This window comes from Paucibacter aquatile (genome assembly GCF_002885975.1).
In the GTDB taxonomy this organism is placed as follows: domain Bacteria; phylum Pseudomonadota; class Gammaproteobacteria; order Burkholderiales; family Burkholderiaceae_C; genus Paucibacter_A; species Paucibacter_A aquatilis.
This window is the reverse complement of sequence record NZ_POSP01000003.1, coordinates 2,672,233-2,727,131: the sequence shown is the minus strand read 5'-3', so window position 1 is coordinate 2,727,131 and position 54,899 is coordinate 2,672,233. Positions and strand designations below refer to the sequence as shown.

Sequence of the window (54,899 nt, the reverse complement as noted above, 5' to 3'; positions counted from 1 at the left end):
ATCATTGACGATGTCATTTCCGCCGGCACTTCGGTGCGCGAGTCCATCGCCATGATCGCCGCTGCGGGTGCCACGCCCTGCGGTGTCACCATCGCCCTGGATCGCCAAGAGAAGGCGGTCGAGAACGGCGTCGAGAGCCCCAAATCCGCCGTGCAGTACGTCAGCGAAGAATTGCAACTGCCGGTGATTGCGATTGCCGGCCTGGCCGACTTGCTGGAATACTTGCGCACCACCAGCGACAGCGGTGTCACCGCTTACGCGGGCGCTGTCCAGGCCTATCGGGATCGCTACGGAGTCTGATGAGCGCTGCTTCAGCCATGGTCGCCAGTCGCACGTTTCAGCGCATGAAGTGGTCCGCCTGCTCCGCAGTCGTGCTGGCGCTGGGCTGTGTGGCCACGGCCCAGGCCATTGCCCAGCCCCCCTCGCCCGGACCCAGCGGCATCTACAGCTGCACCCTGCCCGACGGGCGGCGCCTGACCTCGGACCGGCCGATCGCCGAATGCACCTCGCGCGAGCAGCGCATCCTCAATGCCGATGGTTCCCAGCGCGCGGTCCTGCCACCCTTTCTTTCGCCCGAGGAGCGCGCTGCCCAGGAAGCCAAGGAGCGCCGCCTCGCTGCCGAACAAGCCGCCAAGAACGATGCGATCCGCCGCGACCGCAATCTGGTGCTGCGCTTTCCGAACGCGCAAGTTCATCAGCAGGCGCGCGCAGCCGCGCTCGACGATGTCAAGAAGGGCATCGAGCTCTCCGAGCGCCGCATCAAGGAGCTGGCGCTGGAGCGCAAGCCCTTGCTCGATGAGACCGAGTTTTACAAAGGCAAGCCCCTGCCGCCCAAGCTCAAGCTGCAGCTGGATCGCAACGAGGCCGCCAGCACCGCCCAGCAGCAGTTGATCGGCAATTCGCGCGCCGAGATGGTGCGCATCAACGCCCGCTACGACGAAGAACTGGCCCGCCTCAAGCGCCTCTGGGGCGGTGCCGCGCCCGGCAGCCTGGGCGCGATGAGCACGCCGGAAGCGGCGGCCTCGGGCTCACGCTGATCGGCGGGCAAGACCAAACAAAACGGCGCCGAGGCGCCGTTTTTTCTGGGAGAAACCGCCTGCTGGCCCTCAGCCGGCCAGCTTCTTCTTCAGCAGCTCGTTCACCAGGCTGGGGTTGGCCTTGCCCTTGGTGGCCTTCATGGCCTGGCCGACCAGGGCGTTGAAGGCCTTGTCCTTGCCGGCGCGGAACTCTTCCACCGATTTGGGGTTGGCGGCCAGCACCTCGTCGAGGATGGCTTCGATGGCGCCGGTGTCGCTGACTTGTTCGACGCCCAGTGCCTTGATGACCTCGTCAACGACTTCGGGGAGATCTCGCGAGTCTTCGCAAATGGCCTTGAAGACGTCCTTTGCGCCGCTGTTGCTGATCACTCCAGAGCTAATGCGCTCGATCAGACGTCCCAAAACGCGTGGTTGCACGTGAACGTCTTCAAATGTCTGACCCTTGGCGTTCAAAAGTCGAGCGATTTCGCCGTTCATCCAGTTCACCACCAGCTTCGGGTGCCCGCAAGCGTCGCGAGCAGTCTCGAAGTAACGAGCTTTCGCAAGACTTTCAGTAATCAATGCGGCGTCGTACGGTGACAGCCCATCTTGCTCCTCGAACCGCTTCGCCATTTGAGAGGGCAGCTCGGGCATCTCTTGCTTGACCCGCTCGATCCAGTCGGCGCCGATCACCAGGGGCGGCAGATCGGGGTCGGGGAAGTAGCGGTAGTCGGCCGAGTCTTCCTTGCTGCGCATGGCGCGCGTCTCGCCCGTGTCGGGGTTGAAGAGCACGGTGGCTTGCTGGATCTTGCGGCCGTCCTCGATCTCGTCGATCTGCCAGTTGACCTCGTAGTCCACGGCCTGCAGCAGGTAGCGGAAGCTGTTGAGGTTCTTGATCTCGCGGCGGGTGCCGAAGGGCTCGCCGGGCTTGCGCACCGAGACGTTGACGTCGCAGCGGAAGGAGCCTTCCTGCATATTGCCGTCGCAGATGCCCAGCCACATCACCAGGGCGTGCAGGGTCTTGGCGTACTCGCAGGCCTCGGCGGCGGAGCGCATCTCGGGCTCGGAGACGATTTCCAGCAAGGGCGTGCCGGCACGGTTCAGGTCGATGCCGCTCTGGCCGTGGTAGTCCTCGTGCAGGCTTTTGCCGGCGTCTTCCTCGAGGTGGGCGCGGGTCAACTGCACGACCTTCTTCTCGTCGCCGACGAAGAATTCGACCTTGCCGCCTTGCACCACCGGGATCTCGAACTGGCTGATCTGGTAGCCCTTGGGCAGGTCGGGGTAGAAATAGTTCTTGCGCGCGAAGATGGACAGCGGCGCCACCTTGGCGCCCACGGCCAGGCCGAAGCGGATGGCGCGCTCGACCGCACCGCGGTTCAGCACCGGCAGAGTGCCCGGCAGGGCCAGGTCCACGGCCGAAGCCTGCGTGTTGGGCTCGGCGCCGAAGGCGGTGGAGGAGCCGCTGAAGATCTTGGAGACGGTGGACAGTTGGACGTGGTTTTCCAGGCCGATCACGACCTCGTAGCCACGGATCAATTTGCTGCTGCTAGATGCCATGTGCTTAGATTCCTGCGGGAGCGGCACGGTGCCAGTCGGTGGCTTGCTGCAGCGCGTGGGCGGTGTGCAGCAGCTGGCCTTCCTTGAAGTAGTTGCCCAGCAGCTGCAAGCCGACGGGCATGCCGCCTTCGCCCAGACCCACCGGCACGCTCATGCCGGGCAGGCCGGCCAGCGAGCCGGGCAGGGTGAAGATGTCGGCCAGATAGGCCTTGACCGGGTCGTCCTTGCCTTCGCCATGCTTCCAGGCCACGGTGGGTGCCACCGGGCCGGCGATCAGGTCGCAGTGCTGGAAGGCCTGCTGGAAATCGTCGGCAATCATGCGGCGCAGCTTTTGCGCCTGCAGATAGTAGGCGTCGTAGTAACCGTGAGACAGCACGTAGCTGCCGATCATGATCCGGCGCTTGACCTCGGCGCCGAAGCCTTCGGCACGGGTCTTCTTGTACATGTCCAGCAGGTCGTCGAACTGGGCGGCGCGATGGCCGAACTTGACACCGTCAAAGCGGCTCAGGTTGGAGCTGGCCTCGGCCGGGGCAATGATGTAGTACACCGGAATCGCCAGTTCGGTGCGCGGCAGGCTCACATCCACCAGGGTGGCGCCGAGCTTTTCCAGCTCGGCCAGGCCGGCGCGCACAGCGCTGTTGACGTCGGCCGACAGGGCCGCGGGGAAGAACTCGCGCGGCAGGCCGATGCGCAGACCCTTGAGTGGCTGGGCGGCGGTGGCTCCTTCGCGGGCACTCAGCATCTGGGCATGGAAATCCTGCGGGGCTTGCTGCACGCTGGTGGCGTCGCGCTCGTCAAAGCCGCTCATGGCCGAGAGCAGCAGGGCGCAGTCCTCGGCCGAGCGGGCCATGGGGCCCGCCTGGTCCAGGCTGGAGGCGAAGGCGATCATGCCGTAGCGGCTGCAGATGCCGTAGGTCGGCTTGATGCCGGTGATGCCGGTGAAGCTGGCCGGCTGGCGGATCGAGCCGCCGGTGTCGGTGCCTGTGGAGGCCGGCAGCAGGCGTGCGGCCACTGCAGCGGCCGAGCCGCCCGAGGAGCCACCCGGCACGCGGCTGGCGTCCCAGGGGTTGGCCACCGGCTGGTAGGCCGAGTTCTCATTGGCCGAGCCCATGGCGAACTCGTCGCAGTTGAGCTTGCCCAGCGAGACCGTGCCGGCCGCATTCAGGCGCGCCACCACGGTGGCGTCGAAGGGGCTGCGGTAGCCGGCCAGGATCTTGGAGCCGGCCGTGGTCGGCATGTCGGCGGTGACGAAGATGTCCTTGTGCGCCAGGGGCACGCCGATCAGGGCGCCGCCGGCTTGGGCGCCTTCGCCTGCCGCCAGGCGGGCATCCGCCGCACGGGCGCGCGCCAGGGCGTGCTCGGCGTCCACATGGAGGAAGGCGCCCAGCTGGCTGTCGCTGGTCTGAACGCGCTGCAGCAGGTGCTGGGTCAGCTCGATGCTGGAGAACCGCTTGTCGCGCAGGCCTTGGCCCAGCTCGGCCACGCCCAGGTCGTGCAGGGGGGTGTTGTTCGAGATGCTCATTCGATGACCTTGGGAACCAGGAACAGGCCGTCTTCCACGGCCGGGGCGCTGCGCTGGTTGAGTTCGCGCTGGTTGCTTTCGGTGACGGCGTCCTCGCGCAGGCGCAGATGCACCTCCTGGATGGCCGACAGCGGGGTGTACAGCGGCTCGACGCCGGCGGTGTCCACCGCGCTCATCTGCTCGACGATGGAGAAGAAGTCATTCAGCTGGGGCAGCAGGGCGGCGCTTTCGGCCTCCTGCAGCTCCAGGCGCGCCAGATGGGCGATGCGGCTTACGTCTTGTGGTGTCAAGGCCATGGGAAAACCGGGTCCGGAGGTGGCGGAAACATCGGCCGTGGCGAGCTGTAAAGAGCGCAACAAACGGCCCGTCCCAGCCGATAACTAGGGGGTGATCGGGTATTATCTCCGCTTATCTCCAATGTCACGGGGCTGCGTGGCCGCAAGGGCTCACCCAGCCTCGTTGCATATGGCGAACACCGAACAGCCCGACCCCCTCTTTTCCGACCTCCCGACCAACCCGCGAGTCACCCACGATCTCCAGCCCACAGGCTCAGATGTCGGTACTTTGCGCTCCAGACACATCATGTTCGCTTCCCTGCGCCGCTATTTCTCCTCCGACCTCGCCATCGACCTGGGCACCGCCAACACGCTGATTTATGTGCGCGGCAAGGGCATCGTGCTGGATGAACCCTCGGTCGTGTCGATCCGCCACGAAGGTGGCCCGCACGGCAAGAAGACCATCCAGGCTGTGGGCCGCGAAGCCAAGGCCATGCTGGGCAAGGTGCCGGGCAATATCGAGGCGATCCGCCCGATGAAGGACGGCGTGATCGCCGACTTCACCGTCACCGAGCAGATGCTCAAGCAGTTCATCAAGATGGTGCACGACTCCAAGATGCTGCGCCCCAGCCCGCGCATCATCATCTGCGTGCCGTGCGGATCCACCCAGGTCGAGCGCCGCGCCATCCGTGAATCGGCCCTGGGCGCCGGTGCTTCCGAGGTCTACCTGATTGAAGAGCCGATGGCGGCCGCGATCGGCGCCGGTCTGCCGGTGTCGGAAGCCTCCGGCTCCATGGTCGTGGACATCGGCGGCGGCACCACCGAGGTGGGCGTGATCTCGCTGGGCGGCATGGTCTACAAGGGCAGCGTGCGCGTCGGCGGCGACAAGTTCGACGAAGCCATCATCAACTACATCCGCCGCAACTACGGCATGTTGATCGGTGAGCCCACCGCCGAAGCGATCAAGAAGAACATCGGCAGCGCCTTCCCGGGCTCCGAGGTCAAGGAAATGGAAGTCAAGGGCCGCAATCTGGCCGAAGGCGTGCCGCGCAGCTTCACGATTTCGTCCAACGAGATCCTGGAAGCCCTGACCGACCCGCTGAACCAGATCGTCTCCGCCGTGAAGAACGCGCTGGAACAGACCCCGCCCGAGCTGGGCGCCGACATCGCCGAGCGCGGCATGATGCTGACCGGCGGCGGCGCGCTGTTGCGCGATCTGGATCGCCTGCTGGCCGAGGAAACCGGCCTGCCGGTGCTGGTGGCCGAAGATCCGCTGACTTGCGTGGTGCGGGGTTGCGGGATGGCTTTGGAGCGCATGGAGCGCCTCGGCTCCATCTTCACCTCCGAGTGATGGCGGGGGCCTGCTGCGCGGGCGCCAGGCGTTGTTGGGCGGTGCTCGGAATCCTCACGTACAAGAAGTACGTTCCGGTTCCTGCGCTCCGGCCGCCTAGCCTGACACCCGCTCGCGACGGCCTGCCACCTGTTTTGTTTCTCGTCCGATAAGCCGCAACGCAGCGAGTTGAGTCGACATCGCCATGCCCCTCGGCCCCCCAGATCGCAACCCGCCACCATTTTTCCGCCAGGGCGCGTCGGCCCAGGCGAGGTTGCTGCTGTGCGCCGCGCTGGCGGTGTTCTTGATGGTGGCGGATGCGCGTTTTCATGTGGTGGGGCCGGCGCGGGCGGGCTTGGCCTTGTTGCTGCATCCGTTTCAGCGCCTGCTGCTGACGCCGGTGGACGCCTGGGAGAGCTTCGAGGCCTACCGGCTGGGCACGCAGCGGGCCATGGAGGCCGAGGCGCTGGCGCGCCAGCAGCTGGTGCAGCAGGCCGAGCGCCTGGCGCGTGCGGCCCAGCTGCAGGCGGAAAACCAGCGCCTGCGTGCGCTGCTGGAGCTGCGCCCGGCGCTGGAAGTGGCCTCGCTCTCCGCCGAGGTGCTCTACGAAGCGGCCGACCCCTACTCGCGCCGCGTGGTCATCGACCGCGGCAGCAAGCATGGCGTGCAAGCCGGCTCGCCCGTCATCAACGATGCTGGCGTGCTGGGCCAGGTCACCCGGGTCTACACCCTGTCGGCCGAAGTGACCCTGCTGAGCGACAAGGACGCGGCCATTCCCGTGCTCAACACCCGCACCCAGGCGCGCAACGCCGCTTTTGGCAGCAGCGATGGCAATGGCATGGAGCTGCGCTTCCTGGCCGCCAATGCCGACATCAAGCCCGGTGACTTGATGGCCACCTCGGGCCTGGACGGGGTCTACCCCTCTGGCCTGCCGGTGGCCAAGGTGAGCTCGGTCGAGCGCCGTGGCGACACCAGTTTTGCCAGCGTGCGCTTGCAGCCCGTGGCCCAGCCTGACAGCGTGCGCCATGTGCTGGTGCTGCAGCCGCAGGAGCAGCATGCCAAGGCCATGGCTGAAGCCGCGGCCGCACAGGCTGCCGACGCGGCCTCGGCCGCCCAGCTCAAGGCGCAGCGCAAGGCCGCCGCGGCCCAGGCCAAGGCCGAGGGCAAGACCGATGGCAAGAGCGAAAAATCAGATGCGGGAGCTGCCCCATGATCATGCCGCGTGGCGCCGGTCAGCTGCTGCTGCCGGTCAACCCAGCTTTCATCGCCCTGAGCCTGTTCCTGGCCTTGCTGGCCGATATGGTGCCGATCGGCCGCTTCCCGGCCATGCCTGATTTTCTGGCCGTGGTGCTGGTGTTCTGGGGCGTGCACCAGCCGCGCCGGGTCGGCGTGGTCTGGGCCTTTGTGCTGGGCCTGATGATCGACATCCACCATGGCGCCCTGCTGGGCCAGCATGCCCTGGCCTACAGCCTGCTGAGCTTCGGTGCCATCACCCTGCACCGCCGCCTGACCGGCTTCAGCCTGGGCGCGCAGGCCCTGCAGGTGCTGCCGCTGTTCGTGCTGGCGCATGCCGTGTCCTTGCTGGTGCGTCTGGCCGTGGGCGGCATGTGGCCGGGCTGGTTGCTGCTGCTGGCGCCGGTGTTCGAGACCCTGCTCTGGCCGCTGGCCAGCGTGGTGCTGCTGGCGCCGCAGCGCCGCGCGCCCGACCGCGACGCCCACCGCCCGCTGTGAGGCGGCCTGCCGAGCTGTCGATGAACACGCAGACGAAGAAGAAAAAGACCGCGCGATGACGGTGCTCAAGAACGTCAAGCAGGAGCTGGGCCGCTTCCGCCTGCGCTTGCTGGCCGCGGCGGCCTTTGTGCTGTTCAGCTTCGGCCTGCTGCTGGCGCGCCTGGTGTTCCTGCAGGTGATCCAGCATGAAAGCCTGTCGGACCGGGCCGAGTCCAACCGCATCACGGTTGTGCCCATCGTGCCCAACCGCGGCCTGATCAAGGACCGCAACGGCATCGTCCTGGCCAGCAATTACTCGGCCTACACCCTGGAGATCACGCCCTCCAAGGTGCCCGATCTGGAGGCCACCATCGATGCCCTGGCCCAGGTGGTCGAGGTGCAGCCGCGCGACCGCCGCCGCTTCAAGCGGCTGATGAGCGAGAACAAGAACTTCGAATCCCTGCCCATCCGCACCAAGCTGAGCGAGGCCGAGGTGGCGCGCTTCACCGCGCAGCGCTTCCGCTTTCCCGGCGTCGAAATCAAGGCGCGGCTGTTCCGCAGCTACCCGCTGGGCGAGGTGGGCTCGCACCTGATCGGCTACATCGGCCGCATCAACCAGGCCGAGAAAAAGGCCATGGACGAGTGGGAAGAAGAGGACATCGCCAACTACCGCGGCACCGAGTACATCGGCAAGCTGGGCCTGGAGCAGAGCTACGAGCGCGAACTGCACGGCATCACCGGCTTCGAGCAGGTGGAAACCAGCGCCGGCGGCCGCGCCGTGCGCCGCCTGGCCCACCGGCCGCCAACGCCGGGCAACACGCTGATGTTGTCCATCGACATCCGCCTGCAAGCCCTGGTCGAGGAGCTCTACAAGGACCGCCGCGGCGCCCTGGTCGCCATCGACCCGCGCAACGGCGAGGTGCTGGCCTTTGTTTCCAAGCCGACCTTCGACCCCAATCTCTTCGTTGACGGCATCGATGCCGACAGCTGGCGCGACCTTAACGAAGACCTGGACAAGCCCCTGCTGAACCGTGCCCTGCGTGGCACCTACCCGCCGGGCTCGACCTTCAAGCCCTTCATGGCCATGGCCGCGCTCAACAGCGGCAAGCGTTCGGCGAGCACGGTGATCATGGACAACCTGACCTACAGCTTCGGCGGCCGCACCTTCGGCAGCCCGGAAAGCGACCGTCCGGGACCCAAGGACATGCGCCTGGCCATCGTCAGCTCGTCCAATGTCTACTTCTACAGCCTGGCCAATGAGATGGGCGTGGACTTGATCCACGACGAGCTGGAGCCCTTCGGCTTCGGCCGCAAGACCGAGATCGATGTGCAGGGCGAAGTCTCGGGCGTGCTGCCCTCGCAGGCCTGGAAGCGTCGCTATTTCGCCCGCAGCCCGGCCAACCAGAAGTGGTTTGCCGGCGAGACCATCTCGCTCGGCATCGGCCAGGGCTACAACAACTTCACCATGCTGCAGATCGCCACCGCCGTGTCCACGCTGTCGACCGGCGGCCAGCGCTTCAAGCCCCGCCTGGTGCGTGAGATCGAAGACGTGGTACGCCATGAGCAGCGGCGCATCGCCAGCGATGCCCTGCCGCCGCTGCCACTCAAACCCGAGCAGGTCGAGGTGATCCGCAATGCCATGTACGGCGTGACGGTGGAGGGCACTTCCACCGAGGTGTTCCGTGGCGCCGGCTACAAGAGCGGCGGCAAGACCGGCACGGCTCAGGCCGTGGGCCTGAAGGCGGGCGAGCGCTACAAGGACATCAAGGCCGACGAGCGCAAGCGCGACCATTCGCTCTACGTCGCCTTTGCGCCGCTGGAGGCGCCCACCATCGCCCTGGCTGCGATTGTCGAGAACGCCGGCTTTGGCTCCACCTCGGCCGCGCCAATTGCGCGTCGGGTGTTTGATTTCATGCTGATGGGCCAGTACCCCAGCGAGGAAGACATTGCCCTGACCCAGCAGGGCAAAACGAAGGCGCCCGTGGGCCAGCCGCGTCGCATCGATCAGGTGCCGCTGCCGGGCCAGGTCTCGCAGGCGGAGGCTGCAGCATCCGGCGTCGTTGCTGCTGCATCGGCCGCATCGGGCGTGGCGGCGACGGCACCCACGGCTGCGTCAGCGCCTCGTATCCCCTCGCCCGCGGCGCGGCCATCGTCTGCGGTATCGACCTCGAGACCCGCCTCTGCCCCTCGTGCCCTGCCTGCCGGCGCCTCCGGAGTTCGTCCATGAGTGCCAATGCCTTCAACGGTCCCAGCTGGTGGCAGCGCCTGCGACCCTGGTTCTCCGGCTTCGATCTGCCCTTACTGCTGTCCATCGCCTGGCTGATGGGGCTGGGTCTGGTGAGCATGTATTCCGCGGGTTATGACCATGGCACGCGTTTTGTGGATCATGGTCGCAACACCTTGCTGGCGATTGCCCTGATTTTTCTGGTGGCCCAGGTTTCGCCACAGCGCATGATGGCTCTGGCTGTGCCGCTGTACACCGTGGGCGTGGCGCTGCTGGTGGCCACGGCCTTGTTCGGCATCACCAAGAAGGGCGCGACGCGCTGGCTCAATGTCGGCGTGACGCAGATCCAGCCCTCGGAGATCCTCAAGATCGCTGTGCCGCTGATGCTGGCCTGGTGGTTCCAGAAACGCGAAGGGCAGCTGCGCCTGCCGGACTTTGTGGCCGCCTTCATCCTGCTGGCTGTTCCTGTGGGCCTGGTGGCCAAGCAGCCCGACCTGGGCACCTCCATCCTGGTGCTCTCGGCCGGCTTGTACGTGATCTTTTTTGCCGGCCTGTCCTGGCGCTTGATCATCCCGGCCTTTGTGCTGGCGGGGGCGGGCATCACGGCCCTGGTGGTGAGCGAGGAGGCGATCTGCCAGCCCGATGTGACCTGGCCGGTGCTGCGCGAGTACCAGAAGAACCGCGTCTGCACCCTGCTGGACCCGACCAAGGATCCGCTGGGCAAGGGCTTCCACATCATCCAGGGCGAGATCGCCATCGGCTCCGGCGGCCTGACCGGCAAGGGCTTCATGAAGGGCACGCAAACCCATCTGGAGTTCATTCCCGAGCGCACCACCGACTTCATCTTCGCCGCCTACGGCGAGGAGTTCGGCCTGTTTGGTGCCCTGGGGCTGCTGCTCGGCTTCACGGCCCTGATCCTGCGCGGGCTGATGATTGCCTCGGACGCACCCACGCTGTTCTCGCGGCTGATGGCGGGGGCCATCACGCTGAGCTTCTTCACCTATGTGTTCGTGAACATGGGCATGGTCAGCGGCATCCTCCCGGTGGTGGGCGTGCCCTTGCCCTTCATCAGCTACGGCGGTACGGCCATGGTGACCCTGGGCTTTGGCCTGGGTCTGTTGATGTCGATCGCCAAATCGCGGCGCTTCAACCGTTCCTGAGCCCGCCTCACTCCGTGGCGGGCTGAGCCGGCCGCGCATGGAAGCGCACGGTGAAGCGCGCGCCGGGGCCCTGGCCATCGGGTTCGGGCTGTTGACCGGGGCGGCGCGGGCGGGTGTCGTCCAGGCTGAGCTCGGCCTCATGCTGCTGGGCGATCTCGCGCACGATGGCCAGGCCCAGACCGGAGCCATCGACATTGGTGCCCAGGGCCCGGTAGAAGGGCTGGAAGACCTTGTCCCGCTCACTCTCGGGAATGCCCGGGCCGGAGTCTTCCACCTGCAGCACGCTGACCTGGCCGAAGGGGTCTTCGACGATGCGCACGGTGACCGTGCCGCCGGCCGGCGTGTAGAGCAAGGCGTTGTCCACCAGGTTGCGGATCAGCTCGCGGATCAGCAGGGCGTGGCCGTGCAGGGTGAGGCTGCTGGCTTCGGGGTCGGGGCCCTCGTAGCCCAGGTCGATGCGCTTGTCGAGCGCGCGCGGCACGAAGTCGCGCACGGTTTCGGTGGCCAGTTCGGCCAGATTGACCTCACCACGCCGGGCCGCATGCTCCTGGTCCTCGGCCCGGGCCATGGCCAGCAGCTGGTTGACCATGTGCGCCGCGCGCTGGCTGGACAGGGCAATCTGTTGCAGCGAACGCTTCAGTTCAGCAGGCTCGCTGCGGCCTTCGTCAATTTCGCGTTGGGCGAATTCCGCCTGCGTGCGCAGGCCGGCCAGCGGTGTTTTGAGCTGGTGGGCGGCGTCGGCCAGGAAATGCTTTTGGCTGCTGATGGACTGGTCCAGGCGCGCCAGCAGGTCGTTGATGGCGCGCACCAGAGGCGCCACCTCGTCGGGGATGCGGCGCTCGTCGATGGGGCTCAGGTCCGAGCTTTCACGCGAGCGGATGCGGCGCTGCAACTCGTTGAGCGGGGCAATGCCACGCGCCAGGGCCAGCCAGACCAGCAGCACCGCCAGCGGCAGGATCACGAACTGCGGCAGGATCACGCCCTTGATGATTTCGTTGGTCAGGCGCGAGCGTTTGCCCAGCGTCTCGGCCACCTGCACCAGCATGGTTTGGGTGCTGCCCGCCATGCCCTCGGGCGACACCCAGAGGTAGGCCACGCGCACGCGTTCGCTGCCCATGTCTTCATCGCGGAAATGCAGCTCCCAGGGCACGATGACATCGTCCTCGGGCGGCACGGGCAGCTTGGCATCGCCGTTGAGCAGCTCGCCGCGCAGGCCCAGCACCTGGTAGTAGACGGTGTCGGTTTCGTCCGCGCGCAGCAGGGCCGCTGCCTCCGGGGCCAGGGCGTAGCGGGAGCGGGCGCTGCGCCCCTCGGGCAGCGGCGCGGCCGAGGCCACTTGCAGGCCCAGGGTGCGGGCCATTTCGCCGAGCTCTCGGTCGTAGGGCCGGCTGGCGATGCCTTGCGCCACCAGCCAGGTCAGGGCCACGCTGATCGGCCAGATCAGCAGCAAGGGCGCGAGCATCCAATCGAGGATCTCGCCAAACAGCGAGCGTTGGCCGGTTTCAGCCGCCATGGTGGGGCAGGCTCCGGTTGGGCGCGGGCGTGGGCGTGGGCTTCAAGCGCCGGGCTGGATCTTTTCCAGGCAGTAGCCGAGGCCGCGCACGGTGGCGATGCGGATCGGGCCTTGCTCGATCTTCTTGCGCAGGCGGTGGATGTAGACCTCGATCGCGTTGTTGCTGACCTCTTCGCCCCACTCACAGAGGCGCTCGACCAGTTGGTCCTTGCTGACCAGGCGGCCGGCGCGCTGCAGCAGCACTTCCAGCAGGCTCAGCTCGCGGGCCGAAAGCTCGATCATCTGGTCGTTGATGTAGGCCACGCGGCCGGTGGCGTCGAAGCTCAGCGGGCCATGCTTGATCACCGAGGAGGCCGTGCCCAGGCCGCGCCGGGTCAGGGCGCGCACGCGGGCTTCCAGTTCCTGCAGCGAGAAGGGCTTGGCCATGTAGTCGTCGGCGCCCAGGTCCAGGCCCTTGACGCGCTGCTCGACGCTGTCGGCCGCCGTCAGGATCAGCACCGGCATGGAGGAGCCTCGGGCGCGCAGCTTGCGCAGCACCTCCAGGCCATGCAGGCGCGGCAGGCCCAGATCCAGGATGACCAGATCGAACTCATGCGAAGCCAGGGCCGCATCGGCCTCGGTGCCGCTGCCGACCTGATCCACCGCATAACCGGAGGCGCGCAAGGAGCGCAGCAAGGCATCGGCCAGGACTTGGTCATCTTCGGCAATCAGGATGCGCATGCGTCAGTCTCCATCACTCATGGCCAAGGGGCTAGTTCCCGCATTCTAGGGATGCCAGCCAGGGCTTCGGCGGCTCACAGCTGCTTGTGCGCGGTGAAATCAAGCGCCATCCGAATTTTGACTTCATCAATTGCTGGCTCATCCAGTGAGCCAGTGGCACCCTAGGATTCAGCCATGACACGGCGAGCGCCGAAACGGCTTGCCAAAGTGCAATCGTCAAACTACTGTACAAACATACAGATTGCGACATAATCCGCCCAGCCCTTTTCAGGAGAACGAATCATGGATGCCCCCGTCAAAGCCCTCAACACCGAAAAAGCCAAGGCCCTGCAAGCCGCCCTCAGCCAGATCGAGAAGCAGTTCGGCAAGGGCTCCATCATGCGCCTCGGTGAAGGCGAGGTGATCGAGGATATCCAGGTCGTCTCCACCGGCTCCCTGGGCCTGGACATCGCTCTGGGCGTCGGTGGCCTGCCGCGCGGCCGTGTGGTCGAGATTTACGGCCCGGAGTCCTCGGGCAAGACCACCCTGACCCTGCAGGTCATCGCCGAGATGCAAAAGCTGGCCGGCACCTGCGCCTTCATCGATGCCGAACACGCGCTGGACATCCAGTACGCGCAAAAGCTGGGCGTCAATCTGCAAGAGCTGCTGATCAGCCAGCCCGACACCGGCGAACAGGCCCTGGAAATCGTCGACGCCCTGGTGCGCTCCGGCTCGGTCGACCTGATCGTGGTCGACTCCGTGGCCGCGCTGACGCCCAAGGCCGAACTCGAAGGCGAAATGGGTGATTCCCTGCCGGGTCTGCAAGCCCGCCTGATGAGCCAGGCCCTGCGCAAGCTGACCGCCACCATCAAGAAGACCAACTGCATGGTCATCTTCATCAACCAGATCCGCATGAAGATCGGCGTGATGTTCGGCAGCCCCGAAACCACCACCGGTGGCAATGCGCTCAAGTTCTACGCCTCGGTGCGCCTGGATATCCGCCGCATCGGCTCGATCAAGAAGGGCGATGACGTCATCGGCAGCGAAACCAAGGTCAAGGTCGTCAAGAACAAGGTCTCGCCTCCGTTCAAGACCGCCGAGTTCGACATTCTTTACGGCGAAGGCATCAGCCGCGAAGGCGAGATCATCGACATGGGCGTGATTGCCAAGGTGGTTGAAAAGTCGGGCTCCTGGTACGCCTACCAGGGCGAAAAGATTGGCCAAGGCAAGGACAACGCCCGCGAGTTCCTGCGCGAGAACCCCGACATCAGCCGCGAGATCGAAAACCGCATCCGTGAATCCCTGGGTGTGGCGCTGCTGAACCAGACCGGCGCGGCCGAGTAAGGACGCCCCGTTGCGGCAGCCCGGCCTGCAACCGTTTTGCCAGGCCTCGGGGCACCTGGCCGCGGCGGCGCTTGAAGCCCTGCGGCTTGGCTGCCCGGTGTGCTGCCGAGCCCTGAACTTCAAATTTCCTCGTGAGAGCTGCCCAGCCCCTCTCTCTGAAGGCCCGGGCCATTGCCCTGCTGGCCCAGCGTGAGCACAGCCGCAGCGAACTGCGGCGCAAGCTGCTGCGCATCGCCCGCGATCAGCGGGCTGCCGCTGCGCGCCAGGCGGCCTCGGTGAAGGAAAGTCTGTGCGGCGGCCCGGCCTGGTTCGAGCCTCTGGTGCCAGAGTCCCCCGAGCGCTTGAGCGCGCGCGAGCAAGACGAGGGTGGCGCGCGTGAGGTCCCCGAAGAGGGAGGCTCGGAAGAACCCGCTGCCGCCATCGCCGCCGAGGTGGATGCCCTGCTGCTGTGGCTGCAGGAGCGCGGCTACCTCGATGAGGAGCGTTTCGTCGATGCGCGCATCCATGCGCGGGCACGACGCTTCGGCAGCCAGCGCATCCAGCAGGAGCTGGCACAGCACGGCGTACAAATGAGCGCCGAACAGCGGGCCAGCCTCAAGGACAGCGAGCTGGCCCGAGCCCGCGAGGTCTGGCAGCGCAAGTTCGCCGGTCGTTGGCCTGAGGATGCCGCCATGCGCGCCAAGCAGACGCGATTCTTGATCAGCCGGGGTTTTGGCAGCGAGGTGGTGCGCCGCATCTTGCGCGGCCCGGCGGACGAGGACGAAAGCTGATCTCGACCGGCCGCCGCGCCAGCCCCGCGTCCTTGATCCGGGTCAACCCTGAGTGAATTGTCACCTTGGGCGACGGGCGAACTGGCTGCACGACAGCTTGGTGAAAGGCTTGGTGCAGTGCGACATGCTACATTCTCGCCCTGCGCAAATGCCCGGCGGGCGGCGGATTCATGCCGTTAGATGCCGGTTTGCGAAGCCGTTTTGCCACCCATGTCTCTCTCATCCCCCACCTCCGAGCGCCGTTTGCTGCATCGCCGCGCCATCGATGTGCAGGTCTATGCACGCGATGATGGCCTGTATGAGGTCGAGGCTGGGTTGACCGACACCAAGACGCGCGACCTGCCGCTTGCCACCGGCCTGCGCTTGGCCGGCGACCCCATCCACGCCATGCAGCTCCTGCTGACGGTGGACGCCGAGCTGAACGTGCTGGCAGCCCGCTCCGCCACCACCTGGATGCCTTACGCCGGCGTGTGCGACGAACATGGCAATGCCTACGGCCGCTTGGTCGGCCTGAACCTGATGAAGGGCTTCCGTCTAGGCCTCAAAGAGCGTCTGGCCGGCGTCAAGGGTTGCACGCACCTGACCGAGCTCTGCCAGATCCTGCCCACCGCTGTCATTCAGGCCTTTGCCGGCCTGGTGCTGGATGTGCGTGAAGGCAGTGCCGATGGCCTGCCGCCCTTCCAACTCGACCGCTGCCACGCCCTGCGACGCGATGGCGAGGTCGTTCGTACCCATTACCCTCGCTGGTACCGCAGTGCCGACGCAGCCTCACCGCTGGCCGCCGTCACCGCGATGCCCGCCTCCACTTCCTGACTTTCCTCACAAGCGAGACCCCTATGAAGATTCACGAGTACCAGGGCAAGGAAATCCTGCGCCAGTTCGGCGTGCCGGTGCCGCGCGGCATCCCGGCTTTCACGGTGCAAGAAGCCGTTGAAGCCGCTCAAAAGCTGGGCGGCCCGGTCTGGGTGGTCAAGGCGCAGATCCACGCCGGTGGCCGTGGCAAGGGCGGCGGCGTCAAGCTGGGCCGTTCGCTGGATGACGTGAAGTCGCTGTCCGAGCAGATCCTGGGCATGCAGCTGATCACGCACCAAACCGGCCCGGAAGGCCAAAAGGTGCGTCGCCTCTACATCGAAGAAGGCGCTGACATCAAGAACGAACTCTACGTCTCGCTGGTCACCGACCGCGGCACGCAGAAGGTGGCCTTCATCGCTTCCAGCGAAGGCGGCATGGACATCGAGGAAGTGGCCCACTCCACCCCCGAGAAGATCCTGACCGAGATGATCGACCCGCTGGTCGGCCTGACGGTCGAGCAAGCCAAGAAGATCGCCGGTGGCATCGGCCTGACGGGCCACTCGGTGGACCAAGCCGTCGACCTGTTCCAGAAGCTCTACAAGTGCTACATGGACACCGATGCGTCGCTGGTGGAAATCAACCCGCTGAACTGCGATTCCAAGGGCAATCTGATCGCCCTGGACGCCAAGTTCAACTTCGACGCCAACGCCCTGTTCCGTCATCCTGAAATCGTGGCCTACCGCGATCTGGACGAAGAAGATCCGGCCGAGGTGGAAGCCTCCAAGTTCGACCTGGCTTACATCAGCCTGGACGGCAATATCGGCTGCCTGGTGAACGGCGCCGGTCTGGCCATGTCGACCATGGACACCATCAAGCTGTTCGGCGGCGAGCCGGCCAACTTCCTGGACGTGGGCGGTGGCGCCACCGCCGAGAAGGTCACCGAAGCCTTCAAGATCATGCTGAAGAACCCTGAAGTGAAGGGCATCCTGGTCAACATCTTCGGCGGCATCATGAAGTGCGACACCATCGCCGAAGGCGTGATCACTGCCTGCAAGGCCGTGAACCTGTCCGTGCCGCTGGTCGTGCGCATGAAGGGCACCAATGAAGAGCTGGGCAAGAAGATGCTGGCCGAATCCGGCCTGCCCATCATCGCCGCCGACACCATGGCCGAAGCCGCGACCAAGATCGTCGCCGCGGTTGCCTGAGTCTGCCTAAGCCCACGCAAGGAAAAAAATCATGTCGATTTACATCAACAAAGACACCAAGGTCATCACCCAGGGCATCACCGGCAAGACCGGTCAGTTCCACACCCTGGGTTGCCAGGCCTATGCCAACGGCAAGAACGCCTTCGTGGCGGGCGTGAACCCCAAGAAGGCCGGCGAGAAGTTTTCGGACATCCCAATCTACGCCACCGTCAAGGAAGCGGCTGCGCAAACCGGCGCCACCGTGTCGGTGATCTATGTGCCGCCCGCCGGTGCTGCGGCCGCCATCTGGGAAGCCGTCGAAGCCGACCTGGACCTGGCCATCTGCATCACGGAAGGCATCCCCGTCCGTGACATGCTGGAAATCCGCAACAAGATGAAGGCCAAGGAAGCGGCCGGCGGCAAGAAAACCTTGCTGCTGGGCCCCAACTGCCCCGGCCTGATCACGCCCGATGAAATCAAGATCGGCATCATGCCCGGTCACATCCACCGCAAGGGCCGCATCGGCGTGGTCTCGCGCTCGGGCACGCTGACGTACGAAGCCGTGGCACAGCTGACCGAAATCGGCCTGGGCCAGTCCAGCGCCGTCGGTATCGGTGGCGATCCGATCAACGGCCTGAAGCACATCGACGTGATGAAGGCCTTCAACGACGATCCGGACACCGACGCCGTCATCATGATCGGTGAAATCGGTGGCCCGGACGAAGCCGAAGCCGCTCGCTGGTGCAAGCTGAACATGAAGAAGCCGGTGGTCGGTTTCATCGCTGGCGTGACCGCCCCTCCGGGCAAGCGCATGGGCCACGCAGGCGCACTGATCGCCGGCGGTGCCGACACGGCCGATGCCAAGCTCGCCATCATGGAAGAGTGCGGTTTCACCGTGACCCGCAACCCGTCGGAAATGGGCAAGCTGCTCAAGGGCCTGCTCTGATTCGCTGAGAGCCGGCCACGGCGGCCGGCCGGTGCCGAATGCGTAATTTCACGCATCGCGCCGGCCTCGCCTGGCACCAGACTGCACGCTCCGCCGTGCAGCCACGCAAAAAGGGGCAGCAGCCCCTTTTTTCATGCCTGCGTGCTTTGAACCATGCCTTCGCTATAGTGGGGCGCGACGCCGATGTCAGGCGTGCGCTCCCGGCAGGCAGCAACTGTTGAAACGAGTATGGACACCTTGACGAGTCCCGAATTCTGGTTGGCCGTGGGCCAGATCATCATGATCGACATCCTGCTGGGTGGCGACAACGCGGTGGTCATCGCCCTGGCCTGCCGCAAGCTGCCCGATGCGCAGCGCACCAAGGGCATCATCTGGGGCACCGCCGGCGCCATCGTGCTGCGCGTGGTGCTGATCTTCTTTGCCCTGACCTTGTTGCAGGTGCCCTACCTGAAGATCGTCGGCGCCGCCTTGCTGCTGTGGATCGGCATCAAGCTGCTGGTGCCGGAAGATGAAGACGAGCACGGCAACATCCAAGCCAGCGACAAGCTCTGGGCCGCCGTCAAGACGGTGATCGTCGCGGACTTCGTCATGAGCCTGGACAACGTGATCGCCATCGCCGGTGCGGCGCAAAGCAGCGGCGGCGACCACCAGATGCCGCTGGTGATCTTTGGCCTGCTGGTGTCCATCCCCATCATCGTCTGGGGCAGCCAACTGGTGATCAAGTTGATGGACCGCTTCCCGGCCGTCATCACCCTGGGCGCCATGCTGCTGGGCTGGATCGCCGGCACCATGGCCGTGGGTGACCCGGCCCTGAGCAGCTGGGTGCCGACCGTACCGGGCGCCAAGGAAGGCAGCAGCCAGGTGATGCCGGCTCTGCACTACGGTGCCGGCGTGGCGGGTGCGCTGCTGGTGTTGGCGCTGGGCCGCTGGATGGCCTCGCGGCAGAAGCCGGCCGAGGCCTGAGCGGCCGCCGCGTGCAAGAACACAGGTGAACGGGCATGGCAGGTTTCTGGAAACGGTGGCTGGGCAAGCCCGACACGGTGGATGGCGAAGCCTCGACGGTGCCCGAGGCCTACCCGACGCTCAGCCCGGCCGGACCGGGCCTGCAAGCCTATGAGCTGCAACGTGAGTTGGGCCGCGGCGCCATGGCCGTGGTGCACCTGGCACGCGAGCGCGCCAGCGGCCAGTTGGTGGCCATCAAGCGCCTGGCGCTGCAGCGCGAATTCGCCGCCGAAGACCTGATCGATGTGCGCCAGCGCTTCATGCGCGAGGCGCGTGCCGCCGGTCATCTGCAGCATCCTGACATCCTGCATGTGCTCGACGCCGGCGAGGCGGGCGCAGATGCCTGGATCGCGATGGAGTATGTCCAGGGCCAGGACCTCAGCCACTTCACCCGGCCGGGTCAGCTCCTGCCCGTGCGTGAGGTGCTGCACTTGGCGCGGCGCCTGGCGCTGGCCCTCGATTACGCGCATGGCCAGGGTGTCGTGCACCGCGACATCAAGCCCGCCAACGTGATGCTGGATCGCGAGCACGATGTGCTCAAGATCATGGACTTTGGCATCGCCCGCATCGCCGACGGCAGCCGCACCCGTACCGGCCTGGTTTTGGGCACCCCTTCCTTCATGTCGCCCGAGCAACTGGCCGGGCTCAAGGTGGACGGGCGCAGCGATCTCTACTCGCTCGGTGTCATGGTCTACCAGCTGCTGACCGGCCATCTGCCGCATCAGTCGGATTCCATGGCCAAGCTGATGTACCAGATCGCCAACGAGCCGCCGCCCGATGTGCGCCACCATCGCCCCGGTCTGCCCGAGTCGCTCGCGCTGGTGCTGGCCCTGGCGCTGGAAAAGCGGCCCGAGTTGCGCTATGCCAGCGGCGCGCAGATGGCCCAGGATCTGGAGGCCGTGCTGCAGCAACTGCCGGCCACCGCGCCGACGGCAGAGGCCGTTTCTGGGACGGAAGCCACAGTGCCGGTGACGACGAAGCCCGAGTCGGGGACTGTCGACGCTTTTGCACAAACAGTCCGCTTGAATAAGTCGGAAGCAGGGCAAAATCCCCCCGCATCGCAACCAGACACAAAGCCATGACCCTGGAGTTCTTCAGCGCCACCGATGTCGGCCGCGCCCGCGACAACAACGAGGATTCGGTTGCTCTGGATGAGTCCGTGGGTCTGGCGGTGCTGGCCGATGGCATGGGGGGTTACAACGCCGGTGAAGTGGCCAGTCAGATGCTGACCGGCTTCATCCGCGCCGAACTGGGCCGGTGGCTGAAAGAGGCCGGAGCCACGGCCAGCGTCGGCGATGTGCGTCGCGCCATGGACATCTGCGTGGACAACGCCAACCGCGCCATCTTCAATGCCGCCAACACCAACCCGCGTTATGCCGGCATGGGCACGACCCTGGTGCTGGGCGTGTTTCGGCCTGAGGGCTTGCTGCTGGGCCATGTCGGTGATTCACGCGCCTACCGCTTGCGCGGTGGCCAGCTGACCCAGATCAGCCGCGACCATTCCCTGCTGCAAGAGCAGCTCGACGCTGGCCTGCTGACGCCTGAAGAGGCAGTCTTCTCCAGCAACAAGAATCTGGTCACGCGCGCGGTCGGCGTAGAAGACGCTGTCATGTTGGAGTTGCACCAGCATGAAGTTCAACCTGGGGATCTCTACCTGTTCTGCTCGGACGGTCTGTCCGATATGCTGGACGACGATGCCCTGCGCCAGTTGTTGATAAACCACCCTTCCTTGTCTGAAGCAGCCCAAGCCTTGATAGATGGGGCCAATGACATGGGCGGCCGGGATAATATCGCGCTGGTGCTGGTTCGTGCCGAGGGCCGCGTGCGGTCGGAAGGGCGGGCCTGGTGGCCGTTTGGCAAGCGCTGATGGGCTGGTTTTCGGCCGTGAGGCCTGTCGCGACCGGTCGCCGACTCGGGCATCGTCTGTAGCAGTCACAACTCTTGCGGCGCACAGAGGGCTGCCGCCAACACAAGTAAGAAGACAACAGGATCGAGGTCAAAGCATGGGCAAGCTGGTGGTGTCGCTCGACGGCGTGGTGATCAAGGATGTGCAGATCACAAAAGACAAGACCACGCTCGGGCGCCGACCCTACAACGATATCGTGATCGACAACCTGGCGGTCAGCGGCGAGCATGCCGTGCTGCAGATGGTGGGCGCCGATGTCTTCATCGAAGACCTCAATTCGACCAACGGCACCTACATCAACGGCAAGGCGATCAAGAAGCAGCTGCTGGCCAACAACGACATCGTCGAGATCGGCAAGTACAAGATCAAGTTCCTGCTCGAGGACAGCGGCGATTACGAAAAGACCATGATCCTGAAGCCTGGCTCGGGTGCGCCCAGCGGCTTCGGTCTGCCATCCAATTTCGGCTCCCTGCCCTCGGCCTCGGCGGCCGCACCGGCCACCATTCGGGTGCTCACCGGTGCCGCAGCCGGTCGTGAGGTCAGTCTGACCAAGGTGGTCACCACCGTCGGCAAGCCTGGCGTGCAGGTGGCCTCCATCACCAAGCGCCCCAGCGGTTATGTGTTCGCCCATGTCGAAGGCGCTGCACGGCCCAATGTCAATGGCGTGCCGCTGACCAGCGAGTCGGTCGCCCTCAAGAGCGGTGATGTGATCGAGTTGGCCGGCACGCAAATGCAGTTCGTGCAGGGCTGATCGCCCCGGCCGTCCCTGTTTCAGGCTTCAGAGTGCCACAAAGTTGGCCTGAATTGCCGGCAAATGGCGCCAAGCTGGGATTAACCCTGCTGTTGCGCCCGCCTTTGTGCGCAATGCGCCGTGCACAATCTGTCACACAGGCAGTCGCATGGGCATGGCACCGCTGCCTGGCCAAGATCATTGACTTGCAAACTGATCGCGTCTGCGCGGGCTGGATGCGGCCTGCGCCACGCCAGCGTATCGGGTGCCGCCCTTGCTTTCGAAAGGCCGCTGTGAGTTTCGATACGTCATCCGCTGCCGATCTGACCTTGCCGCATCGCCAGCCCCCGGGCACGTCCTTGCGGCGCCGCACGGTCTGGGTGGTCTTGCTGCTGAGCGTGTTTCTGGTGGGCGTGACGGATGCCATCCATCTGCGCCATCAGGCCCAGGCGCATGCCGCGGCCTTCGAGGCCGAACTGTTGGCCCTGCCCAAGGTCTACGGTCAAGCCCTCGCCAGCAGCATGGCTGAGCTCGGCGCGGGGGAGCGGCCGGGCGGTGCCACCCAGGTGTTGATCGACAAGCTCAAGGCGCGGCCTGGGGTGTTGTCGGTCGAGCTGAAGACTTCGAGCGGCGCGGTGCTTGCCAGTGGTGATGCCAGCCTGCGTGGTCAGGCCGATGTGCGTCAGATCGATTTCGAGCTCGGCCCGCCGGCCTCGGGCGGTGCCCTGGTGCAGGTGTTGGCGCAAGAAGAAGCGGCGCAACGGGCTTTCATGCGAGAGGCCTTGCCGGCCCTGCTTTTGCGCGATCTGGCGCTGGTGATGTTGTTGAGCCTGAGCCTGATGCTGGTGCTGGATCGCATGATGCTGCGGCCTTTGCGTCGACTGGCCGATCGCGCGGATGAGCTGGATCCGCTCGATGCACCGCAGGCCTTGAGCCATGCGGCCTTGGCCGAACAGCCGGCGGAGCTGGCGCGCGTCTCGCGCTCGCTGGCGCGGGTGCAGCAGGGCCTGTGGCTGCAATGGCAGGACGAAAGCCAGCGCGTCTCCCAATTGCAGCAGCAACTGCAGGTCCAGAGCCAGCAATTGCTGGCGGCACAGCAGGCTTTGGAGCAAAAGAACCGCGAACTGGGCAGTCTCAGCCGATCCGATGCCTTGACCGGCTTGGCCAATCGGCGCGAATTCGACGAAGCCTTGCGACGCGAGTTCAAGCGCGCCCAGCGGCAGCGCGGCCAGCTGGCGCTGGCGGTGCTCGACCTCGACCATTTCAAGAGCTACAACGAGCGCTACGGCGCGGCCGCGGGCGATCTGGTGTTGCAGCGTTTCGCGCAACTGCTCAGCGAGCGCTTCAAGCGTGACACCGATTTCGTGGCCCGTCTGGGTGGGGAAGAGTTTGTGGCCTTGCTGCCCGGCTTCGGCCTGGACGTCACGCAAGAGCTTTTGGAGCAGCTGCGCGAAGAGCTGCGTGCCCTGGCCCTGCCGCATGAGGGCGGTGTGAGTGGCCCGTGGCTGACGGTGAGCATCGGCCTGGCGGCCTACAGCCCGGCGCATCCCTATCTGAGCCCGCAAGCTTTGATGCAAGCGGCCGATGAGGCGCTCTACATCGCCAAGCATGCCGGTCGTGACCGGATCAGCCTGGCTTCATCCAGCAGCTTGGCCGAGCGCGTCTGATTTTCAAAGCCCGCCCCGGGGCTGGCGGGTTCAGCCGCGCTCGTGTTCCTTGGCAGTTTCCAGCTGCTCGGTGATGCGGCGGGCGGCGCGCAGCATCAGGGCTTCGTCCAGCGAGGCCTGAGGTGCGATTTCATGTGCCACGGTTTCCAATTGGGTCACGTCACTCAGCAGCACGCTGGCGATGGTTGAGATGGCACTGATGCCGCGCCGCTGCAGGGTGTCGGGCATTTGCAAGGTGGCTTGCACTTCGACATGGTGGCGCACACTCGCCACGGCCGCTGGCGCCAGGCCCCAGCTTTCGCACAGTGCCGCCCCGAGCGCATCGTGGCTGACGCCGAAGGCGGTGCGCTCCAACTGCACGAGCTCTGCATCAGATCCGGCCGCGCGCAGCATGGCGGGGTAATGGGACGGCGCATGCCGGTAGAGCACGGCCTTGCCGCATTCCTCGAACAAACCCGCGGAATGGGCGGCCCAAGGATCCACGCCCAGCATCTGGCCCATGCGACCCATCATCAGGCCGCGCTCGGCCGCGCGCTGCCAGACCGGTTCCAGCTCCGCAGCGGGCGGGAAAGCCGCGCGCAAGCCCATCTCAAACGTGATGGCGGAGACCTCGCGCAGCCCCAGATAGGTCAGCGCCTGCTGTACGGTTTGCACCCGGCCCCGCAAGCCGTAAAGCGAGGAATTGACCGCCTTGAGCACCGCGGCCGCCAGGGCCATATCGGTCTCCACCAGGGACGAGATGGCGTTCAGATCGATGTCCTCCTCGGACATCAGCATCGACAGCTGCACCAGTACTTCAGGCTGGGTGGGGATCTCGATGTCGAGTGTGCGCAAATTCGGATCGACTGGCATGGTGGGTGGTCCTTCCCTGTTTGGCCCCAATGGTAGCGGGACTGGCGCAGGGGCTGGTTACAAAAAGCTCAGCGAAAGAAGGCGTCCCAGGCCGTTTTCAGGATCAGGGCCGACACCACCAGCACGAACATCGAGCGCACAAAGCCGGCGCCACGCGCCAAGGCCATGCGGGTGCCGAACAGGCTGCCAATCACATTGGCCACGGCCATCACCAGAGCGACCTGCCACCAGATGTGGCCGGTGCTGCCAAACAACATCAAGGCAGCGGCGTTGGTGGCTGTATTCATCAGCTTGGCGGTGGCCGAGGCATGGAGAAAGTCGTAACCCAGCAAGCGCACGAACAGGAAGACGAAGAAGCTGCCGGTGCCAGGGCCGAAAAAGCCGTCATAGAAACCGATCAGCAGGGCAATGGCACCGGCGACCGCGGTTTCGCGCCAGCCCTGGTGCCGAGGCGCATGGTGCCGTCCCATGTCCTTTCGCACCAGGGTGTAGATCAAGACGGCCAACAGGATCACCGGCAAGGCGCGACGCAGGAAGCCGGGGTCAATCTGAGTGACCAGCCAGGCGCCGCCGAAGCCGCCCACCATGGCCAGGGCTGCTGCCGGTAGCAGGGCGGACCAGTTCAGCTGGACACGCTTGGCATACTGAAGCGTGGCCCAGGCAGTGCCCCAGATCGAGGCGCCTTTGTTGGTGCCGAACAAGGTGGCCGGCGCGGTTTGCGGATAAACGCTGAACAGGGCGGGCACCAGCACCAAGCCACCTCCGCCCACCACCGCATCAATGAATCCAGCCAGGAGCGAGGCAAGGGCGACAGTCAGCAAATCCATGGAGAAGCGTTCGGATCAGGGCGCGGCGGGGCCAGCGAGCGCGGCCACGAGAGCCGCAAATGAAACGGGCACCTGAAGTGGCTTCAGGTGCCCGTCGATTGTGACTGTGTCACTTTATACGTCGTGCTATCACTACAACTTGAGTTTGTCTCCTCAGCCCCGCCTGGCACCGTCCGTTCGCACGGCCTGTGCATCGAGTGATGCGAATGTAGGCAGCTGGCCCTGTGCACGCACTTGGGGTTTTTACGGGCATTTCGCACCAAGATAGTGAAGTCAGCGCGTGCACACTTTTGATATTGGTGAGATTTCACCGTCTCTGGGGCTGCGAATGCATGCCCCGGCCTGGGGCTGCCGGACCTGCAAATATGGGGGCGCTCGGCACGCCGAAGAGCGCATGTGTGGCATTTCTGCACAGCATGCGGGTCGGCACTTGTAGATCCGGAAGGCGGAAAACGGTTTGCAATTCTTGTCTTCGAACCCGCAAGGCCTGTGAAAACATCCGGCCCATGAACGCTGTCGTGAGTCCACTCTCCAACCTTCTTTCTTGGCTGGGCCGCCGTGCGCGTTTCGGCCTGGTGTGCGCCGTGCTGCTGAGCTTGCAAGCCTGTGGTGGAGGAGGGGGCGGAGGCAGTGACAGCACAGGGAGCACACCCACGCCAGCGCCCAGTGCCACCAGCACCTATGGCCTCAGCCTGCCGCGCGCCGGCCTGGTGCCAGCCGATCTGGCCGTTCTGGTGGCCGAAGGCGATGCGCTCGGTGAATCCATTGCGGCCTACTACCTCAGCGCCCGTGGCGTGCCGGCAGCCAACTTGATTCGTGTCAAGCTGCCCACCAAAACCGATGCCATTTCGGCCAGTGACTTCGCCACCCTCAAGGCTGAGATCGACGCCAAGCTGCCGTCAGGGATTCAGGCCTTGATGCTGACCTGGACCGCGCCGTCGCGCGTGGTGGGTACGTGTGCCATGGGCATCACCAGCGCTTTGGCGTTCGGCTATGACGCGAAGTCCTGTGTCTCGCCCGCCGGCAGCTGCCTCGCCACCCAGGCCTCGGCCTACTTCGACTCGGATTCCACCCAGCCTTGGACTGACCATCAGGTCCGGCCGGCCATGATGCTGGGCGCCCGCAGCCTGGAGGTCGCCAAGGCGCTGATTGACCGCGGCGTCAAGGCCGATGCCAGCCAGCCCTTGGGCGATGGGTATCTCCTGCGCACCAGTGACAATCTGCGCAGCACCCGTTGGAGTGACTTCAGCGCTTTGCCAGGCCTCTGGTCCGGCCGACTCAAGCTCAATTTCCTGGACAACTCGGCGGGCGGATCGCGTGACAGCGTGCAGGGCAGCAGCGGCGTTCTGTTCTATTTCACCGGCTTGGAGCTGACGCCGGGCTTGGCCACCAACACCTACCAACCCGGGGCGGTCGGAGACTCCCTGACCTCGTACGGCGCACTCTTTCCCAACGGCGGGGGGCAAACCTCGGTCCTCGCCTGGCTCGACGCCGGCCTCACCGGCAGTTACGGCACGGTCGAGGAGCCCTGCAATTTCACGCAGAAGTTCTCCAAAGCCTCGGTGTTGATCGAGCAGTACTACCGCGGCGCCACCTTGATCGAAGCGTACTGGAAGTCCGTGCAGCAGCCGGGCCAAGGCTTGTTCGTCGGCGAACCGTTGGCGCGGCCGTTTGCCGACACCCCCAGCTTCAAGCTGGAGGGCAGCCAGTACCTGATCAGCAGCCGCGCCCTGCGTCCGGGCGCGAGTTACAGCCTGGACTACCAGATCGGCGCTGCCGGCAGCTGGATCACCCTGGCCAGCTTCAAGCCCAGCAAGGCCGAAGTGCAGAATCTCAGCGCCCCCTTGCCGCCGGCCACGGCCACGGCCCTGCGCTGGCGCGGTCCCTGCCCGACCCAGCCCAGCCAGCAATGCACCTTGGCGAGCAGCCCCTGATCCTGTGTTGCCTGTGATCGCCTGAGCGCACGGGCGGGAGGCCCGGCTGGCAAAATGGCACACCCTGCCGGCCCTGTCTTCATGTCCTCGACGCCTCCTCTCTCGCCCTCCAGCTTCCGCGTGTTGTCGCTCATCCCGCCGATGACGCAGCTGAACACGCCGTATCCGTCCACGGCTTATCTGACCGGCTTTCTGCGCTCGCGCCAGATCGATGCGGTGCAGGAGGACCTGGCCCTGGCCCTGATGCTGCAGCTGTTTTCTCGCGCCGGCTTGCTGGCCCTGCGCGAGCGCATCCAGGCCTTGGCGCCCGAGCAGCGCACGCCCATGGTCCAGGGATTTGACGTCTACTTTGACCGTTATCTCTCGACCATCACGCCGACCATCGCGTTCCTGCAGGGGCGTGACCCGACCCTGGCGCACCGCATCAACAGCCGCGCCTTCCTGCCCGAGGGCCCGCGCTTTGATTCGCTCGATGTTTATGTCGACGAGGAAGGCGGCGACCCGCTGGCCTGGGCCTTCGGTGCCCTGGGCCTGCAGGACCGGGCGCGCCACCTGGCCACGCTTTATCTGAACGACCTGGCCGATGTGCTGCGCGAGGCGGTGGACCCGCGCTTCGAGTTCGTCCGCTATGCCGAGTCATTGGCGACCAGCCAGCCCACCTTCGACCCATTGGCTGAGGCTTTGGCCGCGCCGCTGAATCTGGTCGATGAAACCTTGCGCACCCTGGCCCTGGCCGCGGTGGCCAAGCACCAGCCGCAGCTGGTGCTGATCTCGGTGCCCTTCCCGGGTGCGGTCTATGCCGCCTTCCGCATCGCCCAGGCGATCAAGGCCGAGCACCCTGGCGTGGTGCTGGCCCTGGGCGGTGGCTTCGTCAACACCGAGCTGCGCGAGCTCAGCGAGCCGCGCGTGTTCGATTACTTCGACTACCTGACCTTGGACGCCGGCGAGCGCCCTCTGTTGGCGCTGCTGGAGCATCTGCAAGGCCGCCGCTCGCGCCAGCGTCTGGTGCGCACCTTTGTGCGCGAAGACGGCCAGGTCCGCTACATCAACTTCGTCGAGCCCGACATCGCGTTTGCCGAGGTGGGCACGCCCACCTGGGACGGCCTGCCCCTGGACCGCTACCTGTCCCTGCTGGACATGCTCAACCCCATGAACCGGCTCTGGTCCGATGGGCGCTGGAACAAGCTGACCGTGGCGCACGGCTGCTACTGGAAGAAGTGCAGCTTCTGCGACGTCAGCCTCGACTACATCTCGCGCTACGAGGGCGCCTCGGCCGCCACCCTGGTCGATCGCATCGAGGCCATCGTCGCCGAGACCGGCCAGACCGGTTTCCACTTCGTCGACGAGGCCGCGCCGCCCAAGGCCTTGAAGGCGCTCGCTGCTGAGTTGCAGGCGCGCCAGCTGGGCATCTCCTGGTGGGGCAATATCCGTTTCGAGAAGTCCTTCAGCCCGGAGCTTTGCCAGCAGCTGGCCGACAGCGGCTGCATCGCCATCTCGGGTGGCTTGGAGGTTGCGTCCGACCGATTGCTGAACCTGATGAAAAAAGGCGTCTCGGTCGACCAGGTCGCGCGCGTGACCAAAGCCTTCACCGACGCCGGCATCCTGGTCCATGCCTACCTGATGTACGGCTTTCCGACCCAGACCGTGCAGGACACGGTCGACGCGCTTGAATATGTGCGCCAGTTGTTCGAGAACGGCTGCATCCAGAGCGGCTTTTTCCACCGCTTTGCCTGCACCGTGCACTCGCCCGTGGGTCAGAAGCCGGAAGAGTTCGGCGTGCAGCTGCTGTCCCTGCCGCCCAGCCCCTTCGCCAAGAACGATGTCGGCTTTGTCGACCCCACGGGCGTGGATCACGATGTGCTGGGCCAGGCGCTCAAGAAAGCCATCTACAACTACATGCACGGCATCGGCCTCGAGCAGGACGTGCGCAGCTGGTTCAGCATCAAGGTGCCCAAGACCACGGTGGCGCGCCACCGCATTGCCCGCGCTCTAACGCAGGCGCATTGACGGTCGGGGCTGCACGCGCTCCTGCCGCTCGTTCAGCCAGGCGCTGAAGGCTTGCAGCAGGGGCTCGTAGCGCTCAGCTTGGGTTTCCAGTGTCTGCAAGGCCAGCACGGCCGCCTCCAGCGTCGAGCGCTGCTCGGCCCGCTCCGCCTTGCGATGGTCGGCATAGCGGGAGGGTGGCGGGTCTTGCAGGGCCAGCCGCGGCAGGGTCTGCAGGGCCGGGTTGAGCCAGAGCATCTTGCGGCTCTTGCGCCAGGTGGCGTCGATCACAACCAGGCGCAGCGGCCGGTCATCGTTCGCCGGGGTCTCGAACATCGGCTCGGTCTGGCCCGGCGTGGGCGGGTAGAGCAGCAGGGCCCGCCGCCCGTCTTGATGCAGGGCGGCCTGCAGCGCGGCCGGGTCGAATTGCTCGCCCACCCACAGGCGGCAGCGGGCCAGGCTCAAGCGCAGCAGACGCGCCGAACCCTTGGCCTGCTGCTGTTCCTGTGGGTGCTGCAGCAGCAAGAGTTCGACCGGGTTGTCGATGGCCTGCGCCCAGTGGCACAGGCAGCTCGGGGTGGGCAGCTCGCAGCGCGGGCAGCGCGGGCGCCCGGCTGGGGGCGGAGACGCTTCAGTCGAAAGATCGGTCGGCATGGCGGCCGTGATCAGAACACAGCCGCGCTGCTGCAGCGGCCTGTGGCGCCGTGCGGGCTCAGGCTGCCTGGCGCGCTGGAGCCCCCGCCAGACCGCGCTGCGGGCGCGAGTCCAGCTCGGAATCGAGGTCGGAGTCCAGGTCCGAATCCAGTTGCGAGCTCAGCTGCGAATTCAGCTGAGATTGCCGTGCCTTGCGCTGCCGACGCAGCCGCGCCGACCAGCGGCCGGCCGAGAGGATGGCCAGCAGCACCGCCACGCCGTTCAGCGAACCCCAGAGCGGCGGCACGGTGGAAGAGAGCAGCAGACCGGTCAGCGAGGGCTGGTAGCCACCGGCGCGGCTGCTGACTTCGAGCACGCCGGCCAGCAAGGCCAGCAACCAGGCCAAGCCCATGCCACCCAGGCACCAGGCCGTGGTCGGGTGGCGGCTGTGGCCGCGGTGCGGCCGCACGGTGTAGAAGGCCCAGACCCAGGCCACGCCGTAGAGCAGCACCGCGATCAACACAGCCTGGGCAAGCTGCAGCGTCCAACTGCCGCTGCCACCCAAAAGGCTTTGCAGACTCAAAGGCCAACGTTGACTGGCCAGGCTGTGAGCCAACCCCAGGGCGCTGAGATAGAGCAAGGCGCCGGACACAAAGGACCAGATGCGTCTTGCGGTTCTGATTTCGCTGCCCATGGCGATGCGTTGGCTCCGTACGTCTGAGGATGACAAATGCGTCAGCTCGATTCTGGGTGCCGCACTGTTGGCCGCCCAGAGGCCGCGCACCCGCAGACCGGGGGACCGCAGCTCGCGTAGATGGCGCAAGCGTTGAATCCGTCACGCTTTTCGGTCCTCGGCCCGCTGTTCAAGGCCGGGTGTTTGCGCTCAAAGCCTGGGAACGTTGGCCTGCTGAAGCAGGGGCAAGGCCGCGATGCGGGCCTCGATCTCGGCCATCATCTGCCGGTAGGCGGGCGCATCGATGCCGCCGTAGCGCTGCTGGAAGGCCTCGGCGCTGAGGAACTCGGGCAGGTCGGCCACGCCGGGCATGAAATCCAGCTCGTGCAAGCCCACCCGCATCAAGGCCTGCAGGCTGCGCGGGGCGTCCTTGGCCAGCAGGCCGAAGCGGGTGCCGGCCCGGTCGGCGGCGATGTCGTTGAAGCTGAAACCGCTGCCACCGCGCGAATCGGCCACTTCCTTGTAGACCCCGATGGCATCGGCCAGCGGCCCGCTGCCTTCCAGCGCCAGCACGGCCGAGACCAGGAAATGCTGGGGGAAATCATCGCGCCCTGCCAGGGTCACCATGCGCGGCAGCGGCTGCGGCCAGGCGCGGGCGCTGGGCAGCAGCTTGCTCCAGCGTTGGCCGGTGGAGAACAGGGCCAGGGTCAGCAAGGCGGCGCGATTCTCGGCCACGGGGTCGGCGTCCGGCCGCTCGCTGCGAGCACGCGCCAGCTCAAAGATGGGGGGCATCAGGAGCGCCAGGGAAACTGAGCTGCCCGGCGGGTAGGCTGCACTGATCTCGACCAGGCGCCGGTTGTAGGCTTGGGCTCGCTCCTGTTCGTCCGGGGTCCAGAAGGCGCCCAGCACATGATCCAGGCTGTCGGCTTGCCAGTGGTAGCCGAGCAGCAGCTCCTGGGGATTGAAGCGCAGGGACTCCACCAGTTCGCCGGCCCGTTGGGCCTGGACCGACAAGGCCAGATGGCCCAGCCCCCGCCGCAAGGCCGCTTCCGCCAGCCAGGCTGGCAAGGGCAGGTGGCCCAGGCGCAGTTCTTCCACCTGGGGCAGGGCAAGCGTCTGGCTCAGCCGGGCCTCCAGATTCAGCCAGACCCCCAGCGCCGGCATCTGCAAGCTGGCTTGCAGTCGGGCCGTGCCCGCCTGCAGCTGGATCTGCGCAGCCCCGCGGCCTTGGCCGTAGCGCTGGGCCAGCTGCATGAGCATCAGATTGAGCTGGCGCTCTTCGATGCGCAGCAGGCGATGCGGGCTGGCTTGGAGGCGGCGCGGGTCATTGCGGCGCAGAAAGTCCTTGGTGCTCTGGATCTCTTCGGGTTTCAGGCCGCCGTCGACAGGCTCGACAAGGGGCCGACTTTGCACGGCCAGTGTGGCGGCGATTGCGATCAGAAGCAGGGGGCTGAGCAAGAGCCAGGGCCAGAGCCGGCGCGAGCGGCGAGGCGAGACGGAGGCGGGGTCGAGAGACGCAAACTTCATGGCAATCAGTCTGCCAGCAAAGCCGCGCTCCGACCGTTCGTCAGCCGCCGCGTCTTCGTCCGCCCCCGACAATGCGCGCCATGTTGGAGACTTCTGCCGCATCAGCCGCCCCCCCAGGCCCTTCGGCCCCGCGCATCTGGCCGCCCACGGCCGAGGTCCTGGCGCGCCTGTTCGAGCGTGGCCGGCTGCAGCGCGCGCGCCAGTTGCAGGGCCAGATCCTGGAGCTCCGTGCCGACGGCCAGGGCGCCAGCGCCCGGGTGAGCGGCGCCCGCGAGCAGGTCTTCGAGCTCGACCTGCAAGGTGTGGCCGATGCCTCCGGCCAGCCGCATTACAGCGCCCTGTGCAGCTGCCGCACCCAGCGCTTTTGCGAGCATGCTGCGGCGGTGTTGCTGCGCCTGCAGATCGAGGCTGACGCGCCGCTGCGCGAGGCCCTGCTGCAGCAATGGGTGCAGGCCCTGCGCCGCAAGGCCAGCCGCGAGGAGCTCAAACGCCTGCCGCCCCTGCCCGATGCCGATGCGGCGCGCTTGATGGATTTGCTGCTGCGGGGAGATGAGGAGGAGCAAGCGCCGAGTCCGCCATCCGCGGCCGAGCCGCCTGCCGAGCCTGCCGAGCCTGCCGAGCTTGACCTGGGCGTCGAGCCTGCGCGCTTCCAGCCCGAGCTGCGCCTGATGACCCTGGGCCGAGGCGATGGCCTGCTGGGTCTGGCGCCGGGCGGCCGTCTGGGGCCGCGCGGTGACCATGTCAGCGTGGCCCAGCTGCGCTGGGTCTACCGCTTCGAGGATGGCTGCCGCTGGCAGACTGAGGCGCCACGCTCGCTCTTGAACAGCCGCCCGCCCGCCCAGCAGCGGGTGGACACCCCCAGCGGCCAGCGTCGCCTGGCCCGCGATCTGCTGGCCGAGGCCGAGGCGCGCGATCAGCTCTGGGCCAGCGGCCTGGTCCCGCTCGCGCCCGAGCAGCTGCAGTGGCGCCACCCCAGCGCCGCCCAGGGCCTGGAGGCCTTGTGGACGCTCAGCCAGGAGGAGTTCTTCGCCGCCTTCTGGCTGGAGCGGGTGCCGGCGCTGCAGGCGGCGGGCTGGAAGGTGGATGTGCGCCCCGGCTTTGCCCACCGGCCCGCCCCGGCCGAGGCCTGGCAGCTCAAGATCGAGAAGCTGGGCCTGCCGGGCCGCCAGGGCTCCTGGCTGCTCAGCCTCGGTGTCGAGGTGGACGGCGAAACCCTGGACCTGGCGCCCATGATTGCCGACCTGCTGCGCCGTGATGCGCGCTGGTTCGATGCCGAGGCCATTGCTTGTATCGATGACGCGGCCCTGATCCTGCTGCACGCGCCAGGCGGCCGCCGCATCGAAGCGCCAGGCTCCATTCTCAAACCCATCATCGGCGCCATGGTGGACCTGCTCAGCGACCCCAAGCGGGCCGAAGGTCCGATCCCGCTCAGCGATTGGGACGCCGGCCGCTTGCTGGCGCTGGACGCGCGCAGCGGCTGGCAGTTCCAGGGTGATGCCGATCTGCGCCGCCTGGCGCAGCGCCTGCAGCAGGCCGGCAGCCCGCAACCGGTGGCGCCGCCGCAAGGCCTGGCGCTGACCCTGCGGCCCTACCAGCGCAGCGGCCTGGCCTGGCTGCAATACCTGCGTGAGCAGGGCCTGGCCGGCATCCTGGCCGATGACATGGGCCTGGGGAAAACCGCCCAGGCTTTGGCCCATCTGCTGCTTGAAAAAGAAGCAGGCCGCCTGGACCGGCCGGCCCTGGCCGTGCTGCCCAGCTCCCTGCTGTTCAACTGGCTGGCCGAGGCGCGCCGGGTGGCGCCGGGCCTGCGCGTGCTCTTGCTGCAAGGGCCGGAGCGCGCGCGCGACTTTGCCCGCCTGGGCGAGTTCGATCTGGTGCTGTCCACCTACCCGCTGCTCTGGCGCGACATCGCGGCCTTGGCCGCCCAGCCCTGGCACCTTTTAATCCTGGACGAGGCGCAGACGGTCAAGAACGCGGCCAGCCGGGCGGCGCAAGCGGTGCGCCGCCTGAACGCGCGCCACCGGCTCTGCCTGACCGGCACACCGCTGGAGAACCATCTGGGTGAGCTCTGGGCACAGTTCGATTTCCTGATGCCTGGATTCCTGGGCGATGCACGCAGCTTCGCCCGGCTCTGGCGCAAACCCATCGAGGAAAACGGCGAATCCCTGCGCGCCCAGCTGCTGGCCCAACGCGTGCGTCCTTTCATCCTGCGCCGCCGCAAGGACCAGGTGGCAGCCGAGCTGCCGCCCCTGACCGAGGTGACGCGGCGGGTGCAGCTCTACGGCGCCCAGCGCGATCTCTACGAGAGCGTGCGCGTGGCGGCCGACACCCAGGTGCGGCGCGTGCTGGCCCGGCGCGGCTTTGCCGGCGCGCAGATCTCGGTGCTGGATGCCTTGCTCAAGCTGCGCCAGGTCTGCTGTGACCCGGCCTTGGTCAAGGGCGTGGATCTGGCGCCGGACATGGGCCGGGCCAAGCTGGAGCTGCTGGAGCAGATGCTGCCCGAGCTGCTGGCCGAGGGGCGGCGGGTGCTGGTGTTCTCCCAGTTCACCGAGATGCTGGGCTTGATCGAAGCGCTGCTACAGCACCTGAAGCTACCCAGCCTGACGCTCAGCGGCGACACGCCCATCGGCCAGCGCGGCGAGATCGTCCGGCGCTTTCAGGCCGAGGAGATACCGCTGCTGCTGGTCAGCCTCAAGGCGGGCGGTGTGGGTTTGAATCTGACGGCAGCCGACACGGTCATCCATGTCGACCCCTGGTGGAACCCGGCGGTGGAAGCCCAGGCCAGCGCGCGGGCGCACCGCATCGGCCAGGACAAGCCGGTGTTTGTCTACAAACTGGTGGTGGGCGGCAGCATCGAGGAGCGGATGCTGGAGCTGCAGGCCCGCAAACTGGCCCTGGCGCAGGGTGTGCTGGGCGAAGATGGGGCCGATGCAGCCAAGTTCAGCGCTGAGGATTTGGCGCTCTTGCTGGCGCCGCTGGGCTGAACGAAAGCGGGTTTTGCGAACCTGCGCAAAACCCGCTGGAGCGGATCACCGTTTACGGTCGAAGCGGAGTGCGCGGGCCAGGCTGCGGCGATCGCAGGCGAAGTTGCCGGATTCAAAAGCCTCGTGCTTGCGGCCCTTGTTGTCCAGCGATGCCCAGTCGGGGCAGGGCATGCGGCGCGGTTGTTGTTCGGGGTGCTGCTGAGTTTTCATGGCGATTCAGAGGCCTTGCGGCTGCTGCTACGACGGTAGCGACGGCTTGCAGGAGATCTGCCTTGGCTGTCGCTTGCTGGGTCAACGCGACAGGAAAACCCTCGGTTGACAGTGCCGGCAAGATTTTTTGCAGAGCTTTGCCGGGCCGGGCGTCGCCAGTTCGCAACGGCTTGACCTTGGATCAAGGTCGGTGAATGCTTTGTCGCTAAGCTTCGCCACCATGCCAAGCCCCGCCGTGTCTGCCCTTCCGTCTTCGCCCGATGCCGCCCTCCAGCCCATGCTGGTGGCCTGCTTGTGCGCGGCCTGGTGCCGCACCTGCGACAGCTACCACGAGGTGGTGGCCGCGCTGCGTGAGCAGTTCCCGCAGCACCGCTTCATCTGGGTGGACATCGAAGATGACGAGGAGCTGGTGGGCGATCTGGAGGTGGAAACCTTCCCGACCTTGCTGATCGGTTCGGGCGCGCAGCTGCGCTTCATCGGCCCGGTCACGCCCCATCTGAGCACGGCTCAGCGCCTGCTGGCCACCGCGGCGGATCTGCCGGTGCAGGCCGGGCAGCCGGCCGCCCAGGCTTTGTTGATGCGTTTGCAGCGCAGCTGCTGAACCTGCGCGCGCCAAAAGCGGACAATCGCCGCTTTTGATTGCTCAGCCGCCCACGAGGCGCACCCCGCACCATGACAGTTCACCTGAAAGCCAAGGCGCCCAGCGGCGCCGTTGCCATCACCGTGGTCGACCGCGCCGCCTTCCAGGCCCTGGTGACCGAGCTGCCGGCGCCGACGCGCCACTGGCTGGCCACCCTGGGGTTCAAGGGCGCTGCCGACAGCTACGCCCTGGTGCCGGGCGCCGATGGCAAGCTGGGCCAGGTGTTCGCCGGTGTCGAGCACGCCGCCCATCCCTTCGCCCTGTCGGCCCTGCCGCAAGCGCTGCCCGAGGGTGACTATGTGCTGTCCGAGCAGGGCCTGCAGCTGCGGCCTGAGCAGGCCGCCCTGTCCTGGGAGCTCGGCGGCTACCAGTTCGACCTCTACAAGCCGCGCCGCCGCGCCCCGGCCGCGCTTTACCTGCCGGCCGACGCCAGCGCCCAGCGCGGCATCGCCCTGGCCACGGCCATCTCGGCCACGCGCGATCTGGTCAACACCCCGGCCGAGCACATGGGCCCCGAGGAGCTGGCGCAAGCGGCCCAGCTGATCGCCAAGCAGCATGGCGCCAAGTTCAAGCAGATCGTCGGTGACGCGCTCTTGAAGCAGAACTTCCCGGCCATCCACGCCGTCGGCCGTGCCAGCACGCGTGCCCCGCGCCTGATCGAGCTGAACTGGGGCAGCCCGAAAGCCCCGCTGCTGAGCATCGTCGGCAAGGGCGTCTGCTTCGACACCGGCGGCCTCGATATCAAGCCGGCCGATGGCATGCGTCAGATGAAGAAGGACATGGGCGGCGCCGCCAATGCCCTGGGCCTGGCCGCCCTGGTCATGGCCTTCAAGCTGCCGGTGCGCCTGCAGGTGCTGATCCCGGCGGTTGAGAACTCGATCTCGGGCAATGCCTACCGCCCCGGCGATGTGATCAAGACCCGCCAGGGCCTGCACATCGAGATCGGCAACACCGATGCCGAAGGCCGCGTGGTGCTCAGCGATGCGCTGGCCTATGCCTCCGAGCACAAGCCCGAGCTGATCATCGACCTGGCCACCCTGACCGGCGCCGCCCGCGTGGCCCTGGGCGCCCAGCTGCCGGCCCTGTTCAGCAAGCATTTCGACACCGCGCGTGACCTGGTCGACCTGGGCCTGAAGCTGGAAGACCCGATGTGGCACATGCCGCTGTGGGCGCCCTACAAAGAGGGCATCGCCAGCAGCATCGGTGACATCGTCAACACCGGCCGCAATGCCCTGGGCGGCGCCATCAACGCGGCGCTGTTCCTCGAGTACTTCGTGCCCGAGCACCAGGACTGGCTGCACATCGACCTGTTCGCCTGGAACGATGTGGCCCGCGCCGGCCGACCGGTGGGCGGCGAGGCGCAGACCATCCGCACCCTGCTGGCCTATCTGGAGCAGCGTTTCAGCACCAAGAGCTGAGGGCGGCAGGGGCCGTCAGGCCCCGGCCAGGATCCAGGCCGCGGCCTTCTCCGCAATCATCAGCGTCGGTGAATTGGTGTTGCCGCTGGTGATGTTGGGCATGACGCTGGCATCGACCACGCGCAGCCCGGCCACGCCGCGCACGCGCAGCCGGCTGTCCACTACGGCCATGGCGTCTTCGGCGCGGCCCATCTTGCAGGTGCCCACCGGGTGGAAGATGGTGGTGCCGATGTCGCCCGCAGCGCGCGCCAGCTCTTCTTCGCTTTCCAGCTGTGGGCCGGGCTTGATCTCTTCGGGCCGGTGGGCGGCCAGGGCTGGCTGGGCCACGATCTGGCGCGTCAGGCGCAGGGCGGCGGCGGCCACGCGCCGGTCGTGCTCGGTGGCGAGGTAGTTGGGCTGGATGCGCGGTGCCTCGCTCGCATCGGGCGAGCGGATCTGCACCGTGCCGCGGCTCGTCGGGTTCAGCTGGCAGACGCTGGCGGTGAAGGCATTGAAGGGGTGCAGAGGCTGGCCGAAGGCCTCCAGCGAGAGCGGCTGCACGTGGTACTCCAGATCTGGCCCGTCCGGATCGAGGCCGCTGCGCGCAAACGCGCCCAGCTGCGAGGGCGCCATGCTCATCGGCCCGCTGCGCTTGATCAGGTATTCGAGCCCGATCTTGGCCTTGCCCCACCAGCTTTGCGTCAAGGTGTTGAGGGTGAGCGCGCCCTCGACCTTGTAGATGCTGCGGATCTGCAAATGGTCTTGCAGATTGGCGCCGACCCCGGGCAGGTCCTGCTGCACGGCGATGCCCAAGGATTGCAGCAAGTCAGCCGGCCCCAGACCCGAGAGCTGCAAAAGCTGCGGTGAGCCGATGGCGCCGGCCGCCAGGATCAGCTCGCCACCGGGGTTCAGCGCGACGCTTTCCTGGCCACGCGGCGTGCGCACTTCGGCGCCTTCGCACTGCAACGCACCGCTCTCCGCGCGCGCCAGTGTCAGGCGCTGCACGGCCGCACCGGTCCAGAGTTCGAAGTTGGGCCGGGCATAGCAGGTCGGGCGCAGAAAGGCCTTGGTCGTGTTCCAGCGCAGGCCGGCGCGCTGGTTGACCTCGAAATAGCCCACGCCCTCGTTGCTGCCGGCGTTGAAGTCATCGCTGGCTGGGATGCCGGCCTGCACGGCGGCCGCGGCAAAGGCATCGAGGATGTCCCAGCGCAGGCGCTGGCGCTCGACCCGCCATTCGCCGCCGTGGCCATGGGCGGCCTTGAAGCCGGGGCTGGCGCGGGTGGCGTTGTCGTCCAGGCGCCAGTGGTCTTCGTGCTTGATGAAATCGGGCAGGCAGGCTTGCCAGCGCCAGGCCGGGTCGCCGGTGGCCGCCGCCCAGGCCTCGTAGTCGCGCGCCTGGCCGCGCATATAGATCATGCCGTTGATGCTGGAGCAGCCGCCCAGCACCTTGCCACGCGGGTAGCGCAGGCTGCGGCCGTTGAGGCCGGGCTCCGCCTCGGTCTGGAACAGCCAGTCGGTGCGCGGGTTGCCGATGCAGTGCAGATAGCCGACCGGGATGTGGATCCAGTGGTAATCGTCCCGGCCGCCGGCCTCCAGCAGCAGCACGCGCTTGCTCGGGTCGGCCGAGAGCCGGTTGGCCAGCAGGCAGCCGGCCGTGCCGGCGCCCACGATGATGTAGTCGAACATGGCGGCGGCGCAGCGGGCTTCAGCGCGCCAGATGCGAGGCCAGCACCGGGAAGAGCTTGATCAGGCCGTCGGCCAGCAGCTCCACCGCCAGCGCGGCCAGGATCAGACCCATCAGCCGGGTCATGATGTTGATGCCGGTCTGGCCCAGCACGCGGGCGATGCGGCCGGCGGTCGAGAACACGCCGAAGGTCACCAGGCCGACCACCACGCCGTAGCCGACCAGGATGGCCAGCTCCCACCAGTGGCGGGTCTTTTCGGCGTAGATCACCATGGTGGAAATGGTGGCCGGGCCGGTCAGCAGGGGGATGGTCAGTGGCACGACGGCAATGCTGGCACCGGCGCTGAGCTTGCTGGAGCCTTCGCTGAGGTCTTCCTTGCGCGACTCGGCCGGCTGCGCATTCAGCATCTGGATGGAGCTGATCAGGAGCAAGGTGCCCCCGCCGACCTGGAAGGAGGCCAGCGAGATGCCGAAGAACTCGATCACCTTGAGGCCGAACAGCGCGCTGATGCTGATGACCAGAAAGGCGCTGAAGCTGCTGACGCGGATGGTGTGCTGGCGCTGCTGGCGGTTGAAGCCGGTCGTGAAATGAATGAAGAAGGGGATCACCCCGATCGGGTTGACGATGGCGAGCAGGGCAACGAGAGGCTTGTAGATGTCCATGGTCTTGATTGTGGGCCGGGCGGGCCGGCGACCAGGCCCTGGCGTGCTCCCGAATTACCCGCTCTTTCCGACCCCGGTGTGGATCCGCGGGGCGGCTTGCGCCGAAACGCGTTCCATCGCGAGCGCGCGCAGCAGGTCCAGCCCCTCGCTGGCGCGCGGGCCGTACCAGCTGATCAGTTCGCCATCGATCAGCTGCACCTGCGCCTGCGGGCACAGGGCCCGGGCCAGGGGCAGGTGGCTGGCGTCGAAGCGGTAGGGTTCCGAGCTGAGCAGCACCCGGTCGACCTGCTGCAGCCAGGGCTCGTCGCCGCGCAGCTGCGGGTAGCGGGCCGCGCCGGTGTCGCCGCCGCGTTGGTTGGGCCAGGTCTGCCAGCCCACCTCGACCAGCATGCGGGCGATGTAGGTGTCGCGGGCCACCGTCATCCAGGGTTCGCGCCAGATCAGGTAGAGCACCCGCTCGCCCGGCCAGCCCTGTTGCCGGCAGGCTTGCAGGCTGTGGCTCAGGCGCTCGCTCAGGGCCTGGGCGCGCTCGCGAACGCCGGGCAGGTGGCCGAAGTGGTGCAGCATCTGCGCCAACAGGGCCAGGTTGTCCTCGGGCCCCTGGGGATGCGAGACGATCAGCTCGGGCACGAACTGGCGCAGCGCCTCCGCCGTGTCCAGGCGGTTCTCGTCGGGATTGAGCAGCACATGGCTGGGCGCGAGGCGGCGCAGCTTGTCCAGATTCACATCCTTGGTGCCGCCGACTTTGGGGATGTCCGCCACCTGCTCGGCCGGGTGGATGCAGAAACCGGTGCGCGCCACCATCCAGGGCCCCAGGCCCAGGGCCAGCAGCAGCTCGGTGAGGCTGGGCACCAGGCTGGCGATGCGCGGCGCGTTCGGATCGAAGGCCGGCATGTTCACAGGGCTGCGTCGTCGCTGGGCGCGTCCTGCAGGGCCAGGTAGACCGCGCAGCAGCCACGCAAATACACCAGGGTCGGCAGCACCAGGGCCACCGCGAAGACCACGCCGCCGCCGGTCTGTGCCGCCACGGCCAGCGGGTGGGTGGCCACCGGCGCGCCGTTCGCGCCCAGGGTGCGCAGACCGTAGCCGAACAGGCCGGCCATCAGCTGCTGGGCCGGCACATCGATGCCGATCAGCCAGACCATCAAGAGCGCCAGCACCCGGCCGCCGCTGATCACCACGAAGCTGACCGCCGCGCTGACCAGGGCCGTCACCAGAAACACGGCCATCATCAAGGCACCCGCTTCCAAGGGGCCGCGGCGCAGCTGGTGCGCCAGCATGCGGGCGGTTTGCAGCGGGCTCTTGCCCGACCAGATCGAGGGGCCGGTCAGCGGCCCGATCAACATCACGCCACTGAAGGCCATCACCCCCAGCGCCGTCACACTGACCGGCACCAGCAGGGCGAACAGCGCTGGCCCGACGCTGGGCAGGCGGGCGCTGTACAGCAGCCCGATCAAGCCGGCCGCCACCAGGCCCAGCGTGCCCAGCACCAGCAGCAGGGTCAGCAGCACTTTGGGGGCAGTGCGCAGGGCGTCATGGAATGCATCGGCCACCTCGCGCACCTCGCGTCCGCGCGCCTGATCCATCAGCAGCAGCCCCGTGGTGTTGACGCCGAGAAATGCGGTGATCAGCCCGCCCACGGCCCAGATCACCCCCAAGGTGGTGTCGGCCTTGGCCAGGGCCGACTCGGCCGAAGCCAGCATCAGGCCAGCCAGGCAGAAGGCCGAGAGCAGAGCGTAAAGGGCGCGCCCATTGCGCGGCGCGTCAATACTGGACAGCACGCGGTTGAGCGCGTGCAAGGACAGGGTTTGGGACATGGAGCTCATCATAGCCAGCGGTCTTGACGCCCCGATTTGCTGAAAAACAGCAGTTCGGTCCGCCCAGCGCCCGTCAAAACCCGAGGGTTTCTTCTATCAGCCGAAAAACAACACTTGCGGTGGGCCCCGTGTTTGCGGCTGGACCCATCAACCATAATCGTTTACCTGTGTATGGACGCCGCACCTTCGCTTGAATGGTTCACGATGGGTTGAAGCTCCACATGGTTTCTTGGTATTGAAAGGGCTTCCCCATGGGAAACAAGCTTTACGTCGGCAATCTTGCCTACAGCGTGCGTGATGAGTCTCTGCACGAAGCGTTCGCGCAATTTGGTTCGGTGACCTCCGCAAAGGTCATGATGGATCGTGACACAGGTCGTTCCAAGGGCTTCGGCTTTGTGGAAATGGGTTCGGATGCCGAAGCGCAGTCGGCCATCAACGGCATGAACGGTCAAGACCTCGACGGCCGCGCCGTCGTGGTGAACGAGGCTCGTCCTCGTGAAGAGCGTCCCGGCGGCTTCGGCGGCGGTCGCTCGGGTGGCGGCGGCTTCGGCGGCGGTCGTTCGGGTGGTGGCGGCTTCGGTGGCGGCGGCGGCTACGGTGGTGGCGGCGGCGGTGGCGGTTACGGCGGTGGCCGTTCCGGCGGCGGCGGCTTCGGCGGTGGCGGCGGTGGCCGCTCCGGCGGTGGCGGCGGCTACGGCGGTGGCCGTTCCGGCGGCTACTGATCCAGCCTCAGGCCGTTCTGCGGAGCGGCTTGAAACGGATGCAAGAAAAAAGCAGCTTCGGCTGCTTTTTTCGTTTCTGGAAGGGTCTGGACTGGCCGTGATGCTGTGGCGCCCGGCCCTGCGGGGCGCTGACTGCCCACACGACCCGCCGCGTGAGTGGCGTCAGCCCTGGCCGGCGCTCAGGGCTGCCAGGCCACCTGGGCCTTGGCAAACAGCTCGGTGCTGCGACGCCCGCCCGGGCTGTCGTTGAAACGGGTCAGGCCCAGGCTCAGCACGCGTGACAGACCAACCCGGTGCTGGTACATCAGCGAGGTGTGGCGGGTGTGCGAGGCATCGGCCGCCAGGCCCAGCTCTTCGCGGCGCTGGAAATGGGTGGCCTGGGCGATCAGGCGCAGCGAGTCGCGCGGGCTCCAGTGCAGCACCGCCAGGGTCTGGCGGAAGTTGTCGGTGAAGCTGCGGCCCGGCTGGGCGCCGTGCACATAGCCCTCGCTCCATTGCTGCTCCACCTCCAGCCCCAGACCGGTGGGCATGGGCACGCGCAGCTTGGCCAGCAGCCAGACATTGCCACCGCGCCCGAGTCGGTCGGCGTCCACGTCGAGGCGGCGTCCCCATTCCATCTCGGCGGTGATGAAGGCCAGGATGGGGTGGGGGTTGGACTCAAAACCCAGAGTCAGGGTGCGTGGCTCATGCAGGCGGCCGCCGGTCTTGGCGCGCTGCTGGTCCAGGCCCAAGTGGCCCCAGATGCCGGTGTTGCGCGCGGTGGCGATCCAGAAGCCCGGCTGCACGCGGCGCTCGATCAGCTCGCCGCCGGGCACGCCGTGCAGCGCATCCTGCACGCTGCGGGTTTCGGCCAGACGCAGCTCGGCTTCCAGCTCGTAGGTCGGGAAGCGTGACCATTCACCGAGCGGTGCCAGGCTTTCTTCATTGAAGCGCCGGCTCAGCTTGAGCGTGCCGCGCCGGTAGCCGGACTGGCTGACGAAGCCGTTGTCGTTGGCAAAGCGCGGCGACACATCTTCCAGATTGAAGAGGGTGTTCCACTGCTCGGTGCGGCGGCGCCAGCCCAGCCAGAGGTGGTGGCCGTTCTCGCTGCCCGGGCGCAGATCGGGCGTGTCGGGATCGAGCTGGCTGCGCGTGCTGGACAGCAGCAGGTGGCCGCGCAGGAGATCCACATCGCTGGCGGCCCAGGAGAAGTCGCTGCCGCCGACGCGGTTGTACTGGCCATGGCCGTAGCGGCGGTCCGAGGCCAGCAGGCCCAGGTTCAGCGCGTCGATTTGCATGCGGCCGCGGGCGAAGCTGGCCTGCGAGTCGCGCGGCTGCACAAAGCTGTCGGTGCCGTAGGCATGGGGACGCAAGACCTGGCCCCCGCCGGCATCGCGCAGGCTCAGCAGTGTGGCGTCCGCCGAGGCGCCGCGCCAGGTGCTGCGCAGGCCCCAGTCGGGGTCGGTGATGGCGCGCGAGTAGAAGGCCGCCAGGCTGCGGTTCTGGCCTTCTTCGTCGGCCTTGGTCTGGCCGACCACATCGGCGCTTTCCAGAAAGAAGGGGCGCTTCTCCGGCAGGCTCAGGGCGAAACGGGTGTTGCCCGAGAGCTGGGGTGCGTCCAGCTCGACCTGTGAGAAATCGGGGTTGAGCACCGCATCGATCACCCAGTCGGCGCGCGGCCGCCATTTGAGCTCGCCGCCGAGATTGGATTCGCGCTTGCGGCTGTCGGGTCGGCCCTCGGCCTGGTCCTCGCGGCGGCGCAGCGTCAGCTCGGGGCGCACGCTCAGAAAGCTGCGCTCACGCACCTGCTCGACCAGATCACTCAAGCCCTCGATGGGCTGCAGCTCGGCGATGAAGCTCAGCGCGTCCTTGGTCAGCGGGGCGCTGACATTGAGGGTGTTGGCCTCCTGACGCGGGATGTTGCGCACCACCATCAGGCGCCAGGGCAGGCCGCCACTGTAGGGGTAGCGCAGCGAGGCCAGGGGCCAGCGCAGCTCGATGCTGTAGCCGTCGGGCAGGCGCTGGGCGGCGGCTTCGAGCTCGAAATCGGGCGCGAAATCCTCGCCATCATCGGCGGCGGTGAACATGCCGTCGCCGATCACGCCGGCCGCGCTGACGCGGGCGAACTGGGCCGAGCGGCGCAGGCCGATCGGGTCCAGCACCACCGAGATGAAATCCTGGTCGCGCGCCACCGTGTCGCGGCGCTTGAGCGGCGCGCGGATCAGATCCGGCGCCGGGTCATAGGCGCGGATGCCGAAGACCAGCGCGTCCTGGGTGACCAGGATCTGCACCGTGGTGCGCCAGGCCGCCGGCTTCTTGTCCTCGGGCTGGAACTGCACGAAGCGGTCGTACACCGGGGCGCGTTGCCAATGGGCTTCGTCCAGCTGGCCATCGATGCGCAGCGGCGCGCTGTTTTCGCTCAGGCGCAGGGCTTGGGGGTGGACGGTGCTGCTGGCCTGGGCGCAGGCGGTGGACAGCGACAGCAAGCTCAGGAGCAGGAATCTCATCGGCGGCGAAGGCATCAAAGGCTGGCAGCAGATCGCGCCCGGCCGGTTCGGCCGTCGCGAGGCGAGGTGATGGGCAGAGCAGCCCCGGCGCAGTGTAGGCGGGCGCGCCACAGGCCCGACCTGTCAGAACTACCAGCCTGTCCCGGGGCTGCAACTGTTTCCCACCTCAGTGGGCTTGACTTTCACTCGCCCTGGCGATGCTTGCGCGGGCGACCGGCCAGCAGCCGATCGAACAGGGCGTTAGGCAGCAGGCGCAGCAGGCGCGCCACCCAGCCCATTTGCCAGGGGATGACGCGGAAGCTGGCACCCGCTTCGATGGTGGCGTAGGCGCGCGCCGCGAAATCCTCGGGCTGCATCAGGAAGGGCATGCTGTAGCGGTTCTCGCGCGTCAGCGGCGTGTCGATATAGCCCGGGGCGATGGTCACCACCTGGACGCCGAAGGGGCGGCACTCGCCGCGCAGGCTCTCGCAGTAGCTGATGACGGCGGCCTTGCTGGAGCAATACGCCGCGTGGCCGGGCAGGCCGCGGATGCCGGCCACGCTGGCCACGCCAACCAGGCGGCCGCTGCCGCGCGTGCGCATGGCTGCGATGAAGGGCTGGAAGGTGGCGGCCAAGCCGAGGTTGTTGGTGGCGTAGACGCGCTGCATCACCGCCAGGTCTTCAAAGATGGCGCTGTCGATGCCGACGCTGATGCCGGCATTGGCGATCACCACATCGGGCAGGCCCTGGGCGGCGATGCAGGCGCGGCCGGCCGCGGTGATGGACGCGATGTCGCAGACATCGGCGCCGTAGATGGCGTACTGCGCGGGCTTCAGGCCCTGGGCCTCGGCCCAGCTCTGCAGCTCGGCCGTGCGCCGCGCCACCAGGGCCAGGCGCCAGCCGGCCCGCGCGTACTGCAGGGCCAGGGCCTGGCCGATGCCGCTGGAGGCGCCGGTGATGTAGACGAGACGGCTCATGGCGTGGCCTTGGCTTTCTTCTGGGCACCGGGCGCCGCCAGGCTGGCCGTGGTGCGGCCCTGGAAGCTCAGGCGGGCGTTGAGGTGGTCGTATTCAAAGCTTACGGCCTGCACCGTGGTGCCGCCGTGGCGCAGCTGCACCGGCAGGTGGCTGCGCAGCTGCTCGCGATTGACAAAGGCTTGCAGGAACTCGCCGCGGATGTCCAGCTTGGCCTCGGACGGCGCTGCACCATCTTTGGCGGCCTCATAACGTTTCACTTCCACATCACCGTACAGCTGGATCTCGCTGGCATCGGCATTGGCCACGGCGCGGCGGGCGCGGGCCAGGACCCAGCTGCCATCGGCCGAGTAGCTGCGCAGGTGGATCTGGTCGATCTCGAGCGTGTCGGTGTCCGGGTAATGGCGCAGGGCCGCGCCTTCGATGCGGGCGCGCAGGCGGCCATCGCCTCCCATGCGCTGCAGCTCGAAGTTGCGCATCTGGTAGTCGGGCTCGTGGCGCGGCGGCGGGGCCTGGGTGGCTTCTTCGGGCACGGGCGTGTGCTTGACCAGCCACCAGGTGCCGCTGGCCAGCATGGCCATCAGCAGCAGGGGCAGGTAGTTGGAGACCAGCAGCTGCAGCCGCCACAGCCAGCTCTGGCTCGGGCGGGCGCGGCCGCTCGGAGGCGGCGCCAGCGTGGCCATCAGGGATGGCCTCCGTCCAGGGTGTCGAGATGGCCGTTCAGCAGTTGCTGGTAGCGGCCATTGGCTTGCAGCATCAGGTCGCAGCATTCGCGCGCGGCACCATGGCCGCCAGCGGCCGTGGTGATGTAGTGAGCCGCGGCCTTGACCTCAGCGTGCGCTTGCGCCGGGGCACAGGCAAAGCCGGCGCGGGTCAGAAGGGGCAGGTCGGGCCAGTCGTCGCCCATCGCGGCCACCTCGTCCCATTGCAGGCCCAACTGGTCGAGCAGAGGCTGGGCCACGGCGTACTTGTCCTTGGCGCCGTAGACGGCGTGTTGCAGGCCCAGATCCGCGACACGGCGGCGCACGGCCGGCGAATCGCGGCCGGTGATGATGATGGGCGTGATGCTGCCCTGGGCGAGCAGCTTGAGGCCATGGCCGTCCAGGGTGGAGAAGGCCTTGAAGCTCTCGCCCTGTTCACCGATGTAGATGCGGCCGTCGGTCAGCACGCCGTCGACATCGAAGATGGCAGCCTTCAGCCCGAGGGCGCGCCCCTGAGCCTTGAGCAGCAGTTCGGGCGGAAAGCGCAGCGCGGCTTGCAGCGGGGTGGTGCCCATCAGATCACCTTGGCCCGCATCAGGTCGTTGATGGTGATGGCGCCTTGGAGCGTGCCGTCGGTCGCCACCACCAGCACCACGGTGATGCGTGCTTCTTCCATCAGATCGGCGGCGTCCACGGCCAAGGCTTCAGCGCTGACGGTGCGGGGGTTCTTGGAGGCTACGGTGGCGGCCGTGAGGCTGCGCAAGTCCTGACCCTTTTCCACCAGGCGGCGCAGATCGCCGTCGGTGAAGATGCCTTGCACCCGGTCGCTCGCGTCGACCACGATGGCCACGCCCAGGGCCTTGGCCGACATCTCGCGCATCATGTCGGTGAAGGGCGTGTCCGGCGCCACGCGCGGCAGATCTGCGCCGCTGCGCATCAGGTCGCGCACATGGGTCAGCAGCTTGCGGCCGAGCGCGCCGCCCGGGTGGGAGCGGGCGAAGTCTTCCGGCTTGAAACCGCGCGCATCGAGCAGGGCCACGGCCAGGGCGTCGCCCAGGGCGATTTGGGCGGTGGTGCTGGCCGTGGGGGCCAGGTTCAAGGGGCAGGCCTCTTCGGCCACAAAGCTGTCGAGCACCAGGCTGGCATGGCGCGCCAGGCTGGATTCAGCGCGGCCGGTCATGGCGATGATGGTCACGCCCAGGCGCTTGAGCACGGGCAGCACGGCGTTGAGCTCGTCGCTCTCACCCGAGTTGGACAGGGCCAGCACCACGTCCTTGGCGGTGACCATGCCGAGGTCGCCATGGCTGGCCTCGGCCGGGTGCACAAACAGGGCCGGCGTGCCGGTCGAGGCCAGGGTGGCGGCAATCTTGCGGCCGACATGGCCACTCTTGCCCATGCCCATCACCGCGACACGGCCCTGGCAGGCCAGCACCACCTGCACCGCCCGCACAAACGATTCACCCAGGCGCGGCACCATGGCCTGGATGCCGGCGGCTTCGATCTGCAGGGCCTGCCGGCCTCTTTGCAGGGCCAGATCGGGGTCAAAGGGCGGGACTGTACTCATAGCCGGGCAGTGTAGCGGCGTCATACCCGGCTGTTACCCCGCTCTGAGTCACCGGGGCCGCGCTGCCGCGTGTTTGAATGGCCGGCTGCGAAAGCAGCGAATGACAGCCCCAGATTGGAAATGAGGAAAACATGCCATTGTTCGTCGCCCTGTTCACAGACAAGAAGGATCATGGACATGTCCGTGAGGCAGCCTTGCAAGCCCACATCGAGTGGCTGGATCAAAACAAGGACGTGATCCCTGTCGGTGGGTCGCTCAGATCGGAGCCGGATCAAACACCCCGCGGGGGGATGTGGATTGCAAGAGCGGCCTCCAAGGAGGCGCTCGACTTGCTCATCAGGTCAGATCCGTTCTATGCCGCCGGGCTCAGAGAGAGTTACGAAATTCTCTACTGGTCGAAGGCAAACGCGGGGCGGATGGAGTTGATTTGAGGGACCGGCCCGGCCGTTGGCTGGCGGCCGAACCTTCGATGGGCGGCAGACAGTCCGCAGGGGGCCACCTCGCTCCAGCCTCAGCCTGGCCGCAGGCAGGCGGCCGGTCCTTCGATGGGCGTCAGGCAGCCCGCAGGGGCTGCCTTCGGTCCCATCTCAGGGATACAGGCCGCGCTCTTCACGCGCTTCGAGCACGCGGGTGCAGGCCACCACGAAGGCGGCAGTGCGCAGCGAAATCTTGTGGTGCTCGCTGGTGTCCCAGATGTGCTTGAAGGCGCCGGTGATGATCTTGTCCAGGCGGACGTTGATCTCGTCTTCGGTCCAGAAGAAGGAGCTGAAGTCCTGCACCCATTCGAAGTAGGACACGGTCACGCCGCCCGAGTTGGCGATCACGTCCGGCACCACGACGATGCCGCGGTCGGCCAGCACGGCGTCGCCGTCCGGGGTGGTCGGGCCGTTGGCGCCTTCCAGCACCAGGCGGGTCTGCAGGCCTTCGGCGCGTTCCTTGTTGATCTGGCCTTCCAGGGCGGCCGGGATCAGCACATCGCTCTTGACCTTCCAGAAGTCCTCGTTGGCGATGCGGTCACCGCCTGAGAAGCCGGCCACGCCGCCCGTCTGGGCCACATGGTCGAGCAGGTTCTGCATGTCAAAACCGCGCTCGTTCAGGATGGTGCCGGTGTGGTCTTGCACAGCCACGATCTGGGCGCCGGCGGCGGCAAACAGCTTGGCGGCGATCGAGCCGACATTGCCGAAGCCCTGCACGGCGATGCGCGCACCTTCCATGCTGATGCCCAGGCGGCGCATGGCTTCACGGCCGATCACGAAGACGCCGCGGCCGGTGGCCTGCACGCGACCCAGCGAACCGCCCAGGGCGATGGGCTTGCCGGTGACGACGCCGGTGGCGGTGGCGCCGACGTTCATCGAGTAGGTGTCCATCATCCAGGCCATGATCTGGCCGTTGGTGTTCACGTCCGGCGCCGGGATGTCCTGCTGCGGGCCGATGATGATGCCGATTTCACTGGTGTAACGGCGCGTAACCCGCTCCAGTTCCTTCTTGGACAAGACCTTCGGGTCGAGGCGGATGCCGCCCTTGGCGCCGCCGTAGGGCAGGTTGACGGCCGCGTTCTTGATCGTCATCCAGGCCGACAGGGCCATCACTTCTTCCAGCGTCACATCGGGGTGATAACGCACGCCGCCCTTGCCCGGGCCGCGGGTCAGGCTGTGCTGGACGCGGTAGCCCTCGTAGTGGGCGATGGTGCCGTTGTCGAGCTCGATCGGCACGTCCACGATCAGGGCGCGCTTGGGCCGGCGCAGGGTCTCCACCCAGCGGGCCAGATGGCCCAGATAGGGCTCCACAGCATCGATCTGCGAGAGGTATGTGCCCCAGGGGCTGTTGCGCGTCGGCGCCACGAAAGAGAGGTTGGACATTTGGTAATGCTCCGTAACTTTTTTGGACGGGGCGAACGGTAACGCGAAGTCGATACGGCGCCGGGCTGCGCCCAAAGCCGAGTGCACATGCAACTATGCGGCTTGTGCATAAACAAAGGCTCGCGCATGTTTTCGCTAAAACAATGCCTCTCTGCGCGAGAAATCAGCGAGCGCCCGCGGCGGCCTGCCCAGCGCCCGGGCTGACCTCAAGCCTTCATATGGAGCCGTTACAGTGCAGGGCTGCCCAGGGGGCCCGGGCTGGATTCACTCGAACGTGGGGGGGTCAAGTCCCAATGGCTGCAGCCCGCGGCAGCTGTCACAGTTCAGGGCCAGCTGCGGCCCGGCTGTGAGTGAGCATGTGCCGACCTGTCCGAGGGTCGGGGCCGCAAAAGATCAAGGTTTTCGAGGGTTTTAGACAAGATGCCGTTCCACATCCAATCCCAGCGCCAAGCGCCTGCCGCCCGCCGATCCGGCAGCGGTTTCACCCTGCTGGAGCTGCTGGTGGTGATGGTCATCATCGGCCTGCTGGCCGGTTACGTCGGCCCCAAGTTCTTCGGCCAGATCGGCAAATCCGAGGTCAAGGCCACGCGGGCGCAGATCGATGGCCTGCAAAAGGCGCTCGATCAGTACCGCCTCGATGTCGGCCGCTACCCCAGCACCGAGCAGGGCCTGGCCGTGTTGGTCACCAAGCCCAGCGATGAACCGCGTTGGGCCGGCCCCTATCTGAACAAGGCGCTACCCCAGGACCCCTGGCGGAACGACTACCAGTACCGTTCGCCCGGCGAGCATGGCGAGTACGACCTGTTCTCCTACGGCCGCGACGGCCGCCCGGGCGGTGAGGGCGAAGACGCCGATCTGACCAGCTGGTGAGATCGCCGCGGCAGCCCCCGAGCTGGTGCTGCCGCGGTCCGACGCCTTGCCTTCTGCCCGCCCATTCCTGAGCCCGCCTCATGCCCAGTTACCAGGTCCGCGTCTTTCACCCCGAGGGGGTGAGGAGCGTGCGCGTCGATGCGCTGGACGCACATGCCGTGGCCGGCGCCCTGGGCGTGCCGCCCCAGCATGTGCTGGAGGTGCAGGAGCTGGGCGCGTCCAGCGCCTCTTCGGCCGGCGCGGCGCGCCGTTCGGCCGGGCGCTTCCCTCTGCAACTGTTCAGCCAGGAGCTGGCGGTGCTGCTCGATGCCGGCATCGCCCTGCTCGAAGCGCTGAACACCTTGCGCGAGAAGGAAAGCCAGGCCTCGGTGCGCCAGGCGCTGGATGCGGTGGTTCGCCAGGTCGAGCAGGGTCAGCCGCTGTCGCTCGCCCTGCGTCAGCAGCCGCAGGCTTTTGACGAGCTGATCTGCGCCATCGTCGCCGCCAACGAGCGCACCGGTCAGCTCAGCACCGCCCTGGCCCAGCATGCCAAATACCTGGCCTGGGTGGACAACCTGCGCTCGCGCCTGATCGCCGCCTGCGTCTACCCGGTCATGTTGCTGGCCGTCGGCAGCGCTGTGATCTTGTTCCTGCTGCTCTTCGTGCTGCCGCGCTTTGCCGGCATCCTCGATGGCCTGGGCAATGAGCTGCCCTGGGCTTCGGTGCTCTTGATGCGTTTTGGCCAGACAGCCGGCGCCCACCCGATGTGGGTGCTCGGCGGGCTGGGCGCGTTGGTGCTGGGCGCCGTGGGCCTGTGGCGCCACCCGGGCCTGCGCGAGCGGCTGCAGGCCTCGCTCTGGACACTGCCGGGCCTGGGCCCGCGCCTGCGTGTGCTGGCCCTGGCGAGGCTGTACCGCAGCCTTTCCATGCTGCTGGCCTCGGGTGTGCCGGTGCTGGCCAGCTTGCGCATCGTGGAGGATGTGGTTGCCTTGCCCTGGCGGCCTGCCGTGGCCGCCGCGGCCCAGCAGATCGAGCGTGGCGAGCGCCTGTCCGAGGCCCTCGAATCGCAGGATCTGGCCACGCCTGTCGCGCGCCGCATGGTGCGCGTGGGTGAGCGCAGCGGCGAGGTGGCCGCCATGCTGGAACGTGCCGCCGCTTTTCACGACGAAGAAGCCGTGCGCCTGACCGAGCTGCTGACCCGGGCCATCAACCCCGCCCTGATGCTGGTGATGGGCGTGCTCATCGGCGGCATCATCGTCCTGATGTACATGCCCATCTTCCAACTGGTGGAACAAGTTCAATGACCGTTGAGGCCTCTTCTTTCTCCCTGGCCTCGGTGCTGCCTGCCGAGCACGGCCCCTGGTCGCTCGATTTCGAGCATTGGCCGCAGGCCCAGGCGCAGCGCTGGCGTGCGGTGCTGGCCGTGGGCGCCGGTGGCCGCAAGATGCTGCTGGGCGAGCGGGCGGCCGATGAGCTGCTGCTGCAAAGCGTCGAGGCCCGCCTGCAGGCGCCCGTGCGCTGGCTGCAATGCGAGCCGGCCGCCATCAGCCATTGGCTGGGCGCCGGTGAGGCCGATTTCCGGGCGCTCAGCGATGTCGAGGAGTCGGTCATCGATGCCGAGGCCGGCGGCGCCACCGAGGAGCTCAGCGCCCTGGTCATGTCCGAGCAGGCCAGCCCGGTGGTGCGCCTGCTCAATGCCACGCTGTATGACGCGCTGCAGGACGGCGCCAGCGATGTGCACATCGAATGCACGGCGCGCGGCGCGGTGATCCGCTTCCGCGTCGACGGCGTCATGTCCATGGTGCGCAGTGTGGACGGTGCGGCCACGGCCGAGCAGCTGGTGTCGCGGCTCAAGGTCATGTCCGAGCTGGACATTGGCGAGCGCCGCCTGCCGCAGGACGGCCGCTTCAAGCTGCGCGTGCAGGGCCGCGAGGTCGACTTCCGCCTGTCCATCATGCCCAGCGTCTTCGGGGAAGACGCCGTGGTGCGGGTGCTGGACCGCGCCCGCATCGAGCAGACCGGTGGCAGCCTGACGCTCGATGCGCTCGGCTTCGACGCCGAGGAGCGCGCCGCCATCCGCCACCAGGCGCGCCAGCCCCACGGCATGTTGCTGGTCACCGGTCCCACCGGCAGCGGCAAGACCACCACGCTCTACGCCACCCTGGCCGAGATCCACACCGGCGACGACAAGATCATCACCATCGAAGACCCGGTCGAGTACCAGCTGCCCGGCGTGGTGCAGATCCCGGTCAACGAGAAAAAAGGCCTGACCTTTTCGCGCGGCCTGCGCTCCATCCTGCGCCATGACCCCGACCGGGTGATGGTCGGCGAAATCCGTGACGCCGAAACGGCGCAGATCGCGGTGCAGGCGGCCTTGACCGGCCATCTGGTCTTTTCGACCGTGCACGCCAACAACGCCTTCGACGTGATCGGCCGCTTCATGCACATGGGCTTGGACCTCTACAACGTGGTCTCGGCCTTGAATGCCGTGCTGGCCCAGCGCCTGGTGCGCCTGACCTGCAAGCATTGCGCGCGCCCCTTCGAGCCCGATGCCGCCACCTTGGCGCGTTATGGCTTGCGCGCGGGCGAGCACAGTTTCATGAGAGGCGAGGGCTGCGGCCATTGCCGGGGCACCGGCTACCGTGGCCGCCGCGCCGTGGCCGAGCTGCTCAAGCTGGACGACGGCCTGCGCGACCTGATCGCCGCGCGTTCGCCCATGTCGCAGATCAAGGAGGCCGCCCGTGCTCGCGGCATGAAGCCGCTGCGCGCCCTGGCCCTGCAGGCCGTGTGCCGTGGCGACACCACCTTTGAAGAGCTGGAACGAGTGACTCTGGATGAATAGCAGCCCTTCGCCCTCTTGGCTGGGCCGCCTGCAGCGGCGCTTGCGCGCCCGCCTGGCCCGGCCCCAGACCCTGTTTCTGGGCATCGACGGTGTGCAGGGCGCCGCGCTGAGCCGGCCCGAGGCCTGGGCCGACTGGTGCCGCGCCCATGCCGGCAGCGCCGTGCGTCTGAGCCTGTCCAGCCGCTTGCTGCATGAGCTGGTCTGCCAGCCGGGCCTGCCGCTGGACGACGAAGCCGCCTTGCTGGCCTATGCGCGCCAGCAGTTCGGTCAGTATTTCGGCGCCGCGGCCAAGACCTGGTCGTTGGCCAGCTGGCGCCTGGAGGCCGAGCCGCAAGCCGGCCTGGGCGAGCAATGCGGCGCCATCGCCCTGCATGGCTCGGCTGCCCAAGGCTGGCGCGAATTCGCGGCCGAGCACGGCGTGCGCCTGACCCAGGTGCAGCCGGCCTGGGCGCTGGCCTTGCAGCGTCTGGCTCAAGATGAACCGGAATGGCGCTCGGCCGAGCAGGCCGCCCTGGCCTGGCTGGAGGGTCAGGTCTTGACTTGGCTGACTTTGTCCTCGGGCCGTTTGGCCGGCCTGCGCCAGCTGCGCTTGCGTGAGGCCACCCCTGAGGCACTGGCTGAGCTGCTGCAAGAGTTGTTGCAAGCCCAGCCCGGCCTGCCCGCCGCCCAGGTGCACGTGATGGGCTACGGTCTGCAGGGCACCGGCACGGCGCTGAACCTGGGCCCGGCCCTGCGTCTGCAGGGCCGCCTCGATGCCGCGGCGCCCGATCTCGCGCAGTTGGAGCCCGGTGCCGCCGCGCCTTCGCGCCGCCTGCCCCGCCCCGATTTCCTCGGCGCGCCGCGCGAGCGCTCGCCCCTGGCCTGGCCGCTGGCCGCCACGGCCGCCCTGGTGCTGGCCACGGCCGGTTGGAGCGCCTGGCAGGCTTACACCGATCGCCTTCAGCAGCAAACCCAGCTGGCCCGGCTGAAGGCCACGCAAGCGGCGGCGCCGCGTGCCAAAGCCCAAACGACCCCTTTGGCTGCGGTGGCCGTGCCCGCCCGCAGCCGTGATGCCGGCAAGACCGTGCCCGATGCCAGCCGCCCGGCGCAGGAGGTGCAGGCCTTGCTGCGCCAGCCCTGGGAGGCCGTGCTGGTGCAGGTGGAGCAGGCCGGCGCGGCGCTCAAGCCGGCGCCCCTGGCCTGGCTGTCCATGGATGTGAACGGCTCGCGCCAGGAGCTGCGCCTGGAAGGCCTGGCCAGCGACAAGCTGCTGCCCCTGCAACTGGTGGACCGCTTGGCGGCCGAAGCCGGCTGGCGCGATGTCATGCTCAGTCGCCTGCAGAACGCCGAACAAGGGCTGACGGGCCAGCGTTTCGAGCTGACGGCCAAGTTCCGCGGGGATCTGCTGCGCAGCCCTGTGGCGGCAGCGCCCGAATCGCCCGAGGCCGCCGCTTCCGCAACGGCCCCGGCCAAGCACAAGGCTGGGGAGGCCCGCCGATGAAGTACTCTGCCCTGAAATCACAGCTGCGCGCTCTCGGCGCGCCCGGCCTGTTCGCCGCGCTGGCGCTTGTGCTGGCCGCCGGCCTGGCCTGGCAGGGCCAGCGCTGGGAGCGCGAAGCCGCGGCCGACGCCGCCCGGGGTGACCGCCTGCGTGCCGAGCATCGCCTGCAGCGCGCCTTGGCCCCGGCCAGCGCGACCTCGGCTGCCGAACTGCCCAGCACGCCCGAGCAATGGCGCGAGACCCTGCCGCCCGCCAGCCAGCGGCAGCAGCGC

At 67.2% G+C, this 54,899-nt stretch carries 50 protein-coding genes and 1 pseudogene (2 of these 51 only partly in view); 30 read left to right on the top strand and 21 right to left on the bottom strand.

Translation table 11 applies throughout. The annotated features are described in order from the left end of the window. Both pyrE and C1O66_RS14870 read left to right on the top strand, forming a co-directional pair. On the top strand, positions 1–300 hold the final stretch of the coding sequence (gene pyrE / locus C1O66_RS14875; RefSeq protein WP_102769664.1) for an orotate phosphoribosyltransferase. It extends 396 nt beyond the left edge of the window; only the last 300 of its 696 coding nucleotides appear in the window; its start codon lies off the left edge, out of view; it ends in the stop codon at positions 298–300. Beyond that, positions 300–1,037: a hypothetical protein gene (locus C1O66_RS14870; protein ID WP_243392807.1), complete on the top strand. Its 738-nt coding sequence runs from the start codon at positions 300–302 to the stop codon at positions 1,035–1,037. Before pyrE ends, C1O66_RS14870 begins: the two co-directional genes overlap by 1 nt. 69 nt (positions 1,038–1,106) lie before the next feature. Here the strand turns inward: C1O66_RS14870 and gatB are convergent, their stop codons facing one another. From gatB to gatC, 3 genes are read right to left on the bottom strand one after another with little or no spacing between them, the layout of a single operon-like run. After that, a complete protein-coding gene (gatB, locus tag C1O66_RS14865) occupies positions 1,107–2,573 on the bottom strand; it encodes an Asp-tRNA(Asn)/Glu-tRNA(Gln) amidotransferase subunit GatB (protein WP_102768599.1) in 1,467 nt (488 codons plus the stop codon). 4 nt (positions 2,574–2,577) lie between these two features. Then, positions 2,578–4,095: an Asp-tRNA(Asn)/Glu-tRNA(Gln) amidotransferase subunit GatA gene (gene gatA / locus C1O66_RS14860; RefSeq protein ID WP_102768598.1), complete on the bottom strand. Its 1,518-nt coding sequence runs from the start codon at positions 4,093–4,095 to the stop codon at positions 2,578–2,580. Beyond that, entirely contained in the window at positions 4,092–4,391 is a 300-nt protein-coding gene (gene gatC / locus C1O66_RS14855) for an Asp-tRNA(Asn)/Glu-tRNA(Gln) amidotransferase subunit GatC (protein ID WP_102768597.1), read from the bottom strand. Before gatC ends, gatA begins: the two co-directional genes overlap by 4 nt. Positions 4,392–4,677: 286 nt before the next feature. Between gatC and C1O66_RS14850 the strand changes: the two genes are divergently transcribed. The 5 genes from C1O66_RS14850 to rodA all read left to right on the top strand — a co-directional run bounded on the left by C1O66_RS14850 (position 4,678) and on the right by rodA (position 10,794). Continuing rightward, positions 4,678–5,721, top strand: coding sequence for a rod shape-determining protein (locus C1O66_RS14850; RefSeq protein ID WP_102768596.1), 1,044 nt, complete (start codon positions 4,678–4,680; stop codon positions 5,719–5,721). Between the two features lie 184 nt (positions 5,722–5,905). Then, positions 5,906–6,913, top strand: a complete 1,008-nt coding sequence (gene mreC / locus C1O66_RS14845; protein ID WP_102768595.1) for a rod shape-determining protein MreC — start codon at positions 5,906–5,908, stop codon at positions 6,911–6,913. Continuing rightward, the gene (gene mreD / locus C1O66_RS14840) at positions 6,910–7,431 is read left to right on the top strand and encodes a rod shape-determining protein MreD (protein ID WP_102768594.1); all 522 of its coding nucleotides are present in this window, start codon (positions 6,910–6,912) and stop codon (positions 7,429–7,431) included. The genes mreC and mreD overlap by 4 nt, the downstream gene beginning before the upstream one ends. 55 nt (positions 7,432–7,486) lie before the next feature. Beyond that, positions 7,487–9,637, top strand: a complete 2,151-nt coding sequence (gene mrdA / locus C1O66_RS14835; RefSeq protein ID WP_102768593.1) for a penicillin-binding protein 2 — start codon at positions 7,487–7,489, stop codon at positions 9,635–9,637. After that, entirely contained in the window at positions 9,634–10,794 is a 1,161-nt protein-coding gene (gene rodA / locus C1O66_RS14830) for a rod shape-determining protein RodA (RefSeq protein WP_102768592.1), read from the top strand. The genes mrdA and rodA overlap by 4 nt, the downstream gene beginning before the upstream one ends. Positions 10,795–10,801: 7 nt before the next feature. Here the strand turns inward: rodA and C1O66_RS14825 are convergent, their stop codons facing one another. Beyond that, positions 10,802–12,307 (bottom strand): sensor histidine kinase, encoded by a 1,506-nt coding sequence (locus tag C1O66_RS14825; protein WP_102768591.1) that lies wholly within the window; start codon positions 12,305–12,307, stop codon positions 10,802–10,804. Between the two features lie 42 nt (positions 12,308–12,349). Next, entirely contained in the window at positions 12,350–13,027 is a 678-nt protein-coding gene (locus C1O66_RS14820; protein ID WP_102768590.1) for a response regulator transcription factor, read from the bottom strand. A gap of 282 nt (positions 13,028–13,309) precedes the next feature. Here C1O66_RS14820 and recA point away from each other — a divergent pair, with 282 nt between their 5' ends. From recA to C1O66_RS14770, 11 genes and pseudogenes are all read left to right on the top strand, one after another. Beyond that, positions 13,310–14,350, top strand: coding sequence for a recombinase RecA (gene recA / locus C1O66_RS14815; protein WP_102768589.1), 1,041 nt, complete (start codon positions 13,310–13,312; stop codon positions 14,348–14,350). Positions 14,351–14,481: 131 nt separating this feature from the next. Then, positions 14,482–14,577: pseudogene (locus C1O66_RS24735) on the top strand (recombination regulator RecX); the annotation flags it as partial. A 48-nt stretch (positions 14,578–14,625) separates the two neighbouring features. Further along, positions 14,626–15,120: a regulatory protein RecX gene (locus tag C1O66_RS24425; protein WP_394341042.1), complete on the top strand. Its 495-nt coding sequence runs from the start codon at positions 14,626–14,628 to the stop codon at positions 15,118–15,120. Positions 15,121–15,330: 210 nt separating this feature from the next. Next, a complete protein-coding gene (locus C1O66_RS14805; RefSeq protein ID WP_102768588.1) occupies positions 15,331–15,933 on the top strand; it encodes a DUF2889 domain-containing protein in 603 nt (200 codons plus the stop codon). Positions 15,934–15,956: 23 nt separating this feature from the next. Then, complete coding sequence (gene sucC / locus C1O66_RS14800; RefSeq protein ID WP_102768587.1) at positions 15,957–17,117, top strand: ADP-forming succinate--CoA ligase subunit beta; 1,161 nt, start codon at positions 15,957–15,959, stop codon at positions 17,115–17,117. Positions 17,118–17,148: 31 nt separating this feature from the next. Further along, the gene (gene sucD, locus C1O66_RS14795; RefSeq protein ID WP_102768586.1) at positions 17,149–18,042 is read left to right on the top strand and encodes a succinate--CoA ligase subunit alpha; all 894 of its coding nucleotides are present in this window, start codon (positions 17,149–17,151) and stop codon (positions 18,040–18,042) included. Between the two features lie 228 nt (positions 18,043–18,270). Next, complete coding sequence (locus tag C1O66_RS14790; RefSeq protein WP_102768585.1) at positions 18,271–19,005, top strand: TerC family protein; 735 nt, start codon at positions 18,271–18,273, stop codon at positions 19,003–19,005. A gap of 35 nt (positions 19,006–19,040) precedes the next feature. Further along, complete coding sequence (locus tag C1O66_RS14785) at positions 19,041–20,126, top strand: serine/threonine-protein kinase (protein ID WP_102768584.1); 1,086 nt, start codon at positions 19,041–19,043, stop codon at positions 20,124–20,126. After that, the gene (locus tag C1O66_RS14780; protein ID WP_102768583.1) at positions 20,123–20,911 is read left to right on the top strand and encodes a Stp1/IreP family PP2C-type Ser/Thr phosphatase; all 789 of its coding nucleotides are present in this window, start codon (positions 20,123–20,125) and stop codon (positions 20,909–20,911) included. The genes C1O66_RS14785 and C1O66_RS14780 overlap by 4 nt, the downstream gene beginning before the upstream one ends. Positions 20,912–21,047: 136 nt before the next feature. Next, positions 21,048–21,701, top strand: coding sequence for an FHA domain-containing protein (locus C1O66_RS14775; protein ID WP_102768582.1), 654 nt, complete (start codon positions 21,048–21,050; stop codon positions 21,699–21,701). A 272-nt stretch (positions 21,702–21,973) separates the two neighbouring features. After that, positions 21,974–23,347, top strand: a complete 1,374-nt coding sequence (locus tag C1O66_RS14770) for a GGDEF domain-containing protein (protein WP_165794625.1) — start codon at positions 21,974–21,976, stop codon at positions 23,345–23,347. A gap of 30 nt (positions 23,348–23,377) precedes the next feature. Here C1O66_RS14770 and C1O66_RS14765 read toward each other — a convergent pair whose 3' ends face one another. Next, the gene (locus C1O66_RS14765) at positions 23,378–24,199 is read right to left on the bottom strand and encodes an HDOD domain-containing protein (RefSeq protein ID WP_102768580.1); all 822 of its coding nucleotides are present in this window, start codon (positions 24,197–24,199) and stop codon (positions 23,378–23,380) included. A 68-nt stretch (positions 24,200–24,267) separates the two neighbouring features. Continuing rightward, positions 24,268–25,026: a sulfite exporter TauE/SafE family protein gene (locus tag C1O66_RS14760; RefSeq protein WP_102768579.1), complete on the bottom strand. Its 759-nt coding sequence runs from the start codon at positions 25,024–25,026 to the stop codon at positions 24,268–24,270. 506 nt (positions 25,027–25,532) lie between these two features. Here C1O66_RS14760 and C1O66_RS14755 point away from each other — a divergent pair. Together C1O66_RS14755 and C1O66_RS14750 are read left to right on the top strand one after the other, a co-directional pair. Continuing rightward, on the top strand, positions 25,533–26,960 hold the full coding sequence (locus tag C1O66_RS14755; protein ID WP_165794624.1) for a TIGR03790 family protein: 1,428 nt from the start codon (positions 25,533–25,535) through the stop codon (positions 26,958–26,960). 81 nt (positions 26,961–27,041) lie between these two features. Then, positions 27,042–28,967: a B12-binding domain-containing radical SAM protein gene (locus C1O66_RS14750; protein WP_102769662.1), complete on the top strand. Its 1,926-nt coding sequence runs from the start codon at positions 27,042–27,044 to the stop codon at positions 28,965–28,967. Here the strand turns inward: C1O66_RS14750 and C1O66_RS14745 are convergent. The 3 genes from C1O66_RS14745 to C1O66_RS14735 form a co-directional block, all read right to left on the bottom strand. Then, the gene (locus tag C1O66_RS14745) at positions 28,950–29,597 is read right to left on the bottom strand and encodes a tRNA-uridine aminocarboxypropyltransferase (protein WP_102768577.1); all 648 of its coding nucleotides are present in this window, start codon (positions 29,595–29,597) and stop codon (positions 28,950–28,952) included. The genes C1O66_RS14750 and C1O66_RS14745 overlap by 18 nt on opposite strands. A 58-nt stretch (positions 29,598–29,655) precedes the next feature. Continuing rightward, positions 29,656–30,270: a hypothetical protein gene (locus tag C1O66_RS14740; RefSeq protein ID WP_102768576.1), complete on the bottom strand. Its 615-nt coding sequence runs from the start codon at positions 30,268–30,270 to the stop codon at positions 29,656–29,658. Positions 30,271–30,459: 189 nt separating this feature from the next. Then, on the bottom strand, positions 30,460–31,776 hold the full coding sequence (locus C1O66_RS14735) for a hypothetical protein (protein WP_102768575.1): 1,317 nt from the start codon (positions 31,774–31,776) through the stop codon (positions 30,460–30,462). Positions 31,777–32,444: 668 nt separating this feature from the next. Between C1O66_RS14735 and C1O66_RS14730 the strand changes: the two genes are divergently transcribed. Next, positions 32,445–34,760: a DEAD/DEAH box helicase gene (locus C1O66_RS14730; RefSeq protein WP_409994017.1), complete on the top strand. Its 2,316-nt coding sequence runs from the start codon at positions 32,445–32,447 to the stop codon at positions 34,758–34,760. Positions 34,761–34,805: 45 nt separating this feature from the next. Here the strand turns inward: C1O66_RS14730 and C1O66_RS23940 are convergent, their stop codons facing one another. Continuing rightward, positions 34,806–34,970 (bottom strand): hypothetical protein, encoded by a 165-nt coding sequence (locus C1O66_RS23940; RefSeq protein ID WP_165794623.1) that lies wholly within the window; start codon positions 34,968–34,970, stop codon positions 34,806–34,808. Positions 34,971–35,205: 235 nt separating this feature from the next. Between C1O66_RS23940 and C1O66_RS14725 the strand changes: the two genes are divergently transcribed. Further along, the gene (locus C1O66_RS14725) at positions 35,206–35,571 is read left to right on the top strand and encodes a thioredoxin family protein (protein WP_223696691.1); all 366 of its coding nucleotides are present in this window, start codon (positions 35,206–35,208) and stop codon (positions 35,569–35,571) included. A 71-nt stretch (positions 35,572–35,642) separates the two neighbouring features. Then, entirely contained in the window at positions 35,643–37,028 is a 1,386-nt protein-coding gene (locus tag C1O66_RS14720; RefSeq protein WP_102768573.1) for a leucyl aminopeptidase family protein, read from the top strand. A 15-nt stretch (positions 37,029–37,043) separates the two neighbouring features. On the opposite strand, the gene C1O66_RS14715 is transcribed toward C1O66_RS14720, so the two are convergent. Genes C1O66_RS14715 through C1O66_RS14700 form a run of 4 tightly spaced genes read right to left on the bottom strand, consistent with a single transcriptional unit; the run spans position 37,044 to position 41,171 of the window. Beyond that, positions 37,044–38,693 (bottom strand): GMC family oxidoreductase, encoded by a 1,650-nt coding sequence (locus C1O66_RS14715; RefSeq protein WP_102768572.1) that lies wholly within the window; start codon positions 38,691–38,693, stop codon positions 37,044–37,046. A 19-nt stretch (positions 38,694–38,712) separates the two neighbouring features. Next, positions 38,713–39,354 (bottom strand): MarC family protein, encoded by a 642-nt coding sequence (locus C1O66_RS14710; protein WP_102768571.1) that lies wholly within the window; start codon positions 39,352–39,354, stop codon positions 38,713–38,715. A gap of 54 nt (positions 39,355–39,408) precedes the next feature. Next, positions 39,409–40,248 carry a helical backbone metal receptor gene (locus tag C1O66_RS14705; RefSeq protein ID WP_102768570.1) on the bottom strand — a complete coding sequence of 280 codons (840 nt, stop codon included), beginning with the start codon at positions 40,246–40,248 and terminating at the stop codon, positions 39,409–39,411. 2 nt (positions 40,249–40,250) lie between these two features. Then, a complete protein-coding gene (locus C1O66_RS14700) occupies positions 40,251–41,171 on the bottom strand; it encodes a hypothetical protein (RefSeq protein ID WP_133155232.1) in 921 nt (306 codons plus the stop codon). Between the two features lie 251 nt (positions 41,172–41,422). Between C1O66_RS14700 and C1O66_RS14695 the strand changes: the two genes are divergently transcribed. Further along, on the top strand, positions 41,423–41,893 hold the full coding sequence (locus tag C1O66_RS14695; RefSeq protein ID WP_102768568.1) for an RNA recognition motif domain-containing protein: 471 nt from the start codon (positions 41,423–41,425) through the stop codon (positions 41,891–41,893). Between the two features lie 179 nt (positions 41,894–42,072). Here C1O66_RS14695 and C1O66_RS14690 read toward each other — a convergent pair whose 3' ends face one another. The 5 genes from C1O66_RS14690 to C1O66_RS14670 all read right to left on the bottom strand — a co-directional run bounded on the left by C1O66_RS14690 (position 42,073) and on the right by C1O66_RS14670 (position 47,597). After that, a complete protein-coding gene (locus tag C1O66_RS14690) occupies positions 42,073–44,379 on the bottom strand; it encodes a carbohydrate binding family 9 domain-containing protein (protein WP_102768567.1) in 2,307 nt (768 codons plus the stop codon). 182 nt (positions 44,380–44,561) lie between these two features. Next, entirely contained in the window at positions 44,562–45,335 is a 774-nt protein-coding gene (locus C1O66_RS14685) for an SDR family oxidoreductase (RefSeq protein WP_102768566.1), read from the bottom strand. Continuing rightward, a complete protein-coding gene (gene lptC / locus C1O66_RS14680; protein ID WP_165794622.1) occupies positions 45,332–46,015 on the bottom strand; it encodes an LPS export ABC transporter periplasmic protein LptC in 684 nt (227 codons plus the stop codon). The genes C1O66_RS14685 and lptC overlap by 4 nt, the downstream gene beginning before the upstream one ends. Then, positions 46,015–46,608, bottom strand: coding sequence for a KdsC family phosphatase (locus C1O66_RS14675; protein ID WP_102768565.1), 594 nt, complete (start codon positions 46,606–46,608; stop codon positions 46,015–46,017). The genes lptC and C1O66_RS14675 overlap by 1 nt, the downstream gene beginning before the upstream one ends. Then, positions 46,608–47,597 carry a KpsF/GutQ family sugar-phosphate isomerase gene (locus C1O66_RS14670; protein ID WP_243392805.1) on the bottom strand — a complete coding sequence of 330 codons (990 nt, stop codon included), beginning with the start codon at positions 47,595–47,597 and terminating at the stop codon, positions 46,608–46,610. Before C1O66_RS14670 ends, C1O66_RS14675 begins: the two co-directional genes overlap by 1 nt. A gap of 131 nt (positions 47,598–47,728) precedes the next feature. Here C1O66_RS14670 and C1O66_RS14665 point away from each other — a divergent pair, with 131 nt between their 5' ends. Then, entirely contained in the window at positions 47,729–48,028 is a 300-nt protein-coding gene (locus C1O66_RS14665) for a YciI family protein (RefSeq protein ID WP_102768563.1), read from the top strand. A gap of 156 nt (positions 48,029–48,184) precedes the next feature. Here C1O66_RS14665 and C1O66_RS14660 read toward each other — a convergent pair whose 3' ends face one another. Then, positions 48,185–49,456: a Glu/Leu/Phe/Val family dehydrogenase gene (locus tag C1O66_RS14660; RefSeq protein ID WP_102768562.1), complete on the bottom strand. Its 1,272-nt coding sequence runs from the start codon at positions 49,454–49,456 to the stop codon at positions 48,185–48,187. 420 nt (positions 49,457–49,876) lie between these two features. Here C1O66_RS14660 and gspG point away from each other — a divergent pair, with 420 nt between their 5' ends. The 5 genes from gspG to C1O66_RS14635 all read left to right on the top strand — a co-directional run. Beyond that, on the top strand, positions 49,877–50,326 hold the full coding sequence (gspG, locus tag C1O66_RS14655) for a type II secretion system major pseudopilin GspG (protein WP_102768561.1): 450 nt from the start codon (positions 49,877–49,879) through the stop codon (positions 50,324–50,326). An 80-nt stretch (positions 50,327–50,406) separates the two neighbouring features. After that, the gene (locus tag C1O66_RS14650) at positions 50,407–51,609 is read left to right on the top strand and encodes a type II secretion system F family protein (RefSeq protein ID WP_102768560.1); all 1,203 of its coding nucleotides are present in this window, start codon (positions 50,407–50,409) and stop codon (positions 51,607–51,609) included. Further along, positions 51,606–53,147: a GspE/PulE family protein gene (locus C1O66_RS14645; RefSeq protein ID WP_102768559.1), complete on the top strand. Its 1,542-nt coding sequence runs from the start codon at positions 51,606–51,608 to the stop codon at positions 53,145–53,147. The genes C1O66_RS14650 and C1O66_RS14645 overlap by 4 nt, the downstream gene beginning before the upstream one ends. Then, the gene (locus tag C1O66_RS14640; protein ID WP_102768558.1) at positions 53,140–54,627 is read left to right on the top strand and encodes a hypothetical protein; all 1,488 of its coding nucleotides are present in this window, start codon (positions 53,140–53,142) and stop codon (positions 54,625–54,627) included. Before C1O66_RS14645 ends, C1O66_RS14640 begins: the two co-directional genes overlap by 8 nt. Beyond that, on the top strand, positions 54,624–54,899 hold the start of the coding sequence (locus C1O66_RS14635; RefSeq protein WP_102768557.1) for a hypothetical protein. 297 nt of this gene lie beyond the right edge of the window; the window shows 276 of its 573 coding nt (coding positions 1–276); its start codon is at positions 54,624–54,626; its stop codon lies beyond the right edge, outside the window. Before C1O66_RS14640 ends, C1O66_RS14635 begins: the two co-directional genes overlap by 4 nt.

What these genes read in the sequence shown, in the direction of transcription:
- C1O66_RS14775 (WP_102768582.1), top strand. Translation starts at nt 21,048, where the DNA reads ATGGGCAAGCTGGTGGTGTCGCTCGACGGCGTGGTGATCAAGGATGTG.
- C1O66_RS14740 (WP_102768576.1), bottom strand. Translation starts at nt 30,270, where the DNA reads ATGGGCAGCGAAATCAGAACCGCAAGACGCATCTGGTCCTTTGTGTCC.
- C1O66_RS14735 (WP_102768575.1), bottom strand. Translation starts at nt 31,776, where the DNA reads ATGAAGTTTGCGTCTCTCGACCCCGCCTCCGTCTCGCCTCGCCGCTCG.
- C1O66_RS14690 (WP_102768567.1), bottom strand. Translation starts at nt 44,379, where the DNA reads ATGAGATTCCTGCTCCTGAGCTTGCTGTCGCTGTCCACCGCCTGCGCC.
- C1O66_RS14750 (WP_102769662.1), top strand. Translation starts at nt 27,042, where the DNA reads ATGTCCTCGACGCCTCCTCTCTCGCCCTCCAGCTTCCGCGTGTTGTCG.
- C1O66_RS14785 (WP_102768584.1), top strand. Translation starts at nt 19,041, where the DNA reads ATGGCAGGTTTCTGGAAACGGTGGCTGGGCAAGCCCGACACGGTGGAT.
- C1O66_RS14685 (WP_102768566.1), bottom strand. Translation starts at nt 45,335, where the DNA reads ATGAGCCGTCTCGTCTACATCACCGGCGCCTCCAGCGGCATCGGCCAG.
- C1O66_RS14790 (WP_102768585.1), top strand. Translation starts at nt 18,271, where the DNA reads ATGGACACCTTGACGAGTCCCGAATTCTGGTTGGCCGTGGGCCAGATC.
- C1O66_RS14670 (WP_243392805.1), bottom strand. Translation starts at nt 47,597, where the DNA reads ATGAGTACAGTCCCGCCCTTTGACCCCGATCTGGCCCTGCAAAGAGGC.
- C1O66_RS14765 (WP_102768580.1), bottom strand. Translation starts at nt 24,199, where the DNA reads ATGCCAGTCGATCCGAATTTGCGCACACTCGACATCGAGATCCCCACC.
- gatC (WP_102768597.1), bottom strand. Translation starts at nt 4,391, where the DNA reads ATGGCCTTGACACCACAAGACGTAAGCCGCATCGCCCATCTGGCGCGC.
- C1O66_RS14705 (WP_102768570.1), bottom strand. Translation starts at nt 40,248, where the DNA reads ATGCCGGCCTTCGATCCGAACGCGCCGCGCATCGCCAGCCTGGTGCCC.
- rodA (WP_102768592.1), top strand. Translation starts at nt 9,634, where the DNA reads ATGAGTGCCAATGCCTTCAACGGTCCCAGCTGGTGGCAGCGCCTGCGA.
- C1O66_RS14805 (WP_102768588.1), top strand. Translation starts at nt 15,331, where the DNA reads ATGTCTCTCTCATCCCCCACCTCCGAGCGCCGTTTGCTGCATCGCCGC.
- recA (WP_102768589.1), top strand. Translation starts at nt 13,310, where the DNA reads ATGGATGCCCCCGTCAAAGCCCTCAACACCGAAAAAGCCAAGGCCCTG.
- C1O66_RS14780 (WP_102768583.1), top strand. Translation starts at nt 20,123, where the DNA reads ATGACCCTGGAGTTCTTCAGCGCCACCGATGTCGGCCGCGCCCGCGAC.
- gspG (WP_102768561.1), top strand. Translation starts at nt 49,877, where the DNA reads ATGCCGTTCCACATCCAATCCCAGCGCCAAGCGCCTGCCGCCCGCCGA.
- C1O66_RS14695 (WP_102768568.1), top strand. Translation starts at nt 41,423, where the DNA reads ATGGGAAACAAGCTTTACGTCGGCAATCTTGCCTACAGCGTGCGTGAT.
- C1O66_RS14650 (WP_102768560.1), top strand. Translation starts at nt 50,407, where the DNA reads ATGCCCAGTTACCAGGTCCGCGTCTTTCACCCCGAGGGGGTGAGGAGC.
- sucC (WP_102768587.1), top strand. Translation starts at nt 15,957, where the DNA reads ATGAAGATTCACGAGTACCAGGGCAAGGAAATCCTGCGCCAGTTCGGC.
- C1O66_RS14820 (WP_102768590.1), bottom strand. Translation starts at nt 13,027, where the DNA reads ATGCGCATCCTGATTGCCGAAGATGACCAAGTCCTGGCCGATGCCTTG.
- mreD (WP_102768594.1), top strand. Translation starts at nt 6,910, where the DNA reads ATGATCATGCCGCGTGGCGCCGGTCAGCTGCTGCTGCCGGTCAACCCA.
- C1O66_RS14755 (WP_165794624.1), top strand. Translation starts at nt 25,533, where the DNA reads ATGAACGCTGTCGTGAGTCCACTCTCCAACCTTCTTTCTTGGCTGGGC.
- C1O66_RS14700 (WP_133155232.1), bottom strand. Translation starts at nt 41,171, where the DNA reads ATGTCCCAAACCCTGTCCTTGCACGCGCTCAACCGCGTGCTGTCCAGT.
- gatB (WP_102768599.1), bottom strand. Translation starts at nt 2,573, where the DNA reads ATGGCATCTAGCAGCAGCAAATTGATCCGTGGCTACGAGGTCGTGATC.
- mrdA (WP_102768593.1), top strand. Translation starts at nt 7,487, where the DNA reads ATGACGGTGCTCAAGAACGTCAAGCAGGAGCTGGGCCGCTTCCGCCTG.
- gatA (WP_102768598.1), bottom strand. Translation starts at nt 4,095, where the DNA reads ATGAGCATCTCGAACAACACCCCCCTGCACGACCTGGGCGTGGCCGAG.
- C1O66_RS14675 (WP_102768565.1), bottom strand. Translation starts at nt 46,608, where the DNA reads ATGGGCACCACCCCGCTGCAAGCCGCGCTGCGCTTTCCGCCCGAACTG.
- C1O66_RS14870 (WP_243392807.1), top strand. Translation starts at nt 300, where the DNA reads ATGAGCGCTGCTTCAGCCATGGTCGCCAGTCGCACGTTTCAGCGCATG.
- C1O66_RS14660 (WP_102768562.1), bottom strand. Translation starts at nt 49,456, where the DNA reads ATGTCCAACCTCTCTTTCGTGGCGCCGACGCGCAACAGCCCCTGGGGC.
- C1O66_RS14850 (WP_102768596.1), top strand. Translation starts at nt 4,678, where the DNA reads ATGTTCGCTTCCCTGCGCCGCTATTTCTCCTCCGACCTCGCCATCGAC.
- C1O66_RS14715 (WP_102768572.1), bottom strand. Translation starts at nt 38,693, where the DNA reads ATGTTCGACTACATCATCGTGGGCGCCGGCACGGCCGGCTGCCTGCTG.
- C1O66_RS14730 (WP_409994017.1), top strand. Translation starts at nt 32,445, where the DNA reads ATGACCCTGGGCCGAGGCGATGGCCTGCTGGGTCTGGCGCCGGGCGGC.
- C1O66_RS23940 (WP_165794623.1), bottom strand. Translation starts at nt 34,970, where the DNA reads ATGAAAACTCAGCAGCACCCCGAACAACAACCGCGCCGCATGCCCTGC.
- lptC (WP_165794622.1), bottom strand. Translation starts at nt 46,015, where the DNA reads ATGGCCACGCTGGCGCCGCCTCCGAGCGGCCGCGCCCGCCCGAGCCAG.
- sucD (WP_102768586.1), top strand. Translation starts at nt 17,149, where the DNA reads ATGTCGATTTACATCAACAAAGACACCAAGGTCATCACCCAGGGCATC.
- C1O66_RS14665 (WP_102768563.1), top strand. Translation starts at nt 47,729, where the DNA reads ATGCCATTGTTCGTCGCCCTGTTCACAGACAAGAAGGATCATGGACAT.
- C1O66_RS14760 (WP_102768579.1), bottom strand. Translation starts at nt 25,026, where the DNA reads ATGGATTTGCTGACTGTCGCCCTTGCCTCGCTCCTGGCTGGATTCATT.
- C1O66_RS14745 (WP_102768577.1), bottom strand. Translation starts at nt 29,597, where the DNA reads ATGCCGACCGATCTTTCGACTGAAGCGTCTCCGCCCCCAGCCGGGCGC.
- mreC (WP_102768595.1), top strand. Translation starts at nt 5,906, where the DNA reads ATGCCCCTCGGCCCCCCAGATCGCAACCCGCCACCATTTTTCCGCCAG.
- C1O66_RS14825 (WP_102768591.1), bottom strand. Translation starts at nt 12,307, where the DNA reads ATGGCGGCTGAAACCGGCCAACGCTCGCTGTTTGGCGAGATCCTCGAT.
- C1O66_RS14645 (WP_102768559.1), top strand. Translation starts at nt 51,606, where the DNA reads ATGACCGTTGAGGCCTCTTCTTTCTCCCTGGCCTCGGTGCTGCCTGCC.
- C1O66_RS14710 (WP_102768571.1), bottom strand. Translation starts at nt 39,354, where the DNA reads ATGGACATCTACAAGCCTCTCGTTGCCCTGCTCGCCATCGTCAACCCG.
- C1O66_RS14720 (WP_102768573.1), top strand. Translation starts at nt 35,643, where the DNA reads ATGACAGTTCACCTGAAAGCCAAGGCGCCCAGCGGCGCCGTTGCCATC.
- C1O66_RS14640 (WP_102768558.1), top strand. Translation starts at nt 53,140, where the DNA reads ATGAATAGCAGCCCTTCGCCCTCTTGGCTGGGCCGCCTGCAGCGGCGC.